The 42,226-nt window shown below is 69.1% G+C and carries 40 protein-coding genes; 18 read left to right on the forward strand and 22 right to left on the reverse strand.

The genetic code is table 11. The features are described from left to right. Both ACE3P2_RS18805 and ubiA read left to right on the forward strand, forming a co-directional pair. On the forward strand, positions 1–216 hold a 216-nt coding region (locus ACE3P2_RS18805), incomplete at its 5' end, for a chorismate lyase (RefSeq protein WP_374267319.1). After that, a complete protein-coding gene (gene ubiA / locus ACE3P2_RS18810; RefSeq protein ID WP_374267321.1) occupies positions 213–1,100 on the forward strand; it encodes a 4-hydroxybenzoate octaprenyltransferase in 888 nt (295 codons plus the stop codon). The genes ACE3P2_RS18805 and ubiA, both read left to right, overlap by 4 nt. A 13-nt stretch (positions 1,101–1,113) precedes the next feature. Here ubiA and waaA read toward each other — a convergent pair whose 3' ends face one another. Continuing rightward, complete coding sequence (gene waaA, locus ACE3P2_RS18815) at positions 1,114–2,400, reverse strand: lipid IV(A) 3-deoxy-D-manno-octulosonic acid transferase (RefSeq protein ID WP_374267323.1); 1,287 nt, start codon at positions 2,398–2,400, stop codon at positions 1,114–1,116. A 167-nt stretch (positions 2,401–2,567) separates the two neighbouring features. Between waaA and ACE3P2_RS18820 the strand changes: the two genes are divergently transcribed. From ACE3P2_RS18820 to ACE3P2_RS18850, 7 genes are read left to right on the forward strand one after another with little or no spacing between them, the layout of a single operon-like run. After that, a complete protein-coding gene (locus tag ACE3P2_RS18820; RefSeq protein WP_374267325.1) occupies positions 2,568–3,575 on the forward strand; it encodes an NAD-dependent epimerase in 1,008 nt (335 codons plus the stop codon). A gap of 55 nt (positions 3,576–3,630) precedes the next feature. Next, positions 3,631–4,419 carry a glycosyltransferase family 2 protein gene (locus tag ACE3P2_RS18825; protein WP_374267327.1) on the forward strand — a complete coding sequence of 263 codons (789 nt, stop codon included), beginning with the start codon at positions 3,631–3,633 and terminating at the stop codon, positions 4,417–4,419. A 2-nt stretch (positions 4,420–4,421) separates the two neighbouring features. Next, positions 4,422–5,285, forward strand: a complete 864-nt coding sequence (locus tag ACE3P2_RS18830) for a DNA ligase (RefSeq protein WP_374267329.1) — start codon at positions 4,422–4,424, stop codon at positions 5,283–5,285. A 5-nt stretch (positions 5,286–5,290) separates the two neighbouring features. Then, entirely contained in the window at positions 5,291–6,247 is a 957-nt protein-coding gene (locus ACE3P2_RS18835; protein WP_374267331.1) for an NAD-dependent epimerase/dehydratase family protein, read from the forward strand. Beyond that, complete coding sequence (locus ACE3P2_RS18840; protein WP_374267333.1) at positions 6,237–7,250, forward strand: glycosyltransferase family 4 protein; 1,014 nt, start codon at positions 6,237–6,239, stop codon at positions 7,248–7,250. Before ACE3P2_RS18835 ends, ACE3P2_RS18840 begins: the two co-directional genes overlap by 11 nt. Next, positions 7,244–9,118, forward strand: coding sequence for a polysaccharide biosynthesis protein (locus ACE3P2_RS18845; protein WP_374267335.1), 1,875 nt, complete (start codon positions 7,244–7,246; stop codon positions 9,116–9,118). The genes ACE3P2_RS18840 and ACE3P2_RS18845 overlap by 7 nt, the downstream gene beginning before the upstream one ends. Before the next feature lie 3 nt (positions 9,119–9,121). After that, positions 9,122–9,955, forward strand: coding sequence for a symmetrical bis(5'-nucleosyl)-tetraphosphatase (locus tag ACE3P2_RS18850; RefSeq protein ID WP_374267337.1), 834 nt, complete (start codon positions 9,122–9,124; stop codon positions 9,953–9,955). Between the two features lie 36 nt (positions 9,956–9,991). Here ACE3P2_RS18850 and ACE3P2_RS18855 read toward each other — a convergent pair whose 3' ends face one another. The 10 genes from ACE3P2_RS18855 to ACE3P2_RS18900 form a co-directional block, all read right to left on the reverse strand. Further along, positions 9,992–10,612, reverse strand: coding sequence for a lysophospholipid acyltransferase family protein (locus ACE3P2_RS18855; protein ID WP_374267339.1), 621 nt, complete (start codon positions 10,610–10,612; stop codon positions 9,992–9,994). A 128-nt stretch (positions 10,613–10,740) separates the two neighbouring features. Beyond that, positions 10,741–11,499 (reverse strand): GNAT family N-acetyltransferase, encoded by a 759-nt coding sequence (locus ACE3P2_RS18860; protein WP_374267341.1) that lies wholly within the window; start codon positions 11,497–11,499, stop codon positions 10,741–10,743. 146 nt (positions 11,500–11,645) lie between these two features. After that, the gene (locus ACE3P2_RS18865; protein WP_374267343.1) at positions 11,646–12,101 is read right to left on the reverse strand and encodes a glycine zipper 2TM domain-containing protein; all 456 of its coding nucleotides are present in this window, start codon (positions 12,099–12,101) and stop codon (positions 11,646–11,648) included. A gap of 11 nt (positions 12,102–12,112) precedes the next feature. Continuing rightward, the gene (locus ACE3P2_RS18870; protein ID WP_374267345.1) at positions 12,113–13,048 is read right to left on the reverse strand and encodes a carbohydrate kinase family protein; all 936 of its coding nucleotides are present in this window, start codon (positions 13,046–13,048) and stop codon (positions 12,113–12,115) included. A 63-nt stretch (positions 13,049–13,111) separates the two neighbouring features. Beyond that, complete coding sequence (locus tag ACE3P2_RS18875; protein ID WP_374267347.1) at positions 13,112–14,605, reverse strand: DUF3426 domain-containing protein; 1,494 nt, start codon at positions 14,603–14,605, stop codon at positions 13,112–13,114. Further along, positions 14,602–15,498, reverse strand: coding sequence for a 50S ribosomal protein L11 methyltransferase (gene prmA, locus ACE3P2_RS18880; RefSeq protein ID WP_374267349.1), 897 nt, complete (start codon positions 15,496–15,498; stop codon positions 14,602–14,604). Before prmA ends, ACE3P2_RS18875 begins: the two co-directional genes overlap by 4 nt. After that, the gene (gene accC, locus ACE3P2_RS18885; RefSeq protein ID WP_374267395.1) at positions 15,498–16,859 is read right to left on the reverse strand and encodes an acetyl-CoA carboxylase biotin carboxylase subunit; all 1,362 of its coding nucleotides are present in this window, start codon (positions 16,857–16,859) and stop codon (positions 15,498–15,500) included. Before accC ends, prmA begins: the two co-directional genes overlap by 1 nt. A 9-nt stretch (positions 16,860–16,868) precedes the next feature. Then, positions 16,869–17,327 carry an acetyl-CoA carboxylase biotin carboxyl carrier protein gene (gene accB, locus ACE3P2_RS18890; RefSeq protein WP_374267351.1) on the reverse strand — a complete coding sequence of 153 codons (459 nt, stop codon included), beginning with the start codon at positions 17,325–17,327 and terminating at the stop codon, positions 16,869–16,871. A 281-nt stretch (positions 17,328–17,608) separates the two neighbouring features. Continuing rightward, a complete protein-coding gene (locus ACE3P2_RS18895; protein ID WP_374267353.1) occupies positions 17,609–18,157 on the reverse strand; it encodes a TlpA family protein disulfide reductase in 549 nt (182 codons plus the stop codon). Next, positions 18,154–18,780, reverse strand: a complete 627-nt coding sequence (locus ACE3P2_RS18900) for a hypothetical protein (RefSeq protein WP_374267355.1) — start codon at positions 18,778–18,780, stop codon at positions 18,154–18,156. The genes ACE3P2_RS18895 and ACE3P2_RS18900 overlap by 4 nt, the downstream gene beginning before the upstream one ends. Before the next feature lie 87 nt (positions 18,781–18,867). On the opposite strand from ACE3P2_RS18900, the gene mpl reads away from it, so the two are divergent. Further along, complete coding sequence (mpl, locus tag ACE3P2_RS18905; RefSeq protein ID WP_374267357.1) at positions 18,868–20,214, forward strand: UDP-N-acetylmuramate:L-alanyl-gamma-D-glutamyl-meso-diaminopimelate ligase; 1,347 nt, start codon at positions 18,868–18,870, stop codon at positions 20,212–20,214. 12 nt (positions 20,215–20,226) lie between these two features. Here mpl and ACE3P2_RS18910 read toward each other — a convergent pair whose 3' ends face one another. Next, positions 20,227–22,170 carry a sigma-54-dependent Fis family transcriptional regulator gene (locus ACE3P2_RS18910; protein ID WP_374267359.1) on the reverse strand — a complete coding sequence of 648 codons (1,944 nt, stop codon included), beginning with the start codon at positions 22,168–22,170 and terminating at the stop codon, positions 20,227–20,229. A 265-nt stretch (positions 22,171–22,435) separates the two neighbouring features. On the opposite strand from ACE3P2_RS18910, the gene ACE3P2_RS18915 reads away from it, so the two are divergent. From ACE3P2_RS18915 to ACE3P2_RS18925, 3 genes are all read left to right on the forward strand, one after another. Next, entirely contained in the window at positions 22,436–24,565 is a 2,130-nt protein-coding gene (locus ACE3P2_RS18915; protein ID WP_374267361.1) for a PQQ-dependent dehydrogenase, methanol/ethanol family, read from the forward strand. A 140-nt stretch (positions 24,566–24,705) separates the two neighbouring features. After that, positions 24,706–25,554: a transporter gene (locus ACE3P2_RS18920; RefSeq protein ID WP_374267363.1), complete on the forward strand. Its 849-nt coding sequence runs from the start codon at positions 24,706–24,708 to the stop codon at positions 25,552–25,554. A 25-nt stretch (positions 25,555–25,579) separates the two neighbouring features. After that, on the forward strand, positions 25,580–27,082 hold the full coding sequence (locus ACE3P2_RS18925) for an aldehyde dehydrogenase family protein (protein ID WP_374267365.1): 1,503 nt from the start codon (positions 25,580–25,582) through the stop codon (positions 27,080–27,082). 17 nt (positions 27,083–27,099) lie between these two features. On the opposite strand, the gene ACE3P2_RS18930 is transcribed toward ACE3P2_RS18925, so the two are convergent. The 4 genes from ACE3P2_RS18930 to ACE3P2_RS18945 are packed head-to-tail and all read right to left on the reverse strand — an operon-like array spanning position 27,100 to position 30,428. Then, the gene (locus tag ACE3P2_RS18930; protein ID WP_374267367.1) at positions 27,100–28,137 is read right to left on the reverse strand and encodes a heme A synthase; all 1,038 of its coding nucleotides are present in this window, start codon (positions 28,135–28,137) and stop codon (positions 27,100–27,102) included. Then, complete coding sequence (gene cyoE, locus ACE3P2_RS18935) at positions 28,134–29,033, reverse strand: heme o synthase (protein ID WP_374267369.1); 900 nt, start codon at positions 29,031–29,033, stop codon at positions 28,134–28,136. The genes ACE3P2_RS18930 and cyoE overlap by 4 nt, the downstream gene beginning before the upstream one ends. A 31-nt stretch (positions 29,034–29,064) precedes the next feature. Further along, complete coding sequence (locus ACE3P2_RS18940) at positions 29,065–29,637, reverse strand: SCO family protein (RefSeq protein ID WP_374267371.1); 573 nt, start codon at positions 29,635–29,637, stop codon at positions 29,065–29,067. After that, positions 29,634–30,428 (reverse strand): SURF1 family protein, encoded by a 795-nt coding sequence (locus tag ACE3P2_RS18945; RefSeq protein ID WP_374267373.1) that lies wholly within the window; start codon positions 30,426–30,428, stop codon positions 29,634–29,636. Before ACE3P2_RS18945 ends, ACE3P2_RS18940 begins: the two co-directional genes overlap by 4 nt. On the opposite strand from ACE3P2_RS18945, the gene ACE3P2_RS18950 reads away from it, so the two are divergent. Next, entirely contained in the window at positions 30,400–30,594 is a 195-nt protein-coding gene (locus ACE3P2_RS18950) for a twin transmembrane helix small protein (protein WP_374267375.1), read from the forward strand. The genes ACE3P2_RS18945 and ACE3P2_RS18950 overlap by 29 nt on opposite strands. Here ACE3P2_RS18950 and ACE3P2_RS18955 read toward each other — a convergent pair. From ACE3P2_RS18955 to ACE3P2_RS18975, 5 genes are all read right to left on the reverse strand, one after another. Further along, entirely contained in the window at positions 30,582–31,454 is an 873-nt protein-coding gene (locus tag ACE3P2_RS18955) for a cytochrome c oxidase subunit 3 (RefSeq protein ID WP_374267377.1), read from the reverse strand. The genes ACE3P2_RS18950 and ACE3P2_RS18955 overlap by 13 nt on opposite strands. Before the next feature lie 10 nt (positions 31,455–31,464). Beyond that, complete coding sequence (locus ACE3P2_RS18960) at positions 31,465–32,019, reverse strand: cytochrome c oxidase assembly protein (protein ID WP_374267379.1); 555 nt, start codon at positions 32,017–32,019, stop codon at positions 31,465–31,467. 134 nt (positions 32,020–32,153) lie between these two features. Continuing rightward, positions 32,154–33,749, reverse strand: coding sequence for a cytochrome c oxidase subunit I (ctaD, locus tag ACE3P2_RS18965; protein ID WP_374267381.1), 1,596 nt, complete (start codon positions 33,747–33,749; stop codon positions 32,154–32,156). Between the two features lie 12 nt (positions 33,750–33,761). Continuing rightward, complete coding sequence (coxB, locus tag ACE3P2_RS18970) at positions 33,762–34,964, reverse strand: cytochrome c oxidase subunit II (RefSeq protein WP_374267383.1); 1,203 nt, start codon at positions 34,962–34,964, stop codon at positions 33,762–33,764. A 30-nt stretch (positions 34,965–34,994) separates the two neighbouring features. Beyond that, on the reverse strand, positions 34,995–35,462 hold the full coding sequence (locus ACE3P2_RS18975; RefSeq protein WP_374267385.1) for a DUF2244 domain-containing protein: 468 nt from the start codon (positions 35,460–35,462) through the stop codon (positions 34,995–34,997). A 139-nt stretch (positions 35,463–35,601) separates the two neighbouring features. Between ACE3P2_RS18975 and ACE3P2_RS18980 the strand changes: the two genes are divergently transcribed. Beyond that, positions 35,602–36,201: an SCO family protein gene (locus ACE3P2_RS18980; RefSeq protein ID WP_374267397.1), complete on the forward strand. Its 600-nt coding sequence runs from the start codon at positions 35,602–35,604 to the stop codon at positions 36,199–36,201. A 71-nt stretch (positions 36,202–36,272) separates the two neighbouring features. Here the strand turns inward: ACE3P2_RS18980 and rpoH are convergent, their stop codons facing one another. Then, positions 36,273–37,127: an RNA polymerase sigma factor RpoH gene (rpoH, locus tag ACE3P2_RS18985; RefSeq protein WP_374267387.1), complete on the reverse strand. Its 855-nt coding sequence runs from the start codon at positions 37,125–37,127 to the stop codon at positions 36,273–36,275. Positions 37,128–37,481: 354 nt separating this feature from the next. Here rpoH and ACE3P2_RS18990 point away from each other — a divergent pair, with 354 nt between their 5' ends. From ACE3P2_RS18990 to ACE3P2_RS19000, 3 genes are all read left to right on the forward strand, one after another. After that, on the forward strand, positions 37,482–38,639 hold the full coding sequence (locus tag ACE3P2_RS18990; RefSeq protein WP_374267389.1) for a two-component system response regulator: 1,158 nt from the start codon (positions 37,482–37,484) through the stop codon (positions 38,637–38,639). Continuing rightward, positions 38,636–39,292: a histidine phosphatase family protein gene (locus tag ACE3P2_RS18995; RefSeq protein WP_374267391.1), complete on the forward strand. Its 657-nt coding sequence runs from the start codon at positions 38,636–38,638 to the stop codon at positions 39,290–39,292. The genes ACE3P2_RS18990 and ACE3P2_RS18995 overlap by 4 nt, the downstream gene beginning before the upstream one ends. 10 nt (positions 39,293–39,302) lie before the next feature. After that, a partial coding sequence (locus tag ACE3P2_RS19000; RefSeq protein WP_374267393.1) for a response regulator occupies positions 39,303–42,226 on the forward strand: 2,924 nt, incomplete at its 3' end.

Here is a 42,226-nt window from a genome sequence, read left to right on the forward strand (position 1 = left end):
GCGGCGGTGCTGTTCGACGATCCCCGGGTGGCGCGCTCGGCGCTGGAGGCGGCCCGCCTCGACGCCCGCGATTCGCGCTGGCACCATGCCGCCCGCGCCACCGGCCGGGCCGACCTGCCGGCCCTCTGGGCGCGCCGCTCGGCCTTTCGCCGCCACGGCGCGCCGCTGCTCATCACCGAAATCTTCCTGCCCGCGATCCGGAGCCTTGCCCCATGAACCCGACGATGCCGACCCTCACCCTGCGCGAGCGCATGGCCGAATACGAGAAGCTGATGCGCCTCGACAAGCCCATCGGCATCCTGCTGCTGCTGTGGCCGACCCTGTGGGCGCTGTGGGTGGCGGGCGCGGGCCGGCCGGCGTTGTCGGTGGTGGCGATCTTCGTGGTGGGCACGGTGCTGATGCGCTCGGCCGGCTGCGTCATCAACGACTACGCCGACAAGGATTTCGACGGCCACGTGGAGCGCACCCGCAACCGTCCGCTGGCCGCCCGGCGGGTCAGTCCGAAGGAGGCGCTGTGGCTGGCCGCGGGGCTGTCGCTGGTGTCCTTCCTGCTGGTGCTGCCGCTCAACACCCTCACCATCCTGATGAGCGTGCCGGCGGTATTCCTGGCCGGCAGCTATCCCTACACCAAGCGCTTCCTGGCGATTCCCCAGGCTTACCTCGGCGTGGCCTTCGGTTTCGGCATCCCGATGGCCTTCGCGGCGCTGCAGGGGGAGATTCCGCCGGTGGCCTGGGCGATGCTGGTGGCCAACGTCTTCTGGGCGGTGGCCTACGATACCGAGTACGCGATGGTGGACCGCCCCGACGACCTGAAGATCGGCATCAAGACTTCAGCGATCACCTTCGGTCGCTTCGACGTGGCGGCGGTGATGCTGTGCTACGCCGCGACGCTGGCGATCCTGGCCTGGGTCGGCGCGCAGACCGGGCGCGGCGCGGCCTTCTTCGGGGGGCTGGCGGTGTCGGTGGGAATCATCGGCTACCACTACACCCTGATCCGCGGCCGCGATCGGGCGAAGTGCTTCAAGGCCTTCCTGCACAACAACTGGGTCGGCGCGGCGATCTTCACCGGCTGGGTGCTCGATTACCTGATCGTCGGCTGAGCGCCTCCGGCGTTCAGCTCCGTTGCGGGCGCGACCCCCGCAGCAGCGGGGTGAGGATGTCCATGGTGCGCTCGGTGGCGCCCCGGTGGGACTGGGCGAAATCCCGCCCGGCCTGCCCCATGGCGGCGCGACGCGGCGGATTGGCGAGGATCTCGAGGGCCTCCTCGATGGCGTCGTCGATGTCGTCGGCGCGCACCGCGGCACCCACTTCGATGGCCTGTTCGCAGACCACCTTGAAGTTGAAGGTGTGCGGCCCGACGATCACCGGGCAGCCCACGGTGCTTGCCTCGATGGGGTTCTGTCCGCCGAGCTTTTCCCACGCGCCGCCGATGATCGCCACGTCGGCGGCGGCGCAGTAGGCGTACATCTCGCCCATCGAGTCGCCCAGCCACACCCGGGTATCGGCCATCACCGGCTCGTCCTTCGAGCGCTTCTGCAGGCTGAGCCCGGCGCGCCGGACCAGCTTGGCGACTTCGTCGAAGCGTTGCGGATGGCGCGGCACCAGCACCAGCAGCACCTCGGGCGGACACAGCCGCGCGAAGGCGTCGAGCAGCGGTCCTTCCTCGCCCTCGCGGGTGCTGGCGGCCAGCAGCACCTGGCGTTGCGGCCCGAAACGGTTGCGAAACACCGCGCCCAGCGCCAGCAGCGGGGCCGGCGGGGCGATGTCGAACTTGATGTTGCCGGTGACCATCACGTAGCGCGCCCCGAGCGCCGTCATGCGCTGGCCGTCGGCCTCCGTCTGCGCGCCGATCGCCGACAGGTGGGCGAACGCCTTGCGCGCCAGCCCGCCGGCCCGGGCGTAACCCCGCGCCGAACGCGCCGACAGGCGGGCATTGACCATCGCCAGGGGCGTACCGGTCTTGCGGCAAGCCTCGACGAGGTTGGGCCACAGCTCGGTTTCCATCAGGATGCCGATGCGCGGATGGAAATGCCGCAGGAAGCGTGCCACCGCCCACGGAAAGTCGTAGGGCAGATAGACGCTCTGCACCCGCGGCGCCAGCGCGCCGAACAGTTCGGCGGCGGTGTCCCGGCCGGTGGGGGTCATGTGGGTGAGCAGCACGCTGTGATCGGGATGGGCGTCGAGGAGCGCGTGCAGCAGCGGTGCGCAGGCCCGCGTCTCGCCCACCGACACCGCGTGCAGCCAGATCACCGGCCCTTCGAGGACGGTGGCGTACTGGCCGATGCGCTCGCCCACGTGTTGCAGGTATTCCGGCTGGCGGCGCGCGCGCCACAGCAGCCGCAGGCCCACGAAAGGCGCGGCGAGATACCAGACGGCGGTGTAAAGGCTTCGATGGATCAAGGGGATAGGCCGTTGCGCGATGTCGGGGAGTATACCGGGCGTTGCAGATGGCACGACACGCCGTGTGTCGCCGATTTACGGTGTCATGTGCACGTGCGAAAATGCCGGGCTGACGGTTTCGCCCAGCCGGCGTGCCTGCCCACCAACCCGCATCGTCTCTCACGAACATGAAAATTCTCGTTACCGGCGCTGCCGGCTTCATCGGCTCGCATACCAGCCTGCTCCTCCTGGCGCGGGGCGACACCGTCGTCGGCCTCGACAACCTCAACGACTACTACGACGTCCAGCTCAAGCTGGATCGCCTGGCCCGCCTCACGCCCCACGAGAACTTCCGTTTCGTGAAGCTCGACGTGGCCGACCGCGAGGGCATGGAAAAGCTCTTCGCCGAAGAGAAGTTCGACAAGGTCATCCACCTGGCCGCCCAGGCCGGCGTGCGTTACTCGCTGGTCAATCCCCACGCCTACATCGAGAGCAACATCGCCGGCTTCATGAACATCCTCGAGGGCTGCCGCCACAACAAGGTGCAGCACCTTGTTTATGCCTCCAGCTCCAGCGTGTATGGCGGCAACACCAAGATGCCGTTCGCCGAGTGCGACAGCGTCGACCACCCGGTGAGCATGTACGCCGCGACCAAGAAGGCCAACGAGCTGATGGCCCACACCTACAGCCATCTGTTCGGCCTGCCCACCACCGGCCTGCGCTTCTTCACCGTGTATGGCCCGTGGGGTCGTCCGGACATGGCGCTGTTCCTGTTCACCAAGGCGATCCTCGAAGGCCGCCCCATCGACGTGTTCAACCACGGCAAGATGAAGCGCGACTTCACCTTCGTGGACGACATCGTCCAGGGCGTCATCAAGACCCTCGACCACACCGCCGAGCCGGATGCCACCTACGACGCCGACGCGCCGAACCCGAGCACCAGCAACGCGCCCTTCCGCGTGTTCAACATCGGCAACAACAACCCGGTCGAGTTGATGAGCTTCATCGAGGCCATCGAGAACGCCGTGGGCAAGAAGGCCGAGAAGAACTTCATGCCGCTGCAGGACGGCGACGTGCCGGCCACTTACGCCAACACCGACGCCCTCAACGCCTGGACGGGCTTTGTGCCGGCGACCCCGGTGCCGGTGGGCATCGGCCGCTTCGTCGAGTGGTACCGGAGCTACTACAAGGTTTGATCGCCGTTGCACCGGGCCGCCGCCGGCGGCCCGACCTTCCCGGGGCGAGGCGTCGATGGAGCGCCTGACCGTCAGTCTCGTGCTGTTCCGGCCCGACGCCGGGCAGCTGCGCGCCACGCTCGACTCGCTGGTCGTGGCGAGCCGGGTGGCGGACGTCGCCCCCGATCTGTTCCTCATCGACAACGGTGGCGGCGAGGCGGCGCTGGCCGGTCTGAGCTTTCCCGACGACTGGGGCGTGCACGTCATCTCCGGCCACGGCAACGTCGGCTTCGGGTGCGGCCACAACCTGAGCCTCGACGGTGCCGGCGACCAGCACCTGATCCTCAACCCCGATCTCGAGCTGGCTCCCGACGCCCTCGTCGCGGCGCGTGCGTTCTTCCGCGCGCATCCCGAATGCGGCCTGCTGGCCCCCGCAGTGCGCTGGGACGACGGCCGCGTGCAATACCTCTGCAAGCGCGTGCCGACGGTGTTCGATCTGTTCCTGCGCGGCTTTGCCCCGGGCTGGTTGCGTCGCCGTTTCGCCGCGCGCATGGCCCGCTACGAGATGCAGGACGTGATCGGCGACGCCGTGGTGTGGGATCCGCCGCTGGTGAGTGGCGCCTTCATGTTCTTCCGCACCGACGTGTTGCGCCGGCTCGGCGGCTTCGATCGCCGCTTCTTCCTCTACTTCGAAGACTACGACCTGTGCCTGCGCGCCGCCCGCGAAACGCGGATCGCATATGTGCCGACGGTCAAAGTCGTGCATCATGGCGGCCACGCGGCCAAGAAGGGCTTGCGTCATATCCGCATGTTCATGCAGGGTGCCGCCCTGTTCTTCCGATTGCACGGCTGGAGATGGTTCTGACGATGGTTTCGAACGAGCGCCGCGCCTGGCTGCGCGGTGGGCTGTCGGCGTGCGTCCTGGCGGCGCTGCCGGCCTTTGCGGGCAGTGCGCCGGACGCGCCGCCGCTGCTCCTCGCAGAGGTGCTGCGCGGCGACGTGGACGTGTCGCGCTACTGGGTCAGCGAGAAACTCGACGGTGCCCGCGCCCTGTGGGACGGCCACAGCCTGCGCTTTCGCAGCGGCCATCCAGTGCCGGCGCCGGCATGGTTCGTAGCCGGCCTTCCGCCCGAGCCGCTGGACGGCGAGCTGTGGATCGGGCGCGGCGCCTTCGCGCTGTTGTCCGGCACCGTGCGCCGCCACCAGCCCGACGACGCGGCATGGCGGCGGGTGCGCTTCATGGTCTTCGAACTGCCCGGCGCCGAGGGCGACTTCAGCGAACGACTCGATCGCCTGCAGGCGATCGTGGCCCGCGCCGACGTGCCCTGGCTGCAATGCGTCGAACAGTTCCGCGTCGCCGACCGGGCTGCGCTGCAGGCCCGCCTCGACGCGGTCGTCGCGGCGGGTGGCGAGGGCTTGATGCTGCATCGGGCCGACGCGCCTTACCTCACCGGCCGCAGCGACGTTCTCCTCAAGCTCAAGCCGCTCCTCGACGCCGAAGCCACGGTGCTTGCCCACCTGCCGGGCCGGGGCCGGCTGGCGGGCATGATGGGCGCGCTGCAGGTGGAGACCGACCAGGGCGTGCGCTTCCAGCTCGGCACCGGCTTCAGCGACGCCGAGCGCCGCGCCCCGCCGCCGGTGGGCAGCCGCATCACCTTCGTCTATCGCGATCTGACCCGGGACGGCGTGCCGCGCTTCGCCAGCTTCCTGCGGCCGCGCGTGACATTCTGAGCGCCATGACCAGCCTCGTCACCGGCGGGCGTGGGTTCATCGGCGCGCGGCTCGTGGCCGCCCTGCGCGCCGACGACGTGCGGGTGCGGGTGCTCAGTCGGGCGGCCCCGGCGGGGCCCGACGACGTCCGCGGCGATCTGTTGAACCCGGCCACCCTCGCCGCGGCCTGCGTGGGCGTCGATACGGTCTTCCACTGCGCCGGCCATGCCCATGCCTTTGGCGCGCGCAGCGCTGCCGACGCGGACCACCACCGGCGGGTCAACCTCGAAGGCACCCGCGCGCTGGCCGAGGTGGCCGGTCGCGCCGGCGTGCGGCGGCTGGTCTTCCTGTCCAGCGTCAAAGCAATGGGCGAGCCGGGCGAGGCCTGCATCGACGAGACCTGGCCGGTGCCGCCCACATCGGCCTACGGCCAGGCCAAGCGCGCCGCCGAGGACGCCCTGCACGCGGCGGGCGAACGCTACGGCATGCACGTGGTGAGCCTGCGGCTGGCGATGGTCTACGGCGCCGGCGGGCGCGGCAACCTGGAGCGGATGGCGGCGCTGGTCGGACGCGGACTGTTTCCGCCCTTGCCCGAAACCGGCAACCGGCGCTCGCTGGTGCACGTCGCCGATGTCGTGGCGGCGATGCGCCTGGTGGCGGCGGACAGGCGCGCGGCCGGGCGCAGCTACATCGTCGCCCACCCCCACGCCCATTCCGGACGAGGGTTGTTCGACGCGCTACGCGCCGCCCAGGGGTTGGCGCCGATCGGCTGGTCGGTGCCGCGGGGCCTGCTCGTCGCGCTGGCCCGTCTCGGCGACGGCGCGGGCTGGCTGGCGGGGCGCCGGGCGCCCTTCGACAGCGAAGCGCTGTCGCGACTGCTCGACTCGGCCTGCTATGCGCCGACGCGTATCGAACGGGAGCTGGGCTGGCGGGCCCGGATCGATCTTGCCGATGGATTGCGGGAGATGCGTAATGGCCGCTGACGCGCTGGTGTGGGTGTCGCTGCTGGCGTTCGGGGTGGCCTGGGGCGTGACCTGGGTGTGCTGCCAGCCCGGTTCGTGGCTGCATTTTCTCGACCATCCCAACGAGCGCTCGCTGCACGTCACGCCGATTCCGCGCACCGGCGGCGTCGGCGTGATGGCCGGTGTGCTCGCGACGGGGATTGCGGCGGCACTGGCCTGCGGGCTCGGCAGCGCGGTGCTGGCGGCCCTCGGCGGCGCGCTGGCGCTGGCGGCCCTGGGGCTCGTCGACGACCGGCGCAGCCTCCCGGCGCGGGTGCGCTTTGCCGCGCAGGCCGTGGCGGCGGGGGGCTTCCTGGCGGTGCTGGCGCCGTCAACCGGTACGGCGGTGACGGTGCTCTTCCTCGTCGGTCTGGTGTGGATGGCGAACCTCTACAATTTCATGGACGGCTCGGACGGTCTCGCCGGTGGCATGGCGCTGATCGGCTTCGCCTGCCTCGGTCTTGCCGCGAACCTGGCCGGCCACGCTGGCCTGGCCTTGGTGTGCGCAGGGATCGCGGCGGCGGCGGCGGGCTTTCTGTGCTTCAACTTTCATCCGGCGCGGATTTTCATGGGCGACGTCGGCTCGGTGCCGCTGGGCTTCCTGGCCGGCGCGCTGGGACTGGTCGGCCAGCGGGCCGGCGCGTGGCCGCTGTGGTTTCCGTTGCTGGTGTTCTCGCCGTTCGTTGCCGATGCGACGGTGACGCTGCTGCGTCGGGCGCTGGCCGGCGAGAAAGTGTGGCAGGCGCATCGCAATCACTTCTATCAACGGGTGGTGCGGATGGGCGTCGGACACCGGCGGACGGCGCTGGCGGCCTACGGGCTGATGGCGGCGGCAGGGGGCTCGGCGGTTGCTGGATTGTCGCAAGGGTTTTCGCTGCAATGCGGCATGATTACAATGTGGATATTCCTATACGTGATCCTGGGGAGGTGGATTGACCGCGCCTGGCGCCGTCACGCCGCAGCTCACGGGCAAACACCTTGCTGAAAACTGTTCATCACCCCCTGCTGGTTTACCTGTCGGACGTGGTCGGCGTAGCCCTCGCGTGGTGGCTGGCGTACCTGATCCGCTTCAATTTTGCGATTCCGCCGGAGTTCCTGCCGGGCCTGTTCCAGGGGCTGGCGGTTGTCCTGGTGGTGCAGGGCGTGCTGCTGCGCGCCTTTGGTCTGTACCGCAGCCTGTGGGTCTTCGCGAGCCTGCCTGATCTGGTGTGCATCGGTCGGGCGGTGGTGGTGGCCGCCGGGTTGACGCCCCTCGTGGTGGTGGTGGCCGTGCGCACCGCGCCGGAGGTGCCGCGCCTGGTATTCGCGCTGCAGCCGCTGTTGCTGGGCTTGTACATGGGCGGTTCGCGGGCGCTCTACCGCACCTGGAAGGAGTCGCGCCTGTACGGCGGGCTGCGTGCGCTTGGCCAGCCGGTGGTGGTGGTGGGGTCGGGTGAGGCCGCAATCGGGTTGCTGAAGGAGATTTCCCGTTCGGCCGAGTGGCGGGTGGTCGGGCTGGTCGACGACAGCCCCGCCAACCAGGGGCGCGAGTTGTACGGTTGCAAGGTGCTGGGGCGGATTGCCGACCTGGAGCGGGTCGCCGAGGAGCACAAGGTGAGCCATGCCATCATTGCGATGCCCAACGCGCGCCACGAGGTACGCCGCAAGGTGGCCAGCGCCTGCGTGCGCGCCGGGGTCAAGGCCCTGATCGTGCCGGCGATCAGTGACGTGATGACCGGCCGGGTGAAGGTCAGCGAGGTGCGCAAGGTCGACGTGGAAGACTTGCTCGGCCGCGATCCTGTGCGCATCCACACTGCCGAGGTGCGCGAATACCTGCGTGGCAAGGTGGTGATGGTGACCGGTGCCGGTGGCTCGATCGGCACCGAGCTGTGTCGCCAGATCGCCCGCTACGAGCCGTCGCTGCTGGTGTGCTTCGACATCAGCGAGTTCGCGCTGTACCGGCTGGGCGAGGAGTTTTCCGTTCACTTCCCCAACCTGCAACTGGTGGCGCTGGTGGGCGACGTGAAGGACGCGGTGCGGGTCGACGAGGTGGTGAATCGCTATCACCCCCACGTGATCTTCCATGCCGCCGCCTACAAGCACGTGCCCTTGATGGAGGACGACAACGCCTGGCAGGCGGTGCGCAACAACGTGCTCGGCACCTGGCAGGTGGCACGCAGTGCGGTGAGCTGCGGGGTGTCGCGCTTCGTGCTGGTGTCCACCGATAAGGCGGTCAATCCCACCAACGTGATGGGCGCCACCAAGCGGCTGGCCGAGCAGGTCTGCCAGGCCATGTCGGTTGAGGGGCGCACGCAGTTCGAGATCGTCCGCTTCGGCAACGTGCTCGGCAGCGCCGGCAGCGTGATCCCGAAGTTTCAGGAACAGATCGACGCGGGCGGCCCGGTGACGGTGACCCACCCCGAGATCACCCGCTTCTTCATGTCGATCCCGGAGGCGGCACAGCTCGTGCTGCAGGCCGGTTCGATGGGCAAGGGCGGCGAAATCTTCGTGCTCGACATGGGCGAACCGGTGAAGATCGCCGAGCTCGCGCGGGACATGATCCGGCTGTCGGGACGCTCCGAGGAGCAGGTGCGCGTGGTGTTCACCGGCCTGCGCCCCGGTGAGAAGCTCTACGAGGAAGTGCTGGCCGACGCCGAGCAGACCCGGGCCACCCACCACCCCAAGCTGCGTATCGCCCGCGCCCAGCCGGTCGGCCCCGGCCATCTCGACGCACTGCTCCAGTGGCTGCGGCAGCGCCGCCCGGTGGGCGCTCACGAGGTACGGCGGGAGTTGCGGCGCTGGGTTCCCGAATACACCCCGACGTCGTCGCCGCCGCCGCTGAAGGTGGTCGATCTGTCAGAGCAGCGGGCCTGAGCCATGGCAACCTACGCAATCGGCGACATTCAGGGCTGTTTCAGCTCGTTGATGGCGCTTCTCGAGCGGATCGCCTTCGATCCGTCGCGCGACCGCCTGTGGCTGGTCGGCGACCTGGTCAATCGCGGGCCCGAGTCGTTGCAGACGCTGCGTTTCGTGCGCGATCTGGGGCCGGCGGCGATCACCGTGCTCGGTAACCACGACCTCTACCTGCTGATGGTGGCCTACGGCACCGTGCGCAGCCGCGGCAAGGACGACACGATCCAGCCGATCCTCGATGCGCCCGACCGCGAGGCGCTGCTCGGCTGGTTGCGCACCCGTCCGCTGATGCACCTCGAAAACGGCCATGCGATGGTTCACGCCGGGCTTTTGCCAGGCTGGACCGCGCCCCAGGCCCGGGCCCTGGCGCGCGAGGTCGAGGGCGCCCTGGCGGGGCCCTACCACGCCGACCTGCTCCACAACATGTGGGGCAGCGAACCGGCCGCGTGGCGCGACGATCTGCGCGACTACGAGCGGATGCGGGTGATCGTCAACGCCATGACCCGGATGCGCTTCTGCACCCCCGACGGCGTGATGGATTTCAAGGTGAAGGGCGAGGTCGCCAAGGCGCCGAAGGGCTATCTGCCGTGGTTCGAGGCGCCGGGACGGCGCAGCGCCGATACCACCATAGTGTTCGGCCACTGGTCGGCCCTCGGTCTGAAGGTCGAGCCGCGTCTGCTGGCGCTCGACTCGGGCTGCCTGTGGGGCCGCGAGCTGACGGCGGTGCGCCTCGAAGACCGGACGATCTTTCAGGTGGCCTGTCAGGAGCAGGCCCACGGCCGGCTCAAGCCCTCCTGAGGGCACGCATCCGATCGCGGCCTGCCCGCGGTCGCGTCAATCGACGAGACGGGCGGCGATGGCGTCCCGCGCCGCGTGGGCGAGGACGCGGCGGTCCGGGGTGTCGCGGGATTGGAGCAGCGGTGCGGCGTCCACCCGGGCGATGATGCGCCGCTCGGCGATGATCGCCCGCAGGCATTCGCCGAGGCTCACGTCGCCGTCGTAGGCAGGGGCGCGGGTGAAGCGTCCGTCGGGCAGGCGGTAGGCGATGGCCAGTGGCTGGATCGCCGCGCCGGCGTCGATGGCGGGCTGCAGCAGCGCGGCATGGAAGTGGTGCACCTCGCGACCGTCAGTCGTGGTGCCTTCCGGGAACAACGCCACATGCCGGCCCTGGCCGAGCAGGGCGGCGATCTCGCCGTTCACGATGCGGGCGTGGCCGCGGCTGCCGCGGCGCAGGAAAACCGTCTCGTTCTTCGCGGCGAGCCATCCGATCAGTGGCCACTGGCGTACCTCGGCCTTCGAGATGAAGGCGGCGGGCCAGGCGGCGTTGATCACGAAGATGTCCAGCCACGAGACATGGTTGGCGACCAGCAGGCAGCCGGGTTCGACCGGCGTGCCGCGCAGTTCGAGTGTGACGCCGAGAAGTCCGAGCAGGCGGCCGGACCACCAGCGTTTCAAGCGATTGCGCCGCGACGGCGCGATGAACGGGAAGACCGTGGCGGCCGTCAGCGTCCCGCCCAGCAGATGAACGGCCAGGCGGGCGTAGCGGACGAGACGAAGCGGGCGTGGGGTGGGGCTGGCGGGTTTCAGTCCTTGCGTCCCATGAAATGCTTGGCGTAGCGGGCGTCGAGCCGGGAGATCGGCAGCAGGACGGGCAGGTCGGCGGTATTGAAGTCGGGATCCCAGGCCGGCTCGCCGCACACCCAGGCGCCGGCCCGCAGGTAGCCCTTGATCAGCGGCGGGGTCTCGGTTTCGAGATCCTGGCGCAGGGCTGCGAGGGGGAGGGGCGTGCGGGGGAAGACGCGGTACTCGAGCGGGCAGAGGTGCTCGTCCTTCAAACGATTATACAGGCTGGCCGCCAGGTGACCGCCGTCGGCCATGCTCACCGAAGCGCAGCCGACCAGATAGTCGTAGCCGTTTTCGAGCATGTAGCGGGCCAGGCCCGACCACAGCAGGGTGATGACTGCGCCGGAGCGGTAGTCGGCATCGATGCAGGAGCGGCCGATCTCGACCATGCGGCTCTTGAGATGGCGCAGGCGGGTTAGGTCGAATTCGTTCTCGGAATAGTAGCTGCCCACTTCGCGGGCGGCGCTCGGCGACAGGATGCGGTAAGTGCCGACGATGCGGCCGGCGTCCTCGTCACGCACGATCAGGTGTTCGCAGAAGGGGTCGTAGATGTCGCGATCGACGCCCGGCGTGCGGGTGTTCAGGCGCGCGCCCATTTCTTCGGCAAAGACGCGGTAGCGCAGCTTCTGGGCCTCCAGCACTTCGGTGGGGCTCGCGGCGAGGCCGACGTGCAGGTTGCGGCCGGGGCGCTGGGCGGCGTGTTGTTGCTTTTGCAGCATGACGGAATCCTCGTGGGGTTTCCGTGCATTGTCTGGATGCTGCGTTGCGGTGAAGTGAAGCGGCGGTTACCGGCGTATGACGGTGGCGGGCGGCCGCGGCAAAAAAGGGCGCCGCAGCGCCCTTGCGTGGCCCGCCCGATTGGCGATCAGCGGGTCACGCGGGTGGTGCGGCCGTCCTGCAGCAGACGGACGCGCTCGCCGGGCTGGAAGTTTTCGCCGCCGTCTTCCTGGGTAACGGCGAGCATCTCGCCGTTGTCCATTTTGAGGGTGACTTCGACGCCTTGGGCGCGGGTGATGCCTTCCTCGGCCGCCGCGCCGGCCAGGCCGCCGACCACCGCGCCGACCACCGCGCCGATCGCCGACCCCTTGCCGGAACCGACGGTGCTGCCGGCAATGCCACCGACGGCGGCGCCGCCGAGGGTGCCGACCGGCGATTTGGTGCCTTCGAGCTTGACGTGCCGGACGCTTTCGACAACGCCCATGCGCACGCTCATCACGCGGCGCGTTTCGGTGCGCTGGTAGTCGCCGGCGCCCTGACCGGACGCGCAGCCGACGACGGTGACGGCGGCCAGCAGGGCCATGCCCAGATTCACGATTCGCATGTTTCTTCCTTTCACCACAGGGTTGAACCAAAGGCCGTGCGATAGGCCTCGGCGATTTCATCGCGGCTCGGGGCGTGGTTCTGCCCGCCGCGGCTGGCTATCTTGATGGCGCCCATCAGCGAGGCGAGGCGACCGCTCTGATCCCAGTCCATGCCCTCCGCGATGCCGTGGAGCAGGCCGGCGCGGTAGGCGTCGCCGCAGCCGGTCGGGTCCTGGATCTGGGTGGGCACGGCGCACGGGATGTCGATCCGGCGTCCGCCGGTGTGGATCTCGGAGCCTTCGCCGCCGCGGGTGACGATCAGCGCTTTGACCTCTTGGGCGAGGGATTCGACCGAACGGCCGGTCCGCTCGCACAGCAGGCGAGCCTCGTAATCGTTGACCGTGCAGTAGTCGGCCAGTTTCAGGCAACTCAGCAGTTCGCTGCCGTTGAACATCGGCAGCCCCTGACCCGGGTCGAAGATGAACGGAATGTTCGCTTCGGCAAACTGGCGGGCGTGTTCGAGCATGCCGTCGCGCCCGTCCGGGGAGACGATGCCGAGCTGCACCCCTTGGGTCTGGCTGACGGTATTGACGTGGGAGTGGATCATCGCGCCCGGGTGGAAGGCAGTGATCTGGTTGTCGTCGAGGTCGGTGGTGATGAACGCCTGGGCGGTGAAGGTGCCGGGGATCTCGGTGACGTGAGTGCGCGGCAGGCCGAGCGCGTCGAGACGATCGAGGTAGGGGCGCGCGTCGCTGCCGACGGTGGCCATGATGAGCGGGTCGCCGCCGAGCAGCTTGAGGTTGTAGGCGATGTTGCCGGCACAGCCGCCGAATTCGCGCCGCATCTCGGGCACGAAGAACGAGACGTTCAGGATGTGCAGTTGCTCGGGCAGGATGTGGTTACGGAAGCGATCGTGGAAGACCATGATCGAGTCGTAGGCGATGGAGCCGCAGATCAGCGTGGACATAAACGTGGCGGGAGGTGGGCGATCCGGTTGGAAAAGGCGGCGAGTCGGAGGCCGCCTGGCGCGTCAGGGGTAGAAGACGTACACCCGATAGCCGGCAGCGGCGACGCCCGGGGCTTCGAAACCGATCCGGGTGGAGACTTCGCGCTGGGCGGCGAAGGCATCCTTGGGGGCGTCGGCGGGCAGCCATTGGGCGGGTTCGAGCACCTTGCGGACCAGGGCCTTGTCGCGTGCGTCGGTGAGGGTGATCTCGAGGTGCGGGTAGGCCTGGGCGTATTCGGCGCGGTTGCGCAGGGTGGCGTGCAGGGTGAAGAAGGCTTCGCGGTTGGCGTCGGGCTGGATGTCCGAACTCTCGATGGCGATATCGGCGGCGTTGCGCGGCAGTGGCAGTTCGCAGCCCAGGCCACTGCACAGGCTTTCCATGAACGGACGCATCTGCGGCGACGACTGGACGATCTCGCTGCGGAAAACCAGAACGCCCTGGCCGAGAAGGGCGAGGACCAGCAGCGTGGCGCCGGCGGCCCAGGCGGCCTGGCGCAGGGCTGGCGCGGGGGGCGCCGGCTGCTGGGTGGCAGGCGGCGTGGGTTCGCTGTCGTCGTCGCTCTCGTCGGGTGCGGGGCCATCGGGCTCGACGATGCCGGGGTTGGCCGGCACGACCTGGGCGATGGGCTCGTCGTCGGCGAGCATCGGTTCGACGCGCGGAGCGAGCTCGGCGCGGGGTTCGGCCAGCATCGCGGCGGGCTCTTCGCTGGCGGGCCAGGGTTGGTCGTCACTGTTCGCGGCGAGGGCCTCGGGCGGAGTGGTGTCCGCGTCCTGCTTGTGGAGGAGCGCATCGAAGTCGACGGCCTCGTGCTGCGGTGCGCTGAGGTCGAGCTCGGCGGCATCCGGCCAGTCGGGCTGGAAGGCGGGGGCCGGAGGTTCGGCGGGGGCGGTGGCGTCGCCGTCGGGGGCTGCCGGCGGCCACGCCTGCTCGATGTCGATGTCGGCGAAGGGTTCGACGCGCAGCTCGAGATCGGCGGGGGCGGGTTCGGACTCGATGGGCGGGGCGTCGTCGAATTCGATGTAATCGGGCAGACCAGGGGCGTCGTCGGCCTCGGGGGCTTCGTCGGCGCCGGGCGGCGTGTTCGGAGTTGCGGGCTCCGCGTCGTCGAGGCTGGTCGGGGCGGCGGCGGGCGGCTCGGTGTCGGGTGCGGTGTCGAAGCCCGGCTCGAACCCGGGTTCGGGCGTCTCGGCGGGCTGTGAGATCGGTGCGGATTCGTCCGCGCCCTCGACGGAGGCGTCCGGGGCGTGGGGGGCGAGGTCGACCGCGTCGTCTGGCAAGCGTGCGTCTTGCTCGTTGATCGGGCGCTTTTCTTCGAGGACGAACAGCGGTGTCTCGGCGATCGCGGGGACGATGGGGGGCGGTAGTTCGTTGCCGGGCGGATTGTCGTCGAGGCGGCTCTCGAGGGCGTTGAAGGCGTGCTGGCAATGACCGCAGCGCACCCGGCCCGCGCGTGCCTGCACCTGCTCCGGGCGCACCCGGAAGGTGGTTCCGCAAGCGGGGCAGCGCGCAAGGATCATGACGTGGCGGTTTGCTGGCCTTCAAGGCGCACCCAGCCGTCGTGGGTGGCCCCGACGGTGAGCGCGATGAACGGCGCGTAGGCTGCGATGACTTCGTCGGCCTGGGCTTCCAGCACGCCGGACAGGGCCAGCTTGCCGCCGGGGGCGACGCGCGCGGCGATGAGCGGCGCGAGCATCTTCAGCGGGTTGGTGAGGATGTTGGCGACGACGCGGGCGAAGGTGCCGTCGAGGGGCTTGGCCGACACCTGCAGGTGCAGGCTGACGCCGTTGTTGGCGGCGTTGGCGGCGGCGGTCTCGACGGCCTTCTCGTCGATGTCCACGCCGGTGACGTCGCCCGCGCCGAGGCGCGCGGCGGCAATGGCGAGGATGCCGGAGCCGCAGCCGTAGTCAAGCACGCTGACACCCGGTTCGATCACGTCGGTGAGCCATTCGAGGCACAGCCGGGTGGTCGGGTGGGAGCCGGTGCCGAACGCCATGCCCGGGTCGAGGATTAGGTTGATGGCGTCGGGCGCGGGGGATTCGTGCCAGGAGGGCACGATCCACAGCCGGTCGGTGATGCGGATCGGGTCGAACTGGCTCTGGGTGAGCTGCACCCAGTTCTGCTCCTCCACCTCTTCGATGGTGAAGGGTGGCACCGCGTCGAGCCCGGCGGCGGCGGCGGCGGTGGCCAGCGCCTCGGCCAGGTCGGTGTCGGTGTCGAAGAGGGCGACGACGCGGCTGTGATCCCACAGGCTGGCCGGGTGCATGCCCGGCTCGCCGAACTGGGGCTTCTCGGCGTCGGTGCCGGCATCGGCGTCGTCGATGCTGACCGACAGGGCGCCATGCTCCATCAGCGCTTCGGAAAGCGCCTCGGCGCGGGTGGCATCAGCCTGCAGGATGACGGAAATCCACATCAGCTCTTGTTGACCTCGTTGCGGCCGGCGAGCTTGTGCTCGAGGTAATGGATGCTGGTGCCGCCTTCGACGAAGCGGGCATCGAGCATCAGCTCCTGGTGCAGCGGGATGTTGGTCTTGATGCCCTCGACCAGCATCTCGGACAGGGCGATGCGCATCCGGCGGATGGCCTGGTCGCGGGTGTCGCCATAGGCGATCAGCTTGCCGATCATCGAGTCGTAGTGTTGCGGCACGGTGTAGCCGTTGTACACGTGGGAGTCGACGCGGATGCCGGGGCCGCCAGGGACGTGCCAGTTGCCGATCTTGCCCGGGCAGGGGGTGAACTTGAACGGATCTTCGGCGTTGATGCGGCACTCGACGGCGTGGCCGCGGAATTCGATGTCGCGCTGGCGGTAACGCAGTTTCTGGCCCGCCGCGACGCGGATCTGCTCCTGAACGATGTCGACACCGGTGATGAGTTCGGTGACCGGGTGTTCGACCTGGACCCGGGTGTTCATCTCGATGAAGTAGAACTCGCCGTTCTCGTAGAGGAACTCGAAGGTGCCGGCGCCGCGGTAGCCGATCTTGCGGCAGGCTTCGGCGCAGCGCTCGCCGATGCGCAGGATCAGGCGGCGTTCGATGCCCGGCGCGGGGGCCTCTTCGATGACCTTCTGGTGGCGGCGCTGCATCGAGCAGTCGCGCTCGCCCAGGTGAATCGCATTGCCATGCTGGTCGGCGAGGATCTGGATTTCCACGTGGCGCGGATTTTCCAGGAACTTCTCCATGTAAACCATGGGGTTGCCGAAGAAGGCGCCTGCTTCGGCACGGGTCGTGGTGACGGCGTTGAGCAGCGCGGCTTCGGTGTGGACGACGCGCATGCCGCGCCCGCCCCCGCCGCCCGCGGCCTTGATGATCACCGGGTAGCCGATGGCACGGGCGATCTTGACGATTTCCTTCGGGTCGTCGGGCAGCGCACCGTCGGAGCCCGGCACGCAGGGCACGCCGGCGGCCTTCATGGCGTCCTTGGCGGAGACCTTGTCGCCCATCAGGCGGATGGTCTCGGCGCGGGGGCCGATGAAGACGAAACCGGACTGCTCGACGCGCTCGGCGAAGTCGGCGTTCTCGGACAGGAAGCCGTAGCCCGGGTGGATGGCTTCGGCGTCGGTAACCTCGGCGGCGGAAATCAGGGCCGGAATGTTGAGGTAGCTCAGCGCGGACGAGGCCGGGCCGATGCAGACCGACTCGTCGGCCAACTTGACGTACTTGGCCTCGGCGTCGGGTTCGGAGTGCACCGCGACGGTCTTGATGCCCAGCTCACGGCAGGCGCGCAGCACGCGCAGGGCAATCTCGCCGCGGTTGGCGATCAGGATTTTTTCGAACATGGCCATGATTTAGCCGATGATGAACAGAGGTTCGCCAAACTCCACGGGCTCGCCGTTCTCGACGAGGATGGCCTTGATCGTGCCGGACACTTCGGCTTCGATCTCGTTCATGAGCTTCATGGCTTCGATGATGCACAGCACGTCGCCGACAGCCACGCTCTGGCCGACTTCGGCGAGCGGCTTGGCACCCGGCGCGCTGGCGCGGTAGAAAGTACCGACCATCGGGGACTTGACCACGTGGCCGTCGGGCAGGGCGGGCTCGGCAGCAGGAGCTGCGGCGGCAGCCGCCGGCGCGGCGACTGCCGCCGCAGGGGCGGCAATCGGTGCCTGGGCCACGTAGCTGACCGGCGCGGGGCCGGAGGCGTGCTTGGCGATGCGGACCTTTTCCTCGCCTTCGGTGACTTCCAGTTCGGAAATGCCGGATTCCTGGACCAGATCGATCAATTTCTTGAGCTTGCGAAGATCCATTGTGTTCCCCTCGATTAAGTTGGCGGCCTGCCGGCGGGCAGGCGGGCCGGATGTCTGGTTTAGCCGCGGATGATGCGGAGGCGGGACGACGCGGATGCGGGGGCGCGGGCTGCTCGGGCGAGCGAGCCGGATGGCGTGGCCCCGGGGCCGGGCTGAACGGGCGAGCAAAGCGCCGGCTGTCCTGCCGCAGAAATGACCCGATGGCTGTTTTTGCGCGTCATGAATGCAAGTTTGCCGTAATTCGGCGCAAGTTGTCCACCGCCGGGGTGGATCGGCGACGCTCAGGAGCGGGTGAGTTCGGCGAGTTTGCGGTCGAGTTCGTCTTCCGACAAGGTTCCCAGCTTGACGAGGCCGATCGTGCCATTTTTGGTGACGATTACGGTAAATGGCAGCGCCTGGGAGGTGTTGCCCAGTTCTTCGGTGAGCTGCACCACCGCCGGCGAGGCGATCACCAGCGGATAGCTCACGGCGTTGCTGGCCTGGAACTCGCGCACGTTGGTCGCGGTGTCGATGCTGATACCGACGAATTGCACGCCCTGGGCCTGGTATTTGGTGCTCATGGCCGAAAAGGCGGGGATTTCCTTGCGGCAGGGCGGACACCAGGTGGCCCAGAAGTTCACCACCAGCACCTTGCCTTTCCAGGCCGCGAGAGGACGGCTGGCGCTTCCGCTGTCGGGCAGATCGAGGGCCAGCAGCTTGTCGAGGGCGGCCTGTTGGGCCGGGTTGGCGGAGGCCGCGGGCGTTTCGCCGCGCCGGGCCGAATAAACCCCGGCGGCGCCGGCGGCGAGGGCCACGAGGATGACCAGGAAGATCTTGAGGCTGTGTTTCATTGGGGTGTGCCGGCGGTGCCGGAGGTGGCATTGACCAGGGCTTCGACGGTGGCCAGGCGGGCCCGTTCCATCTGTCGGGTGCCGTGGGGGCCGCGACGGGTCAGGCGTTCGATGTCCGGCGAGTAGATGCGCAGCTTGATCGGCACGTCGCCCCAGTCGAAGACGAGGATCGCCTCGGGGCCGTCGGGTTGGTTACGACGCGGCTCCCGGTGCTCGTAGGCGACATTCTGGTTGAGGAAGAAGATTTCGACTTCCTTGGCGCTCTCGGGGAACAGGTCGATTTCGACCTCGGCGTAGCGACCCGCGGTGCCTTCGAGCACTGCGCCGGTGAGATAGGGCCGGAATGCCTGCAGCTCGCGCATCACGTCGATGGCGGCGAGGCGCATCGCGTGCTGGCGTTCGAGGTGCTCCTCGTCCTGGAAGACCGCGAGATAGGTGCGGACCTCGGCCTCGATCTCGGCGTTGTTGGGCAGCTCGTCGGCGTTGACGGCGCCCAGCTGGCGGGCGGCCTTGCGCTTGGCGAAGCCGTAATCGGAAATGCCGTCCTCGGCGATCATGCGGGCCGCGAGGGCGGCGATTTCACGGCGCAGGTTGCTGCGGTGTGGAACGGCAGGGCGCGGCATGGGCGGTCGAAGCTCCCCGTTCGATTAGAATAGCGCCCATTCTACACACGACTGTTGCGGCGCTGTTTCCGCCGCTTTTGGGATCTCATGCATATTCATATTCTGGGCGTCTGCGGCACGTTCATGGGCGGCGTGGCGCTGCTGGCGCGGGCTGCCGGCCACAAGGTGACGGGCTGCGACGCCAACGTCTATCCGCCGATGAGCACCCAGCTTGAGGAGCAGGGCATCGGCCTCGTCGAGGGGTACGGCGTCGAGCAGCTCGACCTCAAGCCCGACGTGTTCGTGGTCGGCAACGCGATTTCCCGTGGCAATCCGCTCCTCGAGGCGATCCTCGACCAAGGGCTGCCGTATGTCTCCGGCCCCCAGTGGCTGGCCGAGCACGTGCTGCAGGGGCGTTGGGTGATGGCCGTGGCCGGCACCCACGGCAAGACGACGACCACCTCGCTGCTGGCGTGGATCCTCGAAGATGCCGGCATGAAGCCGGGCTTCCTGGTGGGCGGCGTGCCCAAGAACTTCGGCGTGTCGGCGCGCCTGGGCGAGACGCCCTTCTTCGTGATCGAGGCGGACGAATACGACACCGCCTTCTGCGACAAGCGATCCAAGTTCGTCCATTACCGCCCGCGCACCGCGATCCTCAACAACCTGGAGTTCGACCACGCCGACATCTTTGCCGATCTGCCGGCCATCGAGACCCAGTTCCACCATCTGGTGCGGATCATCCCCAAGTCCGGGCGGATCGTCGCCAACGGCGCCGAAGAGTCGCTCCAGCGCGTGATCGGACGCGGCTGCTGGTCGGAGCTCGAATGGTTCAACGATGCTGCCGGCTGGTCGGTGGCCGAGGGCGCTTTCGAGGACGAGGTGGTGGTGCGCTTCGAGGGCCGCGAGATCGGCCGCAAGCGCCTGCCCCTGTCGGGCACCCACAACCGCGCCAATGCGCTGGCCGCCATCGCCGCCGCTCGCCACGTGGGCGTGACGCCGGAAGTGGCGCTGGACGCGCTGACCCGCTTCGAGGGCGTCAAGCGCCGGCTCGAGGTGCGCGGCACGGTGCGCGACGTGACGGTATACGACGACTTCGCCCATCACCCCACGGCAATCACGCTCACCGTCGAGGGCCTGCGTCGACAGGTGGGCGAGGCGCGCATCCTGGCCGTGCTGGAGCCGCGCTCCAACACCATGAAGCTGGGCGTGATGAAGGATCAGCTGCCGGCCAGCCTGGCCCAGGCCGACAAGGTGTTCTGCTACGCCGCCAACCTGGGCTGGGACGCCCGCGGCGCGCTGGCACCGATCGCCGCCAAGACGCTGGTCGAGGATGACCTGGACGCGCTCGTGAAGGCCATCGTCGCCGAAGCGCGGGCCGGTGACCGCATCCTGGTGATGAGCAACGGCGGCTTCGGCGGCATCCACGGCAAGCTGCTTGCCGCCCTGGCGGGCTGATCCGCCTGCGTTTCAGTCGATCAACCCGAACGCGCGCAGCTTGCGGTACAGCGTGGCCCGCGCCACGCGCAGGCTGCGGGCGGCGGCCGACACGTTGCCGCCGCAGCGGGCCATGGCCGATTTCACCGCTTCCAGTTCCAGTTCGCGCAGGCACAGCTCGCGTGTCTGCGGCGGTGTGCCCGCGGGCGCTCCGTGGTGGGTGCTGCCCTCGAGCACTTCTTCGGGCAGGTGTTCGAGGGCGATCTCGGCCTCGCCTTCGGCGAGGGTCAGGGCGAGCCGCAGCACGTGGTCCAGCTGACGCAGGTTGCCAGGCCACGGGTAGGTCATCAGGGCGCGCATGGCGGCCTCCGACAGCCGCGGGGTAGCGGCGCCGCCAGCCTCGCGGGCCCGCATCGATTCGATCAGCGCGGCACGGTCGGCCCGCTCGCGCAGGGGCGGCAGGCACACCCGCACGCCCTTGATGCGGTAGTACAGGTCTTCGCGGAACAGGCCTTCGGCCACCCGCGTCTCGAGGCAGCGGTGAGTGGCGGTGACGATGCGGGCGTCGAAGCGGATCGGGCGGGCGCCGCCCAGCCGCGTGAACGTGCGCTCCTGCAGCACCCGCAGCAGGCGACCCTGGAGTTCCAGCGGCATGTCGCCGATTTCGTCCAGGAACAGCGTGCCGCCGCGGGCCAGTTCGAACTTGCCCGGCGCGCCGCCGCGCCGTCCGCCGGTGAAGGCGCCGTCCTCGTAGCCGAAAAATTCCGATTCGATCAGCCCGGCCGGCAGTGACGAGCAGTTGATCGCCACGAAGGGGCCGGCGGCCCGCTCGCTGTCGTCGTGCAGGCGGCGGGCGAGGACTTCCTTGCCAGTGCCGGTCTCGCCGTTGATGAGCACCGGGATGTCGCGCTCGAAGGCACGCCGGGCGATGTGCAGGGCGCGTCCGGCGATCCCGTCGGCCTCGGGCGCGGTTGCGGGCGCGGCGGGCGTCGCGCGGGCGTTGGCGTCGCTGCGCAAATTGCGCACCGCGTCGCCGATCCGGGCAAGCAGCGGGTTGGTGGCGCGGGCCTCGAAACGGGCCTCGAAGCCCAGCCCGTCGTCGCTCCACAGCGCGCCGTGGGTCAGGCGGCCGGACAGCGCCTGGCGGAAGGTTTCGGCCGGGCAGTCGAAGAGGTGCGCGAAGTCGGTGTCGCCGTCGCGCCCCGGCGCGCGCTGCAGCAACTGGCGGGCGGTCTGGTTGGCGCCGAGCAGGCGGCCGTCCTCGTCGAACACCATCACCCCGGCCAGCGGCGTGGCGAGCAGTTCGGCGCGGGTGTGGAAGCTCAATCGCAGGGCGCCGCCGAGGCTGTCGAGCATGCGGTTCTCGACGGCGCGGGCGGCGATGGCGAGCGGTTCGAGGACGGTGATCGGGCCGCCGTCGCAGTAGCGGGTGGCGTCGAGGATGCCGGCCAGTTCGCCCGCCGGGTCGAACAGCGGCACCGAAGCGCACGCGAAGGGGCGGATCTCGTCGAGAAAATGCTCGGCGGCGCGGATCACGATGGGCTGACGCTCGATCAGCGCGCAGCCCAGCCCGTTGGTGCCGATGTCCGCCTCGCGGATCGAACGGCCCACCTGGAAGATGCGCTGCATGTCGCCAAAGGCGCTGCCGGTGCCGCACAGGGCCTGTACCACCAGGCCGTCGGGGTCGGTGCAGACGATGCCCCAGCTGCCGCGGGTCATTGCGGCGCGAAGCTTTTCCATCTCGGGCAGGGCGCAGGCGACGAGGCGCCGGTTGCGCTCCGCGACGGCCTGCGCCAGATGGCGCGAGACGGGGCTCAGCACCCGCTCGTCGCCGGTCTGCAGGCCGTGGTCGAGGGAGCGCTCCCACGACCGGACGATGGGCGCGCTGATCAGCCCGGTGGGCGATTGCCCGTGCTCGAAGAACTGCCTGCGCCCTTGCGCCAGCCGGGCCTCGAACGAGGCGAGCTGCTCTCCCATGGTGTCTCCTCCATGTGGCCAGTTGCGAGTCAACCGGTGACACCGGCGTTGACTCGTTTCAAGTCAGTCCTGCGTGCCCATCGTCGCCCGAGGCGTTCGGGGATGTGTGGCAAGAGGCTGATTTTTCGTGGTTATCGTTTGTCTTTCCGAGCCGGCACGCTTGCTGCTGATAGTGCCATGCCGGTCCGGGAGGGCGTCCTGCCGCAGGGCCGGAACGCGTTCCACATTAAAGAACTTCAACGAACGAAGTCAATCAGGAGACAACATGTACCCAACCCAATCCCGCGGCCGTTCGGCCACGACCCGGCTGGCTGCGCTGCTGGCGGGCGCGCTGGCGTGTCAGCTGGCCGTCGCCGCGCCGCCCAAGGGCTCGGCCGAGCACATCGCCGCGGTGACCGCCCAGGTGGACGAGCGCGCGATTCGCGCCAACGCCGCCCGCACCGCCGACTGGCCGGCCTACGGCCTGGATTACGCCGAGACCCGCCACAGCAAGCTCGCCGAAATCAACGCCGGCAACGTGGGCAAGCTCGGCCTCGCGTGGACCTACAACCTCGAATCGACCCGCGGCGTGGAGGCCACCCCGCTGGTGGTGGACGGCATCATGTACGTCACCGCGTCGTGGAGCGTGGTGCATGCGGTGGACGTGCGCACCGGCAAGCGCCTGTGGAGCTACGACCCGAAGGTGCCCCGCGAATACGCCCAGAAGGGCTGCTGCGACGTGGTGAACCGCGGCGTGGCGCTGTACAAGGGCAAGGTGTTCGTGGGTACCTTCGACGGCCGCCTGGTGGCGCTGGACGCGGCCAGCGGCAAGCCGGTGTGGGAGAAGGACACGGTGGAAGACCGGACGCGCCCCTATACCGTGACCGGCGCGCCGCGGGTCATCAAGGGCAGGGTCATCATCGGCAACGGCGGCGCCGAGTACGGCGTGCGCGGCTATCTCACCGCCTACGACGCCGAGACCGGCGAGCAGAAGTGGCGCTGGTACACCGTGCCGGGCGATCCCTCCAAGCCCTTCGAGAACGCCGCGATGGCCAAGGCCGCCAAGACCTGGGACCCGGCTGGCCAGTGGTGGGTGACGGGCGGCGGCGGCACTGCCTGGAATAGCATCACCTACGACCCCGAGCTCAACCTGATGTACGTGGGCACCGGCAACGGCTCGCCGTGGAACCACCGCAAGCGCAGCCCGGCCGGCGGCGACAACCTCTACCTCGCCTCCATCGTCGCCCTCAACCCGGACACCGGCGAATACGTCTGGCACTACCAGGAAACCCCGGGCGACAACTGGGACTACACCTCGGTGCAGGACATGATCCTCACCGACCTCACCCTGGATGGCCGGAAGCGCAAGGTGATCCTGCACGCGCCGAAGAACGGCTTCTTCTTCGTGATCGACCGCACCAACGGCAAGTTCATCTCGGCCAAGCCCTTCACCGAGGTCAACTGGGCCACCGGCTACGACAAGAACGGCCGCCCCATCGAGACGCCGCTGGCCCGCTCCCGCGAGGCCTTCGACAGCGTGCCGGGCCCCTTCGGCGGCCACAACTGGCACGCCATGTCCTTCAACCCCAAGACCGGCCTCGCCTACTTCCCGGTGCAGAACGTGCCGATCAACCTGGCCGAGGACAAGGACTGGCGCTTCAACGAGAACAAGCCCGGCCAGCCGCAATCCGGCACCGGCTGGAACACCGGGATGCTGGTGAACACCCAGCCGCCCAAGAGCAAGGCCTTCGGCCGCCTCGTGGCGTGGGACCCGGTGAAGCAGAAGGAAGCCTGGCGCCAGGAATACGCCTCGCCGTGGAACGGCGGCACCCTCACCACCGCTGGCAATCTGGTGTTTGCCGGCACCGCCGACGGGCGCTTCGCCGCCTACAGCGCCGACAAGGGCGAGAAGCTGTGGGAGGCGTCGATCGGCGTCGGGATGGTCGCGCCGCCGGTCACCTATGAAGTGGATGGCCGCCAGTATGTGTCGATCGCGGTGGGCTGGGGCGGCGTGTTCGGGCAGTTCCAGCGCGCCACCGACAAGCACGACCTGGGTCGCGTCTACACCTTTGCGCTGGGCGCCGCCAAGCCGCTGCCCGAGGTGCCGGCCTATCCGCTGGGCGAGCTGATCTCCGGCGTCAAGTACGACCCGGCCCACGTCGCCGAAGGCACCCGGCTGTACGTGAGCAACTGCGTCTTCTGCCACGGCGTGCCCGGCATCGACAAGGGCGGCAACATCCCCAACCTGGGTTACGTGCCGGCGCGGGACATCGCCAACCTGGCGGACTTCGTCTTCAACGGACCGTTCGTGAAGAAGGGCATGCCGGACTTCACCGGCAAGCTCAGCGCCGACGACGTGGAGAAGATCAAGGCCTTCATCCAGGGCACCGCCGACGCCATCCGGCCCAAGCCCTGAGCCGCTCTCCGGAGGTTTCCCTCCCTTTGCCGCGGCCTGTCGGACCTCCTCTTCTCCCGTGTCGGGCCGCGGCACTTTTCTTCCCGATCCGGGCGCTCCGGCGCCTTGCTGCACCCATTAAAACCACAAGGAGACAACCCATGAACACCCCCTTCCGCCTGACCGCCGCCGCTTCGCTGCTGGCCCTTGCTGCCGGCGCCGCCAATGCCGACGTGCGCCCCGATCCGGGCGACTACACCGCGCTGCCCGCCGGCACCAACCTGCTCCTCGGCTACGCCCAGTTCGTCAATGCCGACAAGGTCTACGCCAACGGCAACAAGGCGGTGAATAACCTCGACCTGTCGCTCAACGCCGGCATCCTGCGTTACGTGCACTTCATGAAGCTGGGCGACTACATCATCGACCCGCAGATCATCGTGCCCTTTGGCAACCAGAAGATCGGCCTCTCCGACACCAAGACCAGCGGCATCGGCGACGTGGTCTTCGGCGGCACGCTGTGGACACTCGCCGACATGGCCAAGGGCGAGCACCTGGGCTGGTCGGTGTTCTTCACCGCGCCCACGGGATCGGACAAGAACCAGGGATTCGCGCTCTCCAACAACCGCTGGGCCACCGACCTGCAGGTGGGCTACATCCGCAAGCTGTCGGACAAATGGACGATCGACCTGATCGGCGAGACCGAGTTCTACCAGGATCAGCGCGACACCAAGGCCAGCAAGGATCCGCTGCTGCAGGCCCATGGCCACCTGCGCTACCACCTCAGCGACGCCACCTACGTGGCCGCCACCTACCGCCACGCCTGGGGCGCGAAGGAGAAGCTCGACGGCGCCGAGATCGCCGGCAACAAGAACAACGGCACCGCCATGCTCACCTGGGCCTCGTTCGTGGACAAGCAGTGGCAGGTGCAACTGCAGTACACCCAGGACGTGAAGGTCGAGGAAGGCCCCAAGATCAGCGGTGTGCTGGCCCGCGTGCTGTACGTGTATTGATCCCCGCCAGACAGGAGACCGGAACATGAACGCATTTCACGGCATCACCCTGCACCCTGATACCGCCGCCTTCCTCGCCCGCAAGCAGCGCATGCTGATCGGCGGCGAGTGGGTCGAGGCCGCCTCCGGCGAAACCCTGCCGGTGATGGACCCGGCCAGCGGCGAAACCTTCTGCCGCGTGCCCGCCGGCGACAGCCCCGACATCGACCGCGCCGTGGCCGCCGCCCGGCGTGCCTTCGAGAGCGGCGACTGGCCCCGCGCCCGCCCGGTGGACCGGGAGCGCCTGCTGCTCAAGCTGGCCGATCTGCTGGAGGCCCACGCCCAGGAGTTCGCCGAGCTGGAAGCCATCGACAACGGCAAGCCGGTGATGATGGCCCGCCACGTGGATGTGGCGCTGTCCGTCGATTTCATCCGCTACATGGCCGGCTGGGCCACCAAGCTGGACGGCAGCACGATGGAACTCTCGGTGCCCCTGGTGCGCGACAAGGAGTTCTTCGGCTTCACCCGTCGCGAGCCGGTGGGCGTGGTCGGCGCGATCATCCCGTGGAACTTCCCGCTGCTGATGGCGGTGTGGAAGGTGGCGCCGGCGCTGGCCGCCGGCTGCACGATGATCCTCAAGCCCGCCGAAGACACCCCGCTCACGGCCCTGCGCCTGGGCGAGCTGGCCCAGGAAGCCGGCTACCCGGCCGGCGTGCTCAACGTGGTCACTGGCCTCGGCCACACCGCCGGCGCCGCGCTGGCGAGCCACACCGGCATCGAGAAGATCGCCTTCACCGGCTCCACCGAGGTCGGCAAGCTGGTGGGCAAGGCAGCCATGGAGAACATGACTCGCGTGTCGCTGGAGCTGGGCGGCAAGAGCCCGGTGATCGTGCTCGACGACGTGGACCCGGCGGTGGCAGCGGCCGGCGCCGCCCAGGCGATCTTCTTCAACCAGGGGCAGGTGTGCACCGCCGGCTCGCGCCTGTACGTGCACAAGAGCCGCTTCGATGCGGTGGTCGAGCACCTGGCGGGCATCGCCGCCGGCATGAAGATGGGGCCGGGCATCGACCCGGGCACCCAGATCGGCCCGCTGGTGAGCAAGGTCCAGCAGCGCCGGGTGATGGAGTACGTGCAGAGCGGCTACGCCGAAGGTGCCCGGGCAGCGGCGGGTGGCGCGGCGGGCGACGGCCCCGGCTGCTTCGTGAAGCCGACGGTGCTGGTGGACGTGCGCGAAGACATGCGCGTGGTGCGCGAGGAGATCTTCGGCCCGGTGGTGGTGGCGCAGCCCTTCGAGGACCTGGACGAGATCGCCCGCCGCGCCAACGACACGCCCTATGGCCTCGCCGCCAGCATCTGGTCGAACGACCTGTCGCGCGTGCATCGCCTGATCCCCAAGATCAAGGCCGGCACGGTGTGGGTGAACTGCCACAACATCATCGAGAACGTGATGCCCTTCGGCGGCTTCAAGCAGTCGGGCATCGGCCGCGAGGCCGGGCGCTCGGCGCTGGAGCTCTACACCGAGCCGAAGTCGGTGATCATGGCGTTGTAAAGGCGGGGCGGGCGCGGCTAGCGCGCCACCTCGAAACGCCTAGGAAAGCCCGCCGCCGGCACCCGGCCGCGGGCTTTTTCATGGGCGAACACCCGTGCCGTGGCGGTGAGGGTGGCGCAGAGCAACAGCGCCGCGCCGGTGTTGTGGGCCACGGCCAGTGGCAGGGGCAATTGCAGCAGCACGTTGGCGATGCCGAGGCCGATCTGCAGGCAGAGGGCCAGCAGCAACACCGCCCCGTGGCCGCGCCAGCCCGGCCGGCGCAACAGCGTCAGCGCCAGTCCGCCCACCACCGAGAGCACCACCAGCGCAAAGGCGCGATGGGTGAGGTGGATGGCGGTGAGGGCGGCGGCGGGCAGCAGGGCGCCGCTGGCCGTGGCGCCGAGGGCCCGGTCGAGGGTGAAGGCGTGATGGAAATCCGTTGCCGGCCACCACTGCCCCCGGCAGGTGGGGAAATCGGCGCAGATCGCGGCGGCGTAGTTGCTGCTGACCCAGCCACCCAGGGCGATCTGCACGAGCACCGCCGCCAGCGCCGTGGCCGCGAGGGGGCGCAGGCCGGGTGGCGCGGTGGCGGGTCGGCGGGGCGCGGCGCGTGCCCGCAGCCACAGCAGGGCGAGGAGGGCCAGCGTGGTCATGCCGCCCAGCAGGTGGCTGGTGACGATCACCGGCTTGAGGAGCCGGGTGACCGTGAGCATGCCCAGCAGCGCCTGGCCGAGCACCACCGCGAGCAGGCCGAACTCCAGCCACGGCGCGCGCTGCGCGCGCTCGCGCCAGGCCCGGGCGGCCAGCGCCAGGATCACCAGCCCCAGGGTGCCGGCGGCGTAACGGTGGATCATTTCCTTCCAGGCCTTGGGGGCTTCGACCGGCTGGCCGAAGGCGGCCTCGGCGCGGGCCACGTCGTGGGCCGCCTCGGGCACGCCGATCAGCTTGCCGTAGCAGCCCGGCCAGTCGGGGCAGCCGAGGCCGGCGTCGGACAGGCGTACCCAGGCGCCCATCGACACCACGACGAAGGCCAGCAGCAGGCCGCAGGTGGCGAGCCAGCGCGACGGGCGGCTCATAGCAGGCGATCCAGGAAGAGGGCCGCGAACAGCCCGGTGAGGTAGATCAGCGAGTAGCGGAAGGCGTGACGGGCGCGGGCGTCGGAGTAGTTCCGCCACAGCACCCAGGCCTCGCGCAGGTAGCCCAGGTTGAGCACGCTCACCAGCGCCACGTAGAGGCTGCCCGACAGCCCGAGGGTGGCCGGCAGGTAGGAGACCGCGGCCAGCAGCACGGTGTAGAGCAGGATGTGCAGGCAGGTGAGCGGCACGCCGTGGCTCACCGGCAGCATCGGCAGGCCGGCGCGGGCGTATTCGTCGCGCCGGTAGCAGGCCAGCGCCCAGAAGTGCGGCGGTGTCCACAGAAAGATGATCAGGAACAGGGCCAGCGCCGGCAGGCCGATGCTGTCGGTCATCGCGGCCCAGCCGAGCACCGGTGGCATTGCCCCCGAGGCGCCGCCGATGACGATGTTCATGGGCGTGGCAGGCTTCAGGACCAGCGTGTAGACGATGGCGTAGCCCAGGAAGGTGGCGAGGGTGAGCCACATGGTGAGCGCATTGACTGCGGTGCTGAGCAGCCACAGCCCGGCGCCGCCGGTGAGCATCGCGAGGGCCAGGGTTTCGGCCGGCGTGATGAGGCCCAGCGGCAACGGCCGGCCGCGGGTGCGCGCCATGCGGGCGTCGATGGTGCGTTCGACCAGGCAGTTGATCGCTGCGGCGGCGCCGGCCACCAGGGCGATGCCGACGGTGGCGGCGAGCATCCGCCCCGCCGGTGGCCAGCCTGGCACCGCGAGGGCCATGCCGATCATCGCGGTGAACACGATCAGGCTGTTCACCCGTGGCTTGCACTGGGCGAAGAAGGCGGCCAGACGCAGGCGCAGGGGCGTGTGCAGGGTGGCGGAGCGAAGGACGGTCGGCATGGGCGTCTCCGGTGGCGTGCGTCGGTTGCGGTCAGCCTGCCCAGGCGTAGCGGAGCAGGCGTTCCATGTCCTTGAGGATGCCGCGCGGGTCGGCGTCGGGGGCGTAGCGCAGGATCACCCGGCCCGCCGGATCGACCACGAAGACCCGGTGGCCGGGCTCGCCGAGGTCGAAGGCGGCACGGGCGCCGGGGTCGGGTGCGCGCAGGGTGACGAGGTCGGGCTGCAGCGCCACGAGGGGGGCGGGGTCCGGCGCCGGCAGATCGGTGAGCCAGGCGCGGCGCACCCGGGGCATCTGCTTGTAGAGGGCGACGTGCACCTGGCGCGCGCTCACCACCCAGCGCCGGCAGGCGTCGTCGCAGGGGCCGCTGCCGGCCACGACGAGCGTCCAGTGGCCGTCGAGTTGCGTGGGGCGTCCGGTGCTGTCGGTCAGGGTGGGCAGGACGCGGGGCGGGGCGAGGAGCTCGCCGTGGTTGCCGGCGCGGTCGGGGTGCCAGCCCCACAGGTAGAGCCCGGCAGCGATGGCGAAGGGTAGCGCCAGCAGGGCGACGATCAGCCACAGGGGCCGGTAACGGGCGAGGGCGGAGGGCATCGCGGCGTCGCTCATGGCCGTTTCCACGCCAGGGCGAACCAGATCAGCCCGGCTGACGCGGCAAAGCCGTACCACTGCCAGGCGTAGTAGAGGTGGCGCTCGACGCGTTCGTCGGGGCGCGGCCAGTCGCGCGCGAAGCCGGCCGGTGCGTCGGGGGCGAGCTGCACCACCACCGGCTGCACCGGATGGCCGGCGAGGCGGGCGAAACGGGCCAGGTCGAGGTTCTGCCAGACCGGCTGCCAGCCGTCGGCCTCCGGGCCGAGGGTGAAGAAGCGCGAGCCAGGCATCACGGCGGTGCCGTGCAGTGTCATGGGCGTGGTGGGGGTGGCCACCTGTGGGATGTCGTCGTGGCGGGCGTTGGCGGGAATCCAGCCGCGGTCGATGAGCACCCGGGTGTCGCCGCCGTCGATGACCAGCGGGGTGACGACGTGGTAGCCGGCCTGCTCGCGGTGGATGCGGTTATCCACGAGAAACTGCCGTGCCGGGTCGAAGTGCCCGCGCACCACCACCGGACGGGCGTGCACGGCGTCGGCGTCCACCGGCGCACTGCCGAGCGTCACCGGCGCGTCGCCCCGGCGGACGTCGAGCGCGGCCTGGGCTGCCAGCTTGCGGTCGGCCTTGGCGTGCTGCCAGTGGCCGAGCTGGATGCAGCCCGCCGCCACTGCCAGGGCGACGGCGAGCCCCGGCCACGACGGGCGGAAGCGCCGGCCGCTTGTGGCCGCCCGCAGGCGCGCGCAGAATGGGCCGGCGGATCGGGCGACGTGGGAGGGGGACGAAGTGCTGTTCAAGTCTGCGGTGGTGCTCATGCTGGTGCTGGTGATCGGCAGCCTCTTTTCGGGCCTGGTGTTCCTTTATCGCGACAAGGGCGCTGGCGACCGGGTTGTGCGGGCGCTCACCTTGCGCATCTCCCTCTCCCTCTTGCTCTTCGTGGCCTTGCTGCTCACCTACCGCTTCGGCCCTTACAGCCAATAGACGACGACGAACAGCAGCAGCCACACCACATCGACGAAGTGCCAGTACCACGCCACCGCCTCGAAGGCGAAGTGGCGCCGGGCGTCGAAATGTCCCGCCAGGCAGCGCCCGGCCACCACCGCGAGCATGATGGCGCCCAGGGTGACGTGAAAACCGTGAAAACCGGTGAGCATGAAGAAGGTGGCGCCATACACGCCGGCACCCATCGTGAGGCCCAGCTCGGTGTAGGCGTGGTGGTATTCGTAGGCCTGGAAGCCCAGGAAGATCACCCCCAGCAACACGGTGAGGATCAGCCCGAGGTTGAGCTGGGCGCGCTTGCCCTTCATCAGCCCCCAGTGGGCCCAGGTGAGGGTGACGCCGGAGCTGAGTAGCAGCGCGGTGTTGATCGCCGGAATGCCCCACGCGCCCATGGGCGTGAAGCTGGCGCCCTTGGGGCCGGAGGTCGGCCAGGCGGCGGTGAAGTCCTTGTACAGCGTGAAGGCCGGGTCCATGCCCGCGAGGGCCGGCACCGAGATGTTGCGGCAGTAGAACAGCGCGCCGAAAAAGGCGGCGAAGAACATCACCTCCGAGCCGATGAACCACACCATGCCCTGGCGGAAGGACTGGTCTTCCCAGTCGGTGTAGGCGCCGCGCTGGTTTTCGGCGATCACCGCGCCAAACCACCGGAACAGCACCGCGACGATCACCGCCGCGCCGCCCGCCATCACCCATGGCCCGGGGGCGAAGCGGTTCATCAGCAGGATGAAGCCGAGCGCCAGCAGGAACATGCCACCCGACAGTGCAAACGGGTACAGGCTCGGCTGCGGCACGTAGTAGTGCCCGGCGTGGGGCGTCGAGGCGGGGGCGTGGGATGCGTTCAAGGCGGACTCCTCAGGAAGGATTCGGTGCCAGGAAAAATGCGTAGGCGAGCGTCAGCTCGCTGATCTCGTTGCCGATCTCGCGGTCGACGACGAAGGTGAGCGCCATCTCGCGCGTTTCGCCGGGGCCGAGGGTCTGCTGGGTGAAGCAGAAGCAGTCGAGCTTCTTGAAGTACTGGGCAGCCACCGTCGGCGATACGCTGGGCACGGCCTGGCCGACGATGGGCTTGTCGGAGAGGTTGCGCACCAGGAAGCGGGTGGTGCGCAGTTCGCCGGGGTGGAGTTCGATGGCGGGTTCGAGCGGGCGGATCTCCCAGGGCAGGCCGGGCATCAGCGTGGTGGTGAACTGCACGCCCAGGCTGCGGCTGGTGTCGATGCCGGTGGCCGGCAGATCCTTGGCGGCGATCGCGTCCTTCAGCGTCTTGCCATTGAAACCGACGGCCTTGCACAGGGTGTCGTAGAGCGGCACCAGGGCGAAGCCGAAGGCGAAGCAGGCGGCGGCCAGCAGCACCAGCCGGCCGACGAGGCGGCCATGCTTGGGCGGCGGGGGCAAGGCGGCGTCGCGCATGGCGGCTCAGCGCTGGATGAAGAAGCCGATGGCGTAGAGGCCGAGCGCCACTGCGCCCAGCGCCCAGGCGAAGCGGGCGGAGGCCTTGCGGCGCTGGGCGAGATCGGATTCGGTGAGGTGCATGGCGGCCTCCTTCACTTGACGGTGGGCTGGATGTCCCACGAATGGTGGGGCGGTGGGGAGCTGAGCTCCCATTCGAGGCCGTGGGTGCCTTCCCAGACCTTGTCACTGGCCTTTTGGCCGCCCTTCACGCAGCGCCAGATGTTGTAGGCGAAGAGCAGTTGCGACAGGCCCAGGGCGAAGGCGCCTACCGTGGAGATGGCGTTGAACTCGGCAAACTGCAGCGCGTAGTCGGGGATGCGCCGCGGCATGCCGGCGAGCCCGAGGAAGAACTGCGGCATGAAGGTGAAGTTGAAGCTGATGACGGTGAGCCAGAAGTGCAGCTTGCCGAGGCGTTCGCTGTACATGTGACCGGTCCATTTCGGCAGCCAGTAGTACACGCCGGTCATCACGCCCATGATCCCGCCGGCGAACAGCGCGTAGTGGAAGTGGGCGACCACGAAGTAGCTGTGGTGATACTGGGCGTCGGCGGCCACGTCGGCCAGCACCAGTCCGGTGAGCCCGGCGATGCCGAACAGCACGATGAAGCCCAGCGCGAAGAGCATCGGCGTCTCGAAGGTCATCGCGCCGCGCCACATGGTGGCGATCCAGCAGAAGAACAGCACTGCCAGCGGCAGCGAGATCGACATGGTGCTGTACATGAAATACAGCAGCGCCGGCACCGGCAGCCCGGCGGTCATGAAGTGGTGAGCCCACACCACCAGGCTCAACACGCCGATGGCGATGAAGGACCACACCTGGCCGGTGTGACCGTAGATCGGCTTGCGGGTGAAGGTGGACAGCACGTGGGGCATCAGCCCCCACACCGGCAGCAGCAGGATGTAGACCTCCGGGTGGCCGAAGAACCAGAACAGGTGCTGGAACAGGATCGGGTCGCCGCCGCCGGCGGCGTTGAAGAAATGGGTGCCGAAGTGGCGGTCGGTTAGCAGCATCGTCACGCCGCCGGCGAGCACCGGCAGGGTGATGATGAGCAGCACCGCGGTCACCAGCCAGCCCCAGCAGAATAGCGGCATCTTCATCAGTGTCATGCCCGGCGCGCGCATGTTGAGGATGGTGGCGATGATGTTGATCGAGCCCATGATCGAGCTGATGCCGAGGATGTGGATCGCGAAGATCGCAAAATCGACCCCGATGCCGCCTTGCACCGACAGTGGCGCGTAGAGCGTCCAGCCGGTGGCCACGGCGCCGTCGCCGATGCCGAACAGCGCCAGCACGAAGGGCAGGGTGAGCAGGATGGCAGCCGGCGGTAGCAGCCAGAAGCCCCAGTTGTTGAGCCGCGGCAGGGCCATGTCAGGGGCGCCGATCATCAGCGGGATCATCCAGTTGGCGAAGCCGGTGGCGGCCGGCATCAGCGCCGCGAAGATCATCACCAGCGCGTGCACGCCGATCAGCTGGTTGAAGAACTCCGGCTTCATCAGCTGCAGGCCGGGCTGGAAGAGTTCGGCCCGCACGCCCAGGATCATCGCGCCGCCGACGAAGAACATGAGCAGCGAGAAGCTCATGTACATCGTGCCGATGTCCTTGTGATTGGTGGTGGTGAGCCAGCGCAACAGGCCGCTGGGGGACGCGTGTCCGCCGTGGTGATCGAGGGCGTGGGAGGCGGTGTTCATCGTGCGGACTCCTTACCGAAGGGCCTTGATCTGGGCGGGCTGGATCATGTCGCCCCTGGCGTTGCCGAAGCTGTTGCGCTCGTAGGTGACGATGGCAGCGATGTCCACGTCCGAGAGCGTGGTCTTGAACGCCTGCATCGCGGTGCCGGGCTTGCCGTTCATCACGCGGTCCACGTGGCTGTCGGGGATCAGCCTGCCCTCGGGCGAGAGCAGCGGGCCATTGACGATCTTGCTGCCGGCCAGCGCCGGGAAGGCGGGCGGCAGGCCCTGGCCCGCGGGCTGGTGGCAGGCGGCGCAGGTCTTCTCGTAGGCGGCCTTGCCGTGGGCCATCAGTTCGTCCTTGGTCCAGGTCTTGTCGCCACCGGCCGCGGCGGCGGCCATCGCGCCCTTCTGCTTGTCGACCCACGCGGCGTATTCGGCCTCGGGCAGGGCGTGCACCACCACCGGCATGAAGCCGTGGTCCTTGCCGCACAGTTCGGCGCACTGGCCGCGGTAGATGCCGGGCTCCTCGATGCGCACCCAGGTTTCACGCAGGAAGCCGGGGATGGCGTCGCGCTTGACCCCGAACTGCGGCACCCACCAGGTGTGGATCACGTCGGTGGAGGTGAGCAGGATGCGCACCTTCTTGCCTACCGGCAGCACCACCGGGTTGTCCACTTCGAGCAGGTAATGTTCGCCCTTGGCCTCCCTGCCCTCGATCTGCTCGCGCGGCGTGGATAGTGTGCTGACGAACTTGATGCCCGAGTCCGGGTATTCGTACTGCCACTTCCACTGCATGCCGGTGACCTTGAGCACCATGTCGGCCTTGGTGCGGGTGTCTTCCATGTCGATGACGGCGTGGAAGGCCGGAATGCCCATCAGCACGAAGTCGATGAACAGCAGGATCGCGAACGGCACCAGCACCCAGAACCACTGCAGCGCGCCGGTGGGCCCCGAGAAGCGGGCGGGCTCCGCGCCGACGCTTTTGCGGTGCTTGACCATCGAATACACCATGATCGCGAACACCACCACGAACAGCACGGTGATTATCACCATGAACTGGTTGTGCATCGACAGGGTGTCGCGGCCGATGGGGGTGACCGGGGTCGGGAAGTTCCAGGTGTAATCGGCCCGCGCGCTGCCAGCGAGGATGGCCAGGGCGAGGCCGGCGAGCGCGCGCAGGCCGGGGCGGGACGACGGAGCGAGGCGGCGGGTGCGGGGGTTGAGTGTCGTCAAGGCGCTACCTCTTCTCGTCGTGGGATGATCTCAGGGCTGCAGGCGCTGGCGGAGGTCGGCGGCGAGCTGGCGGCGCTGGTCGGGTGTCATCAACCGCCCCAGCGCGACCCCCTGGCCGTGGGCGCGGATGCACAGCAGCCGATCGGCACCGGGCGCGGCGTCGAGGCTGACGCGGGCCCAGCCGGCGTGAAAGCGTTGGGTGAGATCGCCGTCGGGCAGACGACGGGTGACGATGAGCTGTCGGCCTTCGAGACGGATCGACTCGAAGCTGGCATCGTGCCGGGCGATGGCGCGCAGCGCGAAGAAGAGGACGAGGAGTTCGAGCCCCGCGAAAGGGGCTACGAGCCAGGCGCCCGCCAGGGCGAAACCGCCGCTGACGACGAGGCTCAAGAGGACGACCCCGCCGATGAGGCGACGTCGGGCTGTCGGGGTGAGCGAGCGGTTTGGGCGCGCAACCCACTGGTGCGCGCCCGCCGCCTCTGTTGTTGTTATAGCCATGGCGTCTCCTCCAGGCCCTGTCTGCGACTTTTTGACGCAGATCAAATTCTGGGGTCAGTGTAGCATCGTGCGTCGGTTTTGCAGTGCACTCGAATGCGCTGCAAGCGACTGAAACCAAAAGAGGTTTTAAATGATTTCGATGTTGCGTCGCGTCATTGTGACGATGGTAGCCTGCGGTGGGCTGGCGGCCTGTTCGCCGCCGCCGGATGGCGGAGCAGGGGGCGGCTTCGTCGGTACCGACATCACCGGTGCCCAGTACGGTCAGACCTTGAAGCTCACCGATCATCTGGGCGTGCCGCGCACGCTGGCCGACTACCGCGGCAAGGTGGTGACGATCTTCTTCGGTTATACCCAGTGCCCGGACGTCTGCCCGACCAACCTGATCAACATGGCCGAGGTCATGCGCCAGCTCGGCCCCGATGCCGACAAGGTGCAGGTGCTGTTCATCACCGTCGACCCCGAGCGCGACACCCAGGCGCTGCTCGCCCAGTACGTGCCGGCCTTCGACCCGCGCTTCGTCGGCCTCTACGGCGATCTGCCGACCACCCAGGCGGTGGCCCGGGATTTCAAGGTTTTCTACCAGAAGCAGGGTGACACCGCCGGCCAGGCCTACACCGTCGATCACTCCACCGGTACTTACGTATTCGATCCCCAGGGGCGCCTGCGGCTGTACGTGAAGCATGGGGAGAAGCCGGACGCCATTGCCGCCGACATCCGCAAGCTGCTGGCGGGCAAGTAGGTGCGACGGCGCGGGCAGTCAAATTCAAAGGGCGACCCGTAGGTCGCCCTTTGAATTTGCGTCGGCGGGCCTCAGGCCAGCGCCACCAGCTGGTTGCGCATCTTCTGCATCGCCTTGGCTTCGATCTGGCGAATACGCTCGGCCGACACGCCGTACTCGGCCGCCAGTTCGTGCAGGGTGGCGGCGTCGCCTTCGGTCAGCCAGCGACGCTGGACGATTGTGCGGCTGCGCTCGTCGAGGGTCGACAGCGCCTCGTGCAGACCCTCGTCCTGCAGGCGGGCGTACTGCCGCTGGGCGATCACCTCGGACGGCTCGGCGTGGGGATCGGCCAGGTAGGCGATGGGGGCGAAGCGCTCCTCTTCGTCCTCGGGGCCGGATTCGAGCGCCACGTCGCCGCCGGACAGGCGGGTTTCCATCTCGCGCACTTCCTCGGGCTTGACGCCGAGCTGCTGGGCCACCGCCAGGACTTCCTCGCCCTGCAGCGTGGCGCTGCTGTGCTTCATGCCGCGCAGGTTGAAGAACAGCTTGCGCTGGGCCTTGGTGGTGGCGATCTTGACCAGCCGCCAGTTCTTGACGATGTACTCGTGGATTTCCGCCTTGATCCAGTGGATCGCGAAGGACACCAGCCGCACGCCGCGGTCGGGGTCGAAGCGCTTCACGGCCTTCATGAGGCCGACGTTGCCTTCCTGAATCAGGTCGGCGTGGGGCAGGCCGTAGCCGAGGTAACCCCGGGCGATGGCGACCACCAGGCGCAGGTGCGACATGACCAGCTTGCGCGCCGCATCCAGATCCTCGTTGTCCCGAAGGCTGTGGGCGAGGTCGGATTCTTCCTTCTCGGTCAGCAGCGGGATGCGATTGACGCGCTGGATGTACTGATCCAGGCTGCCAACCGCGGACGGGACGGGAAACGACAAGGTATGGGACATCTGTGACTACCTCCTTCGCACAAATATTAGCACTCCCTGCCTGTGAGTGCTAAGGGTCAGATTGGTTCCGTGGCGGGGTGCCCGCGACGAGCCTTGCCACCTGTCTGGCATGAAACGCTGCTACGCTTGACGATTGAGCGCATCCACGTCGCCGGGAACGGCGGCGCGGGGTGTCCGGCGGGTTAAAGGCGTGCGTGGCGGTGCCGTTAGAAGCGGAGACGACGTATGGCGAAATCGGCCGGCGCCCCGACGTGCCCGGACGCGTTCAGGCCGTGTGCGCCGAGGCCGGCGCGCCATTGACGAACATCCGCGCCTCCCCGTGGGGTGGGCCATGACCAGGAATGCAACCCCGACATGCAAGCCGATGCCGCCCCGAAACAAACGATCCTGATCGTCGACGACACGCCGCAGAACCTCACCATCCTCGGCGAGTTGCTGCAGCCGTACTATCGTGTGCGCGCCGCCAACTCTGGTGAGCGCGCGCTGCGCGCGGTGAGCCTGCAGCCGCGTCCCGACCTGATCCTGCTCGACGTGATGATGCCCGACATGGACGGCTACGCCGTGATGGAGCGGCTGCGCGCCGACCCGTTGACCCACGACATCCCGGTGATCTTCGTCACCGCGATGCATGGCGCGGAGAGCGAGGAACACGGCCTCGAGCTGGGCGCCGTCGATTACATCACCAAGCCGATCAATCCGGCCATCGTGCTGGCCCGGGTGCGCACCCACCTCGAACTGAAGCAGGCCCGCGACCGCCTCTCCGACGAGAACGAATGGCTCGAAAGCGAGGTGGCGCGGCGGATGCGCGAGAACCTGATGATCCAGGATCTCAGCGTGCGCGCGCTGGCCTGCCTGTCGGAAGCCCGCGACAACGAGACCGGCCTGCACATCGTCCGCACCCAGACCTACGTCGAGCTGCTGGCCCGCCACCTGTCGGCGCATCCGCGCTTCGCCGAGGCGCTGTCCGGCGACCAGCTCGGGATGATCGTCAAGGCGGCGCCGCTGCATGACGTGGGCAAGGTCGGCGTGCCCGACAGCATCCTGCTCAAGCCCGGCCGCCTCACGCCGGAAGAGTTCGAGACGATGAAATCCCACGCCACGATCGGCGCCGACGCGATCGCCAAGGCCATGCAGCAGGCCATCGCCAGCGCCGGGCCGGAGGCGGCGGAGCAGGCCGCGCGGGCCTTCCACTTCCTCGAGGTGGCCCAGGAGATCGCCGCCGGCCACCACGAGAAATGGGACGGCAGCGGCTACCCGCGCGGGCTCGCCGGCGAGGCGATCCCGGTGTCGGCGCGGCTGATGGCGCTGGCCGACGTGTTCGACGCGCTGATGACGCGACGGGTCTACAAGCCGGCCTTCGACCTGGAAGAAACCACCCGCATCATCTGCGACGGACGCGGGAAGCACTTCGACCCGGACGTGGTGGACGCCTTCGTGGCCTGTCGCGAGCAGTTTTCCGACATCGCCACGCGCTTTGCCGATCCGCTGCCCGACGAAGCCGGAGCGGCATGATGCGACGGGTGCTGGGGCTCGCGTGCGTGGTGCTGGCGGCGCTGCTGCCGGCCCCGGCGCCACTGGCCGGCAGCGGCCGGGCCAGCGCGACCAACGTCCGCTTCGCCGAGATTCCCGCCAGCGCCGGCACCCTCCAGGCCCTGCGCCGCGGCGGTTTTGTCCTCTACCTGCGCCACGGTCTGACCGACAACGCCCGGGCCGATCGCGTGCCGCTGGTCGATCTGGACGACTGCGCGAGCCAGCGTCCGCTCACCCCTGCGGGGCGCGAGCAGGCGGTGCGCGTCGGCGAGGCGATCCGCAAGGCCGGCATTCCGCTGGGCGAGCTGCGCATCAGCCCCCTGTGCCGGGTGCGGGACACCGCCGCGGCGGCCTTTCCGGATAGCCGGCCCGAGATCGACCGGCTGCTGATGTACACCGCCAACCTGACCGATACCCAGAAGGCGCCGATCGTCGCCCACACCCGCAGCCTGCTGGCGGCGCCGGTGGCGCCCGGCACCAACCGCCTGCTGATCGCCCACGCCCCCAACCTGATGGACCTGATCGGCTATTTCCCGCGGGAAGGCACCCTGGTGGTGTTCCGCCCGACGGCTGCCGGCGGCTTCGAATACGTCGCCAGCGTCGCGCCGGGCCAGTGGTTCGAACTGCTGCGCTGAAGAGGCGCCGATGAACGCTTCCCGCTCCCGCCGCCTGCGCTTCCAGCTCGTACTGTTCCTGCCGGTGGCGCTGGTGGTGGTGCTGGCCGGTGGGCTCAATCTGGGCTCGCTGCTGAGCCTGCGGGAGGATCACCGCGCCGCCACCCGGGAACGCATCGCCGACATGGCCCGGGTTCGCGCCGCCACCCGCTTCAACGAGGAGATCGCCGCCGTCCAGCGCCTGGTCGGCACGACCCTCGAACAGGCCAGCGCGAACGGGCTCGACGAGGCGGCGGTGTACCGCGTGCACACCGACGTGGTCAATCGGCTCGCCCGCCTGGCCGACGACCTCCCCGCGCGGCGGGGCGCGGCGGATGGCGCCGAGGCCGGCCGCGAGCTCCAGGCCGACTTCGAGGCCTACCGCAACCTCATCGTGTCGGCCACCGATCTGGCCGCCATCAACCCGCGCGACGCCATGCGCCAGGCCTACCAGGCCGCCAGCAGCTACATCGCGCTGTCCAAGCACACCCAGACCCTGGCCGCGGCGGTGGCGGCCGACGTGGCCGTGCGCGGCGACCGTCAGGCCGAGCAGTTCGAGCACCACGCGATCCGCATCGCGGTGATCGCGGTGGCGATGGTGATGCTGCTGGTGCTGATCTGGTTCGTCGTGATCCTCTGGGCGACCCGTCGTCTGGCGAGCATCAGCGCTGCCCTCGAGGCACTGGCCGACGGTCAGCTCGACGCCCCGTCCCTGCCGATCGTCGAAAAGATCGCCGCCGACCCGCGCAGCCTGCTGCGCACCATGGCCGAATCGGTGCTCGCGTTCCGCAGCACCGCCCGCGCCCGCGAGGCCGCCCAGGCGGCGCTGCGCAAGCTGTCGCTGGTGGTCGAGCAGACGCCCAGTTCGGTGCTCATCACCGATCTCGAAGGGCGCATCGAGTACGTCAACGACGCCTTCGTCCACCTCAGCGGCTACAGCCGCGACGTGCTCATCGGCGCCAATCCGCGCCTGCTCAAATCGGGCCGGACGCCGCCCGAAACCTATCGCGAGATGTGGGCCACGCTGCTCGCGGGGCGGATCTGGCGCGGCGAGCTGGTCAACCGCACCCGCTCCGGCGAAGAGCGCATCGAGGCCATGAGCATCACCCCGCTGCGCCAGCCCGACGGGCGGGTGAGCCACTACGTCGCCGTCAAGGACGACGTGACCGAGCAGCGCCGCATCGGCGAGGAACTGGCGCGTCACCGCGATCACCTCGAACAGCTCGTCACCGAGCGCAGCGCCGAGTTGATCGTCGCCCGCGACGCCGCCGAGGCCGCCAGCCGCAGCAAGAGCGAGTTCCTCGCCAACATGAGCCACGAGATCCGCACTCCGATGAACGCCATCATCGGGCTCACCCACCTGCTCAGCCGCGAGATCGACGACACCCGGCACGCCGGACGCCTGGGCAAGATCGCCGCCGCCGCCAAGCACCTGCTCAACCTCATCAACGACATCCTCGACCTGTCGAAGATCGAGGCCGGCAAGCTCGACCTGGAACTCACCGACTTCGACGTCGAGCGCATCGTCGGCAACGTCATCGGGCTGATCCGCGACAAGGCCGAGGAAAAGAAGATCGAGCTGGTGGTCGATCTGCGCGCGATCCCCGCCGTCCTCCACGGCGACGGCCTGCGCCTGCAGCAGATCCTGCTCAACTTCGCCGGCAACGCCATCAAGTTCACCGCGCGCGGCAACATCACCCTGCGCGCCGCGGTGGTCGCCGCCGAGGACCACGGGCTGCGCATCCGCTTCGAGGTCGCCGACACCGGCATCGGCCTCACCCCGGAACAGCAGCGCGACCTGTTCCAGAGCTTCCGCCAGGCCGACACCTCGATCACCCGCAAGTACGGCGGCACCGGGCTGGGCCTGGCGATCAGCAAGCGCCTCACCGAACTGATGGGCGGCGAGATCGGCGTCGTCAGCACGCTCGGGCAGGGCTCCACCTTCTGGGTCGAGCTGCCCTTCTCGTACAGCCAGCATCCCGGCAGCGCGCCCAAGGCCGGACGCGACACCCGCGGCCTGCGGGTGCTGGTGGTGGACGACCTGGCCGACGCCCGCGAGTCGCTGGTGGCCATGCTCCAGCGGATGCACGCCTCGGTCGAGGCGCTCCCCGACGGCCTCTCGGCCCTCGCCCGCATCGCCGAGGCCGACGCCGCAGACGCGCCCTTCGATCTGCTGCTCATCGACTGGCAGATGCCCGGAATGGACGGCATCGCCTTCGGACAGCAACTGGTCGGCCTGCCGCTCAAGCGTCGTCCGGCCAGCCTGCTCGTCACCTCCTACCCCGAGGCGCTAGCGCCCGACGCCCTGGTCGCCACCGGCTATTTCGACGTGCTGGCCAAGCCGCTGTCGCCCTCGCAGCTCTTCGACGCGGTGCAGGACACCCTCTCCGGCCGTCACGTGCCGGCCCGCGGCCTCGCCCCCTGCGAGGCCGAAACCGCCCTGCGCCGGCGCAGCGGCACCCGCGTGCTGCTGGTCGAGGACAATCCCATCAACCAGGAGGTCGCCCGCGACCTGCTCGCCGACGTGGGCATTGCCGTCGAGGTGGCCGGCGACGGTCAGATCGCCGTGGACAAGGCTCGCGCCGGCCACTACGACCTGATCCTGATGGACATCCAGATGCCCATCGTCGACGGCCTCGCCGCCACCCGGCTGATCCGCGCGCTGCCCGGTCACGCCGCCACGCCGATCCTCGCCATGACCGCCAACGCCTTCGACGAGGACCGCCAGCGCTGCCAGGAAGCCGGCATGAACGACCACGTCGCCAAGCCGGTCGAGCCCGAGGCCCTCTACCGTGCCCTGCTGCAGTGGTTGCCGCGCCCGGCCGACGCGGCCGACGAGGCAGCGCCGCGTCCGGCCGGCCCGCCACCCGCCGGCGCGGACGACGCGGCCCTGACCCGCCGCCTCGCCCAGATCGA

This window comes from Zoogloea sp. (assembly GCF_041911615.1).
GTDB lineage: Bacteria > Pseudomonadota > Gammaproteobacteria > Burkholderiales > Rhodocyclaceae > Zoogloea.

Excerpts from the sequence above, each read along its gene's own strand:
- ubiA (WP_374267321.1), top strand. The coding sequence starts at position 213 with ATGAACCCGACGATGCCGACCCTCACCCTGCGCGAGCGCATGGCCGAA.
- ACE3P2_RS18820 (WP_374267325.1), top strand. The coding sequence starts at position 2,568 with ATGAAAATTCTCGTTACCGGCGCTGCCGGCTTCATCGGCTCGCATACC.
- ACE3P2_RS18825 (WP_374267327.1), top strand. The coding sequence starts at position 3,631 with ATGGAGCGCCTGACCGTCAGTCTCGTGCTGTTCCGGCCCGACGCCGGG.
- ACE3P2_RS18830 (WP_374267329.1), top strand. The coding sequence starts at position 4,422 with ATGGTTTCGAACGAGCGCCGCGCCTGGCTGCGCGGTGGGCTGTCGGCG.
- ACE3P2_RS18835 (WP_374267331.1), top strand. The coding sequence starts at position 5,291 with ATGACCAGCCTCGTCACCGGCGGGCGTGGGTTCATCGGCGCGCGGCTC.
- ACE3P2_RS18840 (WP_374267333.1), top strand. The coding sequence starts at position 6,237 with ATGGCCGCTGACGCGCTGGTGTGGGTGTCGCTGCTGGCGTTCGGGGTG.
- ACE3P2_RS18850 (WP_374267337.1), top strand. The coding sequence starts at position 9,122 with ATGGCAACCTACGCAATCGGCGACATTCAGGGCTGTTTCAGCTCGTTG.
- ACE3P2_RS18860 (WP_374267341.1), bottom strand. The coding sequence starts at position 11,499 with ATGCTGCAAAAGCAACAACACGCCGCCCAGCGCCCCGGCCGCAACCTG.
- ACE3P2_RS18865 (WP_374267343.1), bottom strand. The coding sequence starts at position 12,101 with ATGCGAATCGTGAATCTGGGCATGGCCCTGCTGGCCGCCGTCACCGTC.
- ACE3P2_RS18870 (WP_374267345.1), bottom strand. The coding sequence starts at position 13,048 with ATGTCCACGCTGATCTGCGGCTCCATCGCCTACGACTCGATCATGGTC.
- ACE3P2_RS18875 (WP_374267347.1), bottom strand. The coding sequence starts at position 14,605 with ATGATCCTTGCGCGCTGCCCCGCTTGCGGAACCACCTTCCGGGTGCGC.
- prmA (WP_374267349.1), bottom strand. The coding sequence starts at position 15,498 with ATGTGGATTTCCGTCATCCTGCAGGCTGATGCCACCCGCGCCGAGGCG.
- accC (WP_374267395.1), bottom strand. The coding sequence starts at position 16,859 with ATGTTCGAAAAAATCCTGATCGCCAACCGCGGCGAGATTGCCCTGCGC.
- accB (WP_374267351.1), bottom strand. The coding sequence starts at position 17,327 with ATGGATCTTCGCAAGCTCAAGAAATTGATCGATCTGGTCCAGGAATCC.
- ACE3P2_RS18895 (WP_374267353.1), bottom strand. The coding sequence starts at position 18,157 with ATGAAACACAGCCTCAAGATCTTCCTGGTCATCCTCGTGGCCCTCGCC.
- ACE3P2_RS18900 (WP_374267355.1), bottom strand. The coding sequence starts at position 18,780 with ATGCCGCGCCCTGCCGTTCCACACCGCAGCAACCTGCGCCGTGAAATC.
- mpl (WP_374267357.1), top strand. The coding sequence starts at position 18,868 with ATGCATATTCATATTCTGGGCGTCTGCGGCACGTTCATGGGCGGCGTG.
- ACE3P2_RS18910 (WP_374267359.1), bottom strand. The coding sequence starts at position 22,170 with ATGGGAGAGCAGCTCGCCTCGTTCGAGGCCCGGCTGGCGCAAGGGCGC.
- ACE3P2_RS18915 (WP_374267361.1), top strand. The coding sequence starts at position 22,436 with ATGTACCCAACCCAATCCCGCGGCCGTTCGGCCACGACCCGGCTGGCT.
- ACE3P2_RS18920 (WP_374267363.1), top strand. The coding sequence starts at position 24,706 with ATGAACACCCCCTTCCGCCTGACCGCCGCCGCTTCGCTGCTGGCCCTT.
- ACE3P2_RS18925 (WP_374267365.1), top strand. The coding sequence starts at position 25,580 with ATGAACGCATTTCACGGCATCACCCTGCACCCTGATACCGCCGCCTTC.
- ACE3P2_RS18930 (WP_374267367.1), bottom strand. The coding sequence starts at position 28,137 with ATGAGCCGCCCGTCGCGCTGGCTCGCCACCTGCGGCCTGCTGCTGGCC.
- cyoE (WP_374267369.1), bottom strand. The coding sequence starts at position 29,033 with ATGCCGACCGTCCTTCGCTCCGCCACCCTGCACACGCCCCTGCGCCTG.
- ACE3P2_RS18940 (WP_374267371.1), bottom strand. The coding sequence starts at position 29,637 with ATGAGCGACGCCGCGATGCCCTCCGCCCTCGCCCGTTACCGGCCCCTG.
- ACE3P2_RS18945 (WP_374267373.1), bottom strand. The coding sequence starts at position 30,428 with ATGAGCACCACCGCAGACTTGAACAGCACTTCGTCCCCCTCCCACGTC.
- ACE3P2_RS18960 (WP_374267379.1), bottom strand. The coding sequence starts at position 32,019 with ATGCGCGACGCCGCCTTGCCCCCGCCGCCCAAGCATGGCCGCCTCGTC.
- ctaD (WP_374267381.1), bottom strand. The coding sequence starts at position 33,749 with ATGAACACCGCCTCCCACGCCCTCGATCACCACGGCGGACACGCGTCC.
- ACE3P2_RS18975 (WP_374267385.1), bottom strand. The coding sequence starts at position 35,462 with ATGGCTATAACAACAACAGAGGCGGCGGGCGCGCACCAGTGGGTTGCG.
- ACE3P2_RS18980 (WP_374267397.1), top strand. The coding sequence starts at position 35,602 with ATGTTGCGTCGCGTCATTGTGACGATGGTAGCCTGCGGTGGGCTGGCG.
- rpoH (WP_374267387.1), bottom strand. The coding sequence starts at position 37,127 with ATGTCCCATACCTTGTCGTTTCCCGTCCCGTCCGCGGTTGGCAGCCTG.
- ACE3P2_RS18990 (WP_374267389.1), top strand. The coding sequence starts at position 37,482 with ATGCAAGCCGATGCCGCCCCGAAACAAACGATCCTGATCGTCGACGAC.
- ACE3P2_RS18995 (WP_374267391.1), top strand. The coding sequence starts at position 38,636 with ATGATGCGACGGGTGCTGGGGCTCGCGTGCGTGGTGCTGGCGGCGCTG.